Raw genomic sequence first — 54,195 nt, forward strand, 5'->3', positions numbered from 1 at the left:
CGGTGGAGGCGCTTTGGGCCAGCTGGTTGGCCTGGCGGGCGTTGTCGGCGTTCTGGCGCACGGTGGAGCTGAGTTCCTCCATCGACGCGGCGGTTTCCTCCAGCGCGCTGGCCTGGCTTTCGGTGCGGCTCGACAAATCCTGGTTGCCTTCGGCGATTTCGCTGCTGGCCACCGACACCGAGTCGGAGCCCTGGCGCACGCGGGTCACGATCTGGCTCAGGTTTTGCTGCATGGCGGCCAGGGATTGCAGCACCACGGCCACCTCGTCCTTGCCGCTGGTGTCCACGTGGCGGGTGAGGTCGCCTTCGGCCACGGCCTTGGAGAGTTCGGACGCCTGCGACAGCGAGCGCGAAATGCCACGGATCAGCATCAGGCCAAAGGCGATGGCAAAGGCGATGCCGAGCACGATGGCGGCGATGGCCACCAGGCGGCTTTGTTCGTAGCGCGCGATGGAAGCCTCGTATTCTTTTTTGCCTTCGTCGAATTGCAGATCGACCAGGGCAACGATGTTTTTGCGCACCCCTTCGTAGAGGGCATCGGCCTTTTCGGTGTTGAGGCGCTTGGCCTCGTCGATGTTGCCGCCGCGCAAGGCCTCCTGGATCGGGCGAAAGGCTTCGTTGGTGAACCGGTCGCGCGCCGCCTCGAACTGTTTGGCCAGCGTGGCCTCTTCGGGCGTGAGTTTTGTGGCCATGTAGGCGGCCCACAGGTCGTTGATTTCCTTGGTGTTGGCGGCCATGGCCGTCAGCTCCTTGTTGAGCACCTCGGGCCTGGGGTCCAGCATGGCCGAGGCGGCCTCCAACCGGTTGCGCAGCACCAGCCGCTGCACATCGGCCAATTGGCCCACCGGCACCATGCGGTCCTGGTAGACGGTGTTGAAGGAGGCGTTGCTGGCGTTCATGCCCCACAGGCCGATGCCGCCGATGGCGATCAGCAGCGCCGACAGCAGGCCAATCAGCACGATCAGGCGCGTGGAGATTTTGAGGTTGTTCATGGTGGGCCGTTCGTGGGTGAAAAAAGGGGGCGTGGTTCAGTGGGCGGCGGCGGTGGCCTCGATCAAGCCGAGCTCGTCGCTGGACATGAGCTGCTCGATGTCCACCAGGATCAGCATGCGCTGCTGCTCGCCCTGGGTCTGGGTGGCGATGCCAGTGACGTAGGCGGTGTCGATGCCGCTGGCCAGTTGTGGCGGCGGCTTGATTTCGTCGGCCGGCAGGGCGATCACGTCGGACACCGAATCCACCACGATGCCAATCACCCGTTGGCCGATGTTGAGCACGATGGTGGCGGTGATTTCGTTGTAGCTGGTGTCCTGGCCGAACTTGATGCGCAGGTCCACGATGGGCACGATGACACCGCGCAGGTTGACGACCCCCTTCATGAAGGCGGGTGAGTTGGCGATGCGTGTGGGTTCGCTGTAGCCCCGGATTTCCTGCACCGTGAGGATGGGGATGCCGTATTCCTCGCGTCCCAGGCGGAAGCTGAGGTATTCGCCGGCCGTTGCATGGGAGGCAGATGGGCTGAGGTTCATGCGGGCTCCGTGTCAGCGGGATGTGTGCAAATGCAAACTGCGTAACCGGCAGCTTAACAAAGCGAAAGAATCGGGTCAATCGATTTGATCGAATTTATTTGCCACCGGTCAGCCGATCGGTCGCCCTTCGGTGGCTTGCCCGGTTCAAGGTGGGGTGGGCCAGGCGTCGGCCAGTGCCCGGAGCAGGGCGCGGTTGTCCAGCGGTTTGCGAAACACCTGACGTATGCCCCGCGCGGCCAGATCGGCGGCGTCCAGCCCTTCACCGTGGCCGGTGCACAAAAAGATGGGCAGGGCCGGCAGCCGACGGTGCACCTGCCCGGCCAGTGCCAAGCCGTCCATGCCGGGCATGGTCAGATCGGTCAGCAGGGCCGCCACGCCATGGCCTTGGCCGGGCAAGGCCTCCAGCAGCCGTTGTGGCGTGTCGAACACCGCCACCCGGTAGCCTTCGCCGACCAGCAGTTCGTGCAGGTAACGCCCGACCGCAGGCTGGTCGTCCAACACCCAGACCAGTTGGCCGGCACCGCCGGCCCGAACGGGTGGCACCGGCGCCGCCGCACAGGGCGGCAGGGCCGCGGTCACCAGCGGGAAGTACAGCCGGAAACACGTGCCACCGCCTTCATGCGATTGCACCGACACGTAGGCGCCCGCGCGGCGCAGAATGCCTTGCACCATGGCCAGACCCAGGCCTGTGCCCTTGCCCACGCCCTTGGTGGTGAGAACAGGCGCGGCAGGTCGGCGGGCGGGATGCCACTGCCGGTGTCGCGCACATCCAGCGCCAGGAAGGGGCCGGCAAAGCTTTCGTGGCTGGCCGCGCACAACATCGGCTCGGTCACGGCCACCTGGTGCAGGTGGATGTCGATGTGACCGCTTGGCCCAATGGCGTCGCGGGCGTTGAGGATCAGGTTGACCAGCACCTGGTGGAGTTCGCCCGGGTGGATGCGCACAGCCGAGGTGTCGTCCACGCGGGTGCCGATCACCACGCCGGGCGGAATGGACGGCTTGAGCATGGCCAGCACCTCGTCCAACACCTGGGAGGGGGCGATCATGGCCGCGTCGGCCGTGGCCTGGGTGCGGGTGAACAGCAGCAGCTTGGCGATCAGGTCGCGGCCCCGTTCGCTGGCCGCCACCACCTCGCCCAGGTAGCGCGCGAGTTTGCTCTGCTTGTCGGGGACCAGGCGGTCCAGGGCCAGGGTGGCGTACCCCAGCACGGCGGTGAGGATGTTGTTGAAGTCGTGTGCGATGCCACCGGTGAGCTGCCCCAGCGCCTGCATCTTTTGCGCCTGCTGAAGCTGGCGCTCGAGTTCGCGCTGGTCCGCGTGGGCCTGGTCGCGCTCCGAGGTGTCGCGCACGAAGGCGTAGAAATGCCCGTTGTGGGGGTCGCGGGTGATGGACACCTCCACGGGGTAGTCGTGGCCTCGCTTGTGGCGGTGGCGCGTGGCGAAGATGTCGTGGCCGTGGGCCATCACGCGCTCGCTGCGGGCGCGAAAACCGCTGGGTTCGGTCGAGGCGTCCAGCTCGCGTATGGGTTTGCCCACCAACTCGGCCGTGCTGTAGCCCGACATGTTGGCCAGCGCCTGGTTGGCTTCCAGCAGCCGGCCGTTGGCGTCGAGGACACAAAAGCCGTCGAGTGCGGTTTCCAGCACACGCTGGTAGCGCGACTGCGCCTGCAGGCTGTCGGTCACGTCTTCCGACACGGAGACGTAGCCCTGGGCTTCGCCGTTTGGGCCACTCAGCGGTGTGACCACCCGTCGCACCTGGCGGTGCCGCCCTGCGCCGTCGATCACCGGCACCACACCGCTCCAGGCCTTGCCCTGGTCGAGCGACTGGCGCATGGCCTGGGCCACCGTCGCATCGGTGATGGCCGGCAGCTCGAACAGGTTGAGGGGGTCCTGGTTGGGGAGGCTGCCCGGGGGCAGCAGCTCGCGCGAGGCGCGGTTGCGCCAGACCACGTGGCCCTGGGCGTCGAACACGCCCACCGGCGTGACCGTGCTGTCCAGCGCCAGGGCCTGGGCACGCAGCGTGTCGTTGGCGTTCTGCAAGGCCTGGGTCTGATCGGCCAACGCCTGGTAGGGGCGGCGCACCGTGACCACCATCAAACCCCAGTAAATGACGAGGTAGGCCAGCACCTTGAACAGGTGGCCGAGCATGTTCTGCAGGTCGTTGCTCAGCGCGTAGCGGGTGAGAAAAATTTCGCCGTACAGCAGCAACATGGTGGCGGCAAACAGCAGCACCTGCGACAGGCTGCGCGTCTGGCCCGAGCGGCGCCAGAGGCGCCAGGCGGCCAGCGCCAGCACGGCGGTGATGGCCCGTTCAACGCCCACTTTGAACGGTGTCAGCCCGCTGCCGGGCACAAAGGTGTCGGGCAAGGCGTGTTCGTGGAAGATGACGCCCCAGCTGATCAACAGCACCAGCACACAGGCGCCGAACAGCAGCACGTGGCGGCTGCTTTTTCGCATCGGGGACAGGCCGGGCCACAGGCTGTAGGCCAGCAGGCTGAGAGCCACCCAGGCCCGCGCCACCAGCCAGAACGCAATGCTCTTTTCCGACGACGATGGTGTGATGAAAACCGGCATGTCGCGGAAGGACAGGGCATGAAAGATGTCCAGCCAGCCCGAAGCCGCCAGCGCCAGCGCCAGCAGCACCAGTGAGCCCGACACCTCGCGCGCGGGCGTGTGCCAGACGGTGGCAAACACCAGGAAAGCCACCAGCACCGAGGCCAGTTCCATCAGCGTGTGCAGCGGCAGGTAGTGCACGCGCTGGATGTGCCAGTCGCCCAAGGGCTGGGCCATGGCCCACAGGGTGAGCAGGCCCAGTGCCAGCACCAGCAGGCCCACCTGGCAACGCAGACCGCAGCGCAGGCCGCAGCGCTGGCGTCGGTGGGCGGGCGGTGTGGGCGCGGAGGTCACGCGGTGGGCCGGAGCGCGTGCCGGGGGCGGTTCAGGCGTCCAGCCCCAGTTGCTGCAGCAGCCGGGGCATGTCCACCGGTTTGGTGAGGCAACATTCGGCACCGGCGTCCAGCAGGGCGCGTTCGGTGTCGGGGCTGAGGTGGCCGGTCAGGCCGATGACGCGCAGGTCGGCGTTGCCGGGCATCTGCTTGATCTGCCGGCACACCTCCGTGCCTTTGAGGCCGGGCATCATGACGTCGAGCAAAACCACATCGGGCACAAAGCTGTGCACCTTGAGGCCGGCTTCAAAGCCGTCGAACGCGGTTTCCACGCGGGTGTTGAAGCGCTCGTCCTCCAGCCACTCCTTGAGAAAACCGACCACGGCCGGGTCGTCGTCCGCGATCAAAATGCGCATCGGCCCCTTGTTGCCAGCGGGGTTCCACTGGCGCGCAAAACGCTCCACTTCTTCTCGGCGAAAGCGGCGGTGCCCGCCCGGTGTGACCTCGGCCTGCAGCAGCCCTTTCTGGGCCCAACCCCGTACGGTGATGGGCGACACCATCATCCACGCCGCGACCTCGTTGGGGGTCAGGTAGGGCTTGGCGGGCAACTCGGTCGGTTTCACGCGGGATCCAAAGTGAGGGTGCGGAAATCGATTGTATCGATCAAACCGAGAAAGTGCGATGCCGGACTCAATCCCCCTGGCGCGCGCGGGCTTTGGCCAGTGCGGCCGCAATGAAGGCCTTTTTTTTGTCCAGCACCTCGGGGTCGGTGATCTTGGAATGGCCGGCCAGATCGGCCAACTTCGCCTGCGCCTCTTCGGTCTTGCGGGCCTGGTGTTCGGTCGTTTCGCGGGCCACCCGGGTCTGCCGTGCCGTGTACCGCTGGCGGCCCATGGCCGCCTGTTCGGGTGACCAGGCGGTCCAGCCGGTGGCGCGTTCGTCCACCACCCGCAGGCCAATGCAGTCGACCGGGCAGACGGGAATGCACAGCTCGCAGCCCGTGCACCAGGCTTCCACCACGGTGTGCATGCGTTTGTTGGCGCCCACGATGGCGTCGGTCGGGCAGGCCTTGATGCACAAGGTACACCCGATGCACCAGTCTTCGTCGATCAGGGCCAGGCGCAGCGGACCCTCGGTGCCATGGGTGGTGTTCAGGGGCTTGGGCGGGCGGCCGGTGAGTGCTGCCAGCCGCTCAACCCCTTGCGCCCCGCCCGGTGGGCACTGGTTGATGTCGGCTTCGCCCCGGGCCATGGCCTGGGCGTAGGCCGCGCAATCGGGGTAGCCGCAGCGCGTGCACTGGGTCTGCGGCAGCGCGTCGTTGAGCCGCGCCGCCAGTGCCTCGGTGCTCACTTGGCCGTGGCGGGCTTTTTGCGCGCCGCGGCCGGCGTTTTGCGGACGGGCGCCTTGGCCACAACAGCCTGTGACACCACAGCGGGCATGGCGGCGGCAGGCTGCGGCGCGGCCGCTTTGGGTTGGTGCGCCAGGATGAAAGCTTTCACCACCGGGTAGACCATCTCGCGCCAGCGGCGGCCGCTGAAAATGCCGTAGTGGCCCGCGCCCTTGGCTTCCAGGTGCATCTGGTGCTCTTTGGTGATGCCGGTGCACAGGTCGTGGGCGGCGGCGGTCTGGCCCGAGCCGGAGATGTCGTCCAACTCGCCTTCCACCGTCAGCAGGCCGGTTTGTGTGATGTCTTGCGGGCGCACGCGCTCTTGCTTGCCCTGTGGGTTCTTCACGTCCCAGGTGCCGTTGACGAGCTTGAACTCCTGGAACACGGTTTCGATGGTTTCCAGGTAGTAGTCGGCGTCCATGTCGAGCACGGCGTTGTACTCGTCGTAGAACTTGCGGTGGGCCTCGGCGCTTTCGTTGTCGCCCTTGATCAGGTCCTTGAAGTAGTCGTAGTGGCTGGACGCATGGCGGTCCGGGTTCATGGCCACAAAACCGGTGTGCTGCAGGAAGCCCGGGTAGACGCGGCGGCCGGCGCCGGGGAAGTTGCTCGGCACGCGGTAGATCACGTTGTGCTCGAACCAGGCGTGGCTGCGTTGGGTGGCCAGGTTGTTCACCGCCGTGGGCGACTTGCTGGCGTCGATGGGCCCGCCCATCATGGTCATGGACAGGGGGGTGGTCTCGCCGCGCGAGGCCATCAGCGACACAGCCGCCAGCACCGGCACCGTGGGTTGGCACACGCTCATCACATGGCAGTTGCCATAGGTCTTTTGGAGGTGCCGGATGAACTCCTGCACGTAGTTGACGTAGTCGTCGAGGTGGAACTCACCTTCGGACAGCGGCACGAGGCGGGCGTTCTTCCAGTCGGTGATGTAGACCTTGTGGTCCTTGAGCATGGTCTTGACCGTGTCGCGCAGCAGCGTGGCATAGTGGCCCGACAGGGGCGCCACGATCAGCACGACGGGTTGACCCTTGAGCTTGTCCAGCGTGGGCAGGTCGTCGGAGAAGCGCTTGAAGCGGCGCAGTTCGCAGAAGGGCTTGTCGATTTCCACCCGTTCGTGGATGGCCACGTCCACACCGTCCACGTCCACCGTGCGCAGGCCGAACTCGGGTTTTTCGTAGTCCTTGCCCAAGCGGTGCATGAGGTCGAACCCGGCCGAGATGCGTTGTGCCATGGGCATTTGGCCCAGCGGCGACAACGGGTTGCTGTAAAGCTTGGAGGCCGTTTGGGCCAGGTCCGAAAACGGCTCCATCAGGGAGCGGTGGGTTTCGTACATCTGGTAGAGCATGAGGGGTCTCCGTGTGAAATGCTGCAGCGCAACAATATAGCAGGCTCAACTGATGTCTGCTTTGCAAAAAACGTCAGGTGTCGATTTTTGACATTCTGGCGCCCACCAACAACAACGCCACCCGGAGGTGGCGTTGTCATGTGTCGCTTGCGTGACTCAGTCGCTCAGACCACCTGGGCAATCGCCTTGCACACGTAGTCGATGTTTTTGCTGTTCAAGGCGGCCACACACATGCGGCCGGTGTCGGTGCCGTAGACACCGAACTCGTTGCGCAGGCGCACCATCTGGTCTTTGCTCAGGCCCGAATAGCTGAACATGCCAATCTGGCTGGTGATGAAGGACATGTCCTGCTTCACGCCAGCGGCCTTCAGGCCGTCCACCAGTGTCTGGCGCATGGCCTTGATGCGGACGCGCATTTCGCCCAGTTCTTTTTCCCACAAGGCGCGCAGCTCGGGGTTGTTCAGCACCGCCGCCACCACGGCACCACCGTGGGTGGGTGGGTTGCTGTAGTTGGTGCGGATCACGATCTTGAGCTGGCTCAGCACGCGGTCGGCCTCGGCCTTGTCGGCACACAACACCGACAGACCACCCACACGTTCGCCGTAGAGACTGAAGCTCTTGGAGAAGGAGGTGGAAACGAAGAAGTTCAGGCCGGCGGCCACGAACTTGCCGATCACGGCGCCATCTTCGGCGATGCCGTGGCCGAAGCCCTGGTAGGCCATGTCGAGGAAAGGCGTCAGGCCCTTCGCCTTGACGGCGGCGATCACCTGGTCCCATTGGGCGGCGGTGATGTCGTAGCCGGTGGGGTTGTGGCAGCAGGCGTGCAGCACCACGATGGTGCCGGGTGCGGCTGCGTTCAGGCTGGCCAGCATGCCGTCGAAATTGACACCGCGCTTTTCAGCGTCGTAATAAGCGTAGGTGCCCACTTCGAATCCCGCGTTGGTGAACAGGGCGCGGTGGTTTTCCCAGCTCGGGTCGGAAATCAGCACCTGGGCGGTGGGGCTGACTTTTTTCAGGAAGTCGGCGCCGATCTTCAGGCCGCCGGTGCCGCCAATGGCTTGCACGGTGGCCACACGGCCACTTTTCACGGGTTCGTTGTCGGCGCCAAACACCAGGCCTTTGACGGCAGCGTCGTAGGCGGCGATACCGTCGATGGGCAAGTAGCCGCGCGCGGTGGGTTTGTCCATCATGGTTTTTTCAGCAGCCTGCACACATTGCAGCAGCGGCAGCTTGCCGTTGTCGTCGAAATACACGCCCACGCCCAGGTTGACCTTGTTGGGGTTGGTGTCGGCAGCAAATTGCTCGTTCAGACCCAGGATGGGGTCGCGGGGGGCCATTTCGACGGCAGAAAACAAAGACATGACGTGTCCTGATAAGGGGGTGGCGGTGGGGCGGCGGGGGCAACCCGAAAGCCGAAACTGCGTTAGTCTGTCGGGTTAACCCGGAATTTTAGCGCCCATGACCCAGCCCTCCGTGCCCACCGCCGCCGACGCCGGACCCGCGCCGGCGGGTGAATTCATCCGTTTCCCCGGCTCGCCCTTCGAGCTGTTCATGCCCTATCCGCCGGCCGGCGACCAGCCCGAGGCCATCCGCCAGCTGGTGGAAGGGGTGAACGACGGTGAGGTGTTCCAGACCCTGTTGGGGGTGACCGGTTCGGGCAAAACCTTCACCATGGCCAACGTGATCGCGCGCCTGGGCCGCCCGGCCATCGTGTTCGCGCCCAACAAGACGCTGGCCGCGCAGCTCTACAGCGAGTTCCGCGAGTTCTTTCCCAAGAACGCGGTCGAGTACTTCGTCAGCTACTACGACTACTACCAGCCCGAGGCCTACGTGCCCCAACGCGACCTGTTCATCGAGAAGGACAGTGCCATCAACGAGCACATCGAGCAGATGCGCTTGAGTTGCACCAAAAGCCTGCTGGAGCGGCGCGACGTGGTGATTGTGGCCACCGTGTCGGCCATCTACGGCATTGGCAAGCCCGAGAGTTACCACCAGATGGTGATGACGCTGCGGGTGGGCGACAAAGTGGGCCAGCGCGACCTGATCGCGCAGTTGGTGCGCATGCAGTACGCGCGCAACGAGCAGGACTTTTCGCGCGGCAAATTCCGCGTGCGTGGCGACACCATCGACGTGTTCCCTGCAGAGCATTCCGAGCTGGCCATCCGCATCGAGCTGTTCGACGACGAGGTGGAAACGCTGCAGCTGTTCGACCCGCTGACCGGGCGCGTGAAGCAGAAGATCCCGCGCTTCACCGTCTACCCCAGCAGCCACTATGTGACGCCGCGCGAGCAGGTGCTGATGGCGGTGGAGTCCATCAAAGCCGAGCTGGCTCAGCGCCTCAAGGAGTTGGTCGGCATGGGCAAGCTGGTGGAGGCGCAGCGCCTGGAGCAGCGAACCCGCTTCGACCTGGAGATGCTCAGCGAGGTGGGTCATTGCAAGGGCATTGAAAACTACAGCCGCCACCTCAGCGGCGCCGCCCCAGGCGAGCCACCCAGCACGCTGACCGATTACCTGCCCACGGACGCGCTGATGTTCCTGGACGAAAGCCACGTGCTGATTGGCCAGTTTGGCGGCATGTACAACGGCGACCGCGCGCGCAAAACCACGCTGGTGGAATACGGTTTCCGATTGCCCAGCGCGCTGGACAACCGCCCGCTCAAGTTCGATGAGTTCGAGACCAAGATGCGCCAGGTGGTGTTCGTGTCGGCCACGCCAGCCGACTACGAAAAGACCCACGCGGGGCAGGTGGTGGAGCAACTGGTGCGGCCCACCGGGCTGGTGGACCCGCTGGTGGAAGTGCGCCCGGCTGTGCACCAGGTGGACGACGTGTTGCAGGAAATCCGCAGCCGGGTGGAAAAAAGCGAGCGCGTTCTGATCACCACACTGACCAAACGCATGGCCGAGCAACTGACCGACTACCTGACCGAAAACGGCGTCAAAGTGCGCTACCTGCACTCCGACGTGGACACGGTGGAGCGAGTGGAAATCCTCCGCGACCTGCGCCTGGGCACCTTCGATGTGCTGGTGGGCATCAACCTGCTGCGCGAAGGGCTGGACATTCCCGAGGTATCGCTGGTCGCCATTCTGGACGCCGACAAAGAGGGCTTTTTGCGTTCCGAACGCAGCCTGATCCAGACCATTGGTCGGGCGGCGCGCAACCTCAACGGCCACGCCATCCTCTACGCCGACCGCATCACCGAATCCATGCGAAAGGCCATTGGCGAAACCGAACGCCGACGCGCCAAACAAGTGGCCTTCAACGCCGCCAACGGCATCACGCCGCGCGGGGTGGTCAAGCGGATCAAGGACTTGATCGATGGTGTTTACAGCGAAAAGGCGGGGCAGGAGGCCGAACGTCTGGAGCAGGCCGCTGCGCAACAGGCCCGCGTGGAGGACATGTCGGAGAAGGACATCGCACGCGAAATCAAGCGCCTGGAGAAGCTCATGATGGAACACGCGCGCAGCCTCGAATTCGAAAAGGCGGCGCGGGTGCGGGACGAGTTGGCGGAACTCAAGCGCCTGGCGTTCGGCGCCGCGACGCATGACAATGTGACGTCGTAGTGCGATACGTGACCATTTAGTCGCAATGCCGAGTAAAACAGTTGGTCTTGTGCTATAATCGACCAAAACAGTCAGGCAAAAAGCCTGGCGTGTTGGCGGTCAACGCTCGCCGCACAGCAGCAAACAGGTGAACAACCGGGGCGGATGGAGAACAGGGCCTTGACGTGCGGCGGCGCACGCAGGGATTCAACGAACTCAAGCCAAACACAGGAGCTTGATATGCGCCTCACGACCAAAGGCCGCTTTGCGGTCACCGCCATGATCGATCTGGCCTTGCGCCAGAGCAACGGGCCAGTCACGCTCGCGGCCATCAGCCAGCGCCAGCATATTTCGCTGTCCTATCTGGAGCAGCTGTTCGGCAAGCTGCGTCGCCACGAGTTGGTGGAGTCCACCCGTGGCCCTGGCGGTGGTTACACCCTCGGACGCAAAGCGGCCGACATCACCGTGGCCGACATCATCGTGTCGGTGGATGAGCCCATCGACGCCACCCAGTGTGGTGGCAAGGAAAACTGCCACGGCGAAGGCAACCGCTGCATGACCCACGAGTTGTGGGCCGCGCTCAACGCCAAGATGGTCGATTTTCTCGACTCCATCAGCCTGCAAAAGCTGGTGGACGAGCAGCTCGCCAAAGGTGTGGTGGTGGAAAATGCGCCTTCCGTCAAGCGCGCCATTTCCAGCGCGCCCGTGGTCAAACCCATCCGCGTGAACGCGCCCAACTCGGTGTTCGCGCTTGGCGCGGCCATGTCCAAGTGATTTGTTGTTGTGTGGTGGTGCCCCCCGTGGGGCGCTGCCGCATGCTTCTTTTGCCTCTACCTCCCCAACCATGAGCACGCCGCACTTTCCCATCTACATGGACTACAGCGCCACCAACCCCTGCGACCCGCGGGTGGTGGACGCCATGATCCCCTGGCTGCGCGAGCACTTCGGCAACCCGGCCTCGCGCAGCCATGCGTGGGGCTGGGAGGCCGAAAAGGCCGTCGAAACCGCGCGTGAGCAGGTGGCAGCACTCATCAACGCGGACCCGCGCGAAATCGTCTGGACCAGTGGCGCCACCGAATCCAACAACCTGGCCCTCAAGGGGGCGGCGCATTTCTACAAGACGCGTGGCAAGCACCTGATCACCGTCAAGACCGAACACAAGGCCGTGCTCGACACCATGCGCGAGCTGGAGCGCCAAGGGTTTGAAGTCAGTTACCTCGATGTGCAAGCCGATGGCCTGCTGGACCTGGACGTGTTCAAGGCCGCCATCCGGCCCGACACCATCCTGGCGTCCGTCATGTTCGTGAACAACGAGATCGGCGTCATCCAGGACATCGCCGCCATTGGCAAGATCTGCCGCGAGAAAAACGTGATCTTCCATGTGGACGCCGCCCAGGCGACCGGCCGCGTGGACATTGACTTGCAAAACTTGCCGGTCGATCTGATGAGCCTGACCTCGCACAAAACCTACGGTCCCAAAGGCATTGGCGCGCTGTACGTGCGCCGCAAGCCGCGCATTCGCATCGAGGCGCAGATGCACGGTGGTGGTCACGAGCGTGGCATGCGTTCCGGCACCTTGCCCACGCACCAGATCGTGGGCATGGGCGAGGCCTACCGCATTGCCAAGGAAGAGATGCATGCCGAGAACGCGCGCATCCGCGCCTTGCACGACCGCATGGTCGCGGGCCTCAAGGACGTGGAAGAGGTGTTCATCAACGGCCACGAAACACAGCGTGTGCCACACAACCTGAACATGAGCTTCAACTACGTCGAGGGCGAGTCGCTCATCATGGGCATCAAAGGTTTGGCGGTGTCGTCGGGTTCGGCCTGCACGTCGGCCAGCCTGGAGCCCAGCTATGTGCTGCGTGCGCTGGGCCGCAGCGACGAACTGGCGCACAGCAGCCTGCGCATGACCATCGGCCGCTGGACGACCGAGGAAGAAATCGATTATGCGATCCAAACCATCAAGGAGAACGTGGCCAAGCTGCGCGAGTTGTCGCCGCTGTGGGAAATGTTCAAGGATGGTATCGACCTGTCCACGATCCAATGGGCAGCTCACTGAAGGAGAAACACCATGGCTTACTCTGAAAAAGTGGTTGACCACTACGAAAACCCCCGCAACGTCGGCTCCTTTGAAAAGGGTGATGACACCGTGGGCACCGGCATGGTGGGCGCACCCGCCTGCGGCGACGTGATGAAGCTGCAGATCAAGGTGAACCCGCAAACCGGTGTCATCGAGGACGCGCGCTTCAAGACCTACGGCTGCGGCTCGGCCATCGCGTCGAGCTCGCTGGTGACCGAGTGGGTCAAGGGCAAGACGCTGGACGAAGCTGCTGCGCTCAAGAACAGCGAAATCGCCGAAGAACTGGCGCTGCCGCCGGTCAAGATCCACTGCTCCATCCTGGCCGAAGACGCCATCAAGGCGGCCGTGGACGATTACCGCAAAAAACACGCTCACTGAAGGCGCCATGTCGGTCACCATCACTGAGGCCGCTGCGCGGCACGTCACCAAATACATCAACCGCCGGGGCAAAGGTGTGGGTGTGCGTCTGGGCGTCAAGACCACCGGTTGCTCAGGTCTGGCCTACAAGCTCGAATACGCCGACGAGATTGCCCCCGAGGACGTGGTGTTCGAGGGCAACGGTGTCAAGGTGCTGGTGGACCCCAAAAGCCTGGCCTACATCGACGGCACCGAACTCGACTTTGTGCGCGAAGGGCTGAACGAAGGCTTCAAGTTCCACAACCCCAACGAGCGTGACAAGTGCGGTTGTGGTGAGTCCTTCCGTGTCTGAGCCACAGGCGGCGTTGGCGCTGAACCTGCAGTCCAACGATTTCGTTCTGTTCGGCCTGCCGGAGCGCTTCGAGCAGGACCGCGCCACGCTGGACCAACGCTGGAAAGACCTGCAACGCCAGGTGCATCCCGACCGTTTTGCCGCCGATGCAGCCACCGCTCAACGCGTGGCCATGCAGTGGTCGGTGCGCATCAACGAGGCCTACCAGAGGCTCAAAAATCCGCTCAAGCGCGCCGCCTATTTGTGCGAGCTGCGTGGTGCGCCCATACAGGCCGAAAACAACACCGCCATGCCTTCGGCCTTCTTGATGCAACAAATGGAATGGCGGGAGGCGCTGGACGAGGCGACTTCCGCTGCCGACTTGCAGGCGCTGAAGGCGCAGACCCAGTCGTCGGCCCGCGAGCTGACGGCGCAGCTGGCCCAGGCCCTGGACACCGACGGTGACGCCACTCGGGCTGCACAAAGCGTGAGAGCCCTCATGTTTGTCGAGCGATTTGCCTCAGAGGTCGAGGACCGCCTCGATCAACTGGGACAATAGCCTTTTTGCGTTCACCAACGGAGCCGTTCTTCCCCGGCTTCAGCTCACATGGCATTGCTGCAGATTTCCGAACCCGGCCAATCGCCCGACCCGCACCAGCGGCGCGTGGCGGTGGGCATTGACCTGGGCACCACCCATTCGTTGGTGGCGGCCGTGCGCCACGGCGTGGCCGAATGCCTGCCTGATGAACAGGGCCGCGTCATCCTGCCCAGCGTGGTGCGCTACCTGCCCACCGGCCAGGGCAGCGGCCGCCAGATCGGTTTTGACGCCCTGGCGGCCCAGGTGGACGACCCGGCCAACACCATCAGCTCCGTCAAGCGACTCATGGGCAGGCGCCTGTCCGACGTGGCCGATGCGGCGCGTCTGCCCTACACCGTGCTGGACCGCCCCGGCATGGCCGCTGTGGCCACGGTGGCTGGCGAAAAAAGCCCGGTAGAGGTCAGTGCCGAAATCCTGGCCACGCTGCGTTTCCGTGCTGAGGACAGCTTTGACGATGAGCTGTTTGGTGCCGTCATCACCGTGCCAGCCTATTTCGATGATGCCCAGCGCCAGGCGACCAAGGACGCGGCACAAATGGCCGGCCTCAAGGTGCTGCGCCTCATCAACGAACCCACGGCCGCGGCCATCGCTTACGGACTGGACAACGCCAGCGAAGGCGTTTACGCCATCTACGACCTGGGCGGTGGCACCTTCGACGTGTCCATCTTGCGGCTCACGCAGGGTGTGTTCGAGGTCATGGCCACAGGCGGCGACTCCGCCTTGGGCGGCGACGACTACGACCGTGCCCTTGCCGACTGGGTGTTGGCCGCCACTGGCCACACCACCCGCGCCACCGACTTCAGCGCCGGTGAACGTGCCCTGCTGATGCGCGAAGCGCGCCGCTGCAAAGAGGCCTTGTCGGCTGTGGGCGAGACCGGCAGCGTGACCTTCGAAGTGGCCTTGCCCAGCCTGCAGCTCTCGCAGCCCGTCACGCTGGCGGACTTCGCCCAGGCCACCCGCGCGCTGACCGACCGCACCATCACCGCCGCCCGCAAGGTGCTGCGCGATGCGCAAGTGGACAAGGGTGAGGTGAAAGGCGTGGTCATGGTAGGTGGCTCCACGCGCATGCCGGTGGTGCGGCAGGCCGTGGCCCAATTTTTTGGCACCGAGCCGCTGGTCAACCTCAACCCCGACGAGGTGGTCGCGCTGGGCGCGGCCATCCAGGCCAACCAACTGGCGGGCAACAACCCGCAAGGCGACTTGTTGTTGCTCGATGTGATCCCGCTGTCGTTGGGCATCGAGACCATGGGCGGGTTGGTGGAGCGCATCGTGCCGCGCAACAGCCCCATTCCCACCGCTTTGGCGCAAGACTTCACCACCTTCAAGGACGGCCAGACCGCCCTGGCCATCCACGTGGTGCAAGGTGAACGCGACCTGGTGGCCGACTGCCGCAGCCTGGCGCGCTTCGAGTTGCGCGGCATTCCGCCCATGTCGGCCGGTGCGGCGCGCATTCGTGTGACCTTCACCATCGACGCCGATGGTTTGCTCAGTGTGAGCGCCAAAGAGCAGGGCACCGGGGTGGAAGCGCGTGTGGACGTGAAGCCCTCTTATGGCCTGAGCGACGAGCAGATCGCTGCCATGCTGCAGGATGGCTTTGCCACCGCTCAGCAAGACATGCAGGCCCGTGCGCTGGTGGAAGCCCGTGTGGACGCCGAGCGCATGCGCATGGCCACGCAGAGCGCACTGGACGCCGATGGCGACCTGCTGAGCGAGGATGAGCGCGGTGTCATCCACGCCTTGGTGGCCGATTTGCTGGCGACCGAGGCCAAACAGGACGCTCCCACCATCGAAGCCGCCACCCAGGCGCTGGCCAAGGGCACAGAAGCCTTTGCCGCCATGCGCATGAACCGGGGTATTGCCCAGGCCCTCGCGGGCAAAAATGTCGAAAGCCTCTGATATGCCCGTCATCAAAATCCTGCCCCACCCCGAGTTCTGTCCGCAGGGCGCCAGCCTGTCGGCGCCGGCCGGCACCAGCATCTGCGAGGCGCTGCTCGACAACGACATCGCCATCGAACACGCCTGCGACATGAGCTGTGCGTGCACCACCTGTCATGTCATCGTGCGCGAGGGTTTCAACAGCCTCAACGAGATGGAAGAGGGCGAAGAAGACCTGCTGGACCGCGCGTGGGGCCTGGAGCCCAACTCGCGCCTGAGCTGCCAGGCCATCCTCGCGCAGCAAGATCTGGTGGTGGAAATTCCCAAGTACTCCATCAACCACGCCCGCGAAAACCATTGAGCGAAGGCTCTCGCATGTCACGTCAGATTGTTCTGGACACGGAAACCACCGGTCTGTCGGCACAGAACGGCGACCGCATCATTGAAATCGGTTGTGTGGAGCTGTTGCACCGCAAGTTGACTGGGCGCAACCTGCACTTCTACATCAACCCCGAGCGCGACAGCCATGAAGACGCGCTGCGGGTGCACGGCATCAGCAATGAATTTTTGCGCGACAAGCCCAAGTTTGCGGCCATTGCCGACGAGCTGGTGGCCTATTTGCACGACGCCGAGCTCATCATCCACAACGCGCCGTTCGACATCGGTTTCCTGAACAAGGAAATGGAGCTGTTGGGTCGACCTCCCATCACCACCCTGGTGGGCGGCGTGACCGACACGCTGGTGATGGCCAAGGAGATGTTCCCAGGCAAACGCAACAGCCTGGACGCCTTGTGTGATCGGCTGGAGGTGGACAACTCGGGCCGCACCCTGCACGGCGCCTTGCTGGACGCGGAACTGCTCGCCGATGTCTACATCAACATGACCCGTGGGCAGAACACCCTGGTCATGGACCTGGACAGCAACGACCAAGCCGGCGGTGGCGACGAGGTGCAACAAATCGATCTGCGTGGCTTTGACCTGCCCGTGCCACGCGCCAACGAAGTGGAGTTGGCGGCGCACGAGGCGTTGTTGGCCGATCTGGACAAGTCCACCAAAGGCAAGACGCTGTGGCGCCGGCACGAACCGCAGCTGGCTGCATGATTTTTTGCCGGCTTTTCAATTTGGCTGAAAATCACGCTATAATTTGAGGCTCGCAAGATGACAAGACAACACGTTTTGTTGATGCAAGCGAATTTGGGTCGTTAGCTCAGGGGTAGAGCACCACATTCACACTGTGGGGGTCGGAGGTTCGAAGCCTCCACGACCCACCAAATTCCAGCAAAAAAAGCCACGCAATCGCGTGGCTTTTTTTGCTTCTGGCCCGTTCCAAGTGCTTCAGCGCACCGCTGTCGCCAAGCCCATGCCGGTGACCTCGGCCGGGCGCCAGAACAGGTTGGCCTTGCAGTCGGCTTGTGCCATGACGTGAAACACCGCCTCGGCGGTGGGCGGCGGCAACATGGCGCGCAGATAGCGGGTGAGTGTGAGGGCTTGAGCGCGGCCGATTTCCGGCTCGCAGCGCGGGGTGCTGATTTCGGCGTCACCCGGCACCCGAGAGATGCCGATGCGGGCCAGTGAGGGGTGGACGCCCAGCACCCGTTCCCGTCCCGCCGCAAACACCAGCACACAGCTGGTGAGGCAATCGCTTCCTGGTGCCACGCGGGTGTTGAAGTTGCGGTTGCGCAGCATGGCGCCCATGGTCACCGCCGCGCCGATCTGCCCGTGGGGCGCGTTGAGCACCAGCCACCGTTCGGTGCAGCTTTGTTGTTCCAGGCGGCTCAAGGATTGCGACAGGCGCTGCACCGCGTTCTGATCGATGTCACCGGTGAGCGTCAGTTCGCATTGGCCGGCGCGACGCTCCAGTTCAATGCGGGCCACACCCGCGTCGGTAGTGGCGCTGGGTTTCGGGGGCGTCGAGCAGCCCGCCAGCCACACGGCGGCGCACAGTGCCAATAGGCGAAGGGAGGGTGTATTCATGCGGGAGACATCCAAACCGTGAAGGTGCTTGACACACTTGCTAAGATGCCATTGTCACCCGCTGCAGCGATGCTCACATCGCAGGCGGGTATTTTTCTTCCCGGCTTGTCCGGCGTACGCATCATGCTTTTGTTGGCAATTTTGACGGCTACCCTGGTGGCGGGCATTGGTAGTGTGTGGGTGGCCGCCGTGCTCAGCATGGCCATGCTGGCACGCTACACGCAGCATATGCTGAGCCTGGCGGCCGGCGCCTTGTTGGCCACCGCTTTCATGCACCTGCTGCCCGAGGCGTTCAACAGCGACGCGGGTGCGAAGGAGCTGTTCGCACTTTTGTTGGGCGGTGTGGTGTTCTTTTTTCTGCTCGACAAGGCCGAGCTGTGGCACCACGGGCACGAACACCACCATGACCACTCACACGCGGGCGCGCACGACCACGTGCATGCGCATCACCACGGCCATGACCATGGTCGCTCTGGCGGTGGTTGGGCGGTGCTGGCGGGTGACAGCGTGCATGCGTTTGGCGACGGCGTCATGATCGCGTCGGCGTTTGTCGCCGACATCCGCCTGGGGGTGGTGGCTGCGTTGGCGGTGTTGGCACACGAGGTGCCCCACCACATGGGCGATCTGGTGGTGTTGCAACAGAGTTCCGGCACGCGGCGTGCGGCGTTGCTCAAGGTGTCGATGGCCGGCACGGTGACGGCCTTGGGTGGCCTCACCGGCTACCTGCTGGTCAACCAATTGAACGACTACCTGCCCTATTTCCTGGTGGCGGCATCCAGCAGTTTTGTGTACGTGGCCTTGGCCGACCTGATTCCGCAACTGCAGAAAAAACTCGGCATGCGCGAGACCATCTCACAAATCTTCTGGCTGCTGGCCGGTATTGCCCTGGTGACGGTGGTCAGTGGCCTCGCCCACGGCGGGCACTGATACGGCTTCGCATTCAAACGCATCACTGCGTTGGTTCGCCTCGCCGTGCTACAGCACTGTCTTCGGCTTCCCGCCTTGTTCTGCGCTCGAATGCGAAACCGTATGAGTCGGATGGATCACCCCTGGGCCATGGGCAGACCGGGGGTGTTGCACCACTCGCTCCAGCTGCCCGCGAACAAGGCCGCGCGGCCCAGTCCAGCGATTTCCATGCCCAGCACATTGGGGATGGCGCTCACGCCGCTGCCACAGTGGTGCACCACACTCGCGGGATCGCGACCAGCCAGCAAGGTGTCGAATTCCTGTCGCAGTTCTGCGGCGGATTTGAAATGGCCATCTTGCGTGAGGTTCAAACCAAACGGTCGGTTCAAGGCGCCTGGAATGTGCCCCGCGACCGGGTCCAGTGGCTCCACCTCGCCCCGGAAACGTGGCGTGGCGCGCGCATCCAGCACCACCTGATCGGGGTGTCCAAGTTGCTCGAAAAGTTGCTGGGCCGACACCAGCCGGGCGCGTGCCGGGGACAGGGTGAAGTCCCCGGTGGGGCGGGAGGTTTTGTCGGGTCCGCTGGCAACCGAACCACCTGCGGCCTGCCACGCTTGCAGGCCACCGTCGAGCACCGCCACCGCTTCGTGGCCACACCACTTCAGCATCCACCACAAGCGGCCACAGTAGTTGGCGCCCTGGCGGTCCACCACCACCACCTGCATGTCGGCCGACAGGCCCACGCTGCGCAGCCAGGCGGCAAACGTTTCGCGCGAGGGCAACGGGTGGCGGCCACCGGACGCGGCATCGGCGGCGGCCGTTTTGTCGCTCAGGTCGCGGTCAAGGTGCGCGTACACCGCCCCGGGGATGTGGGCCTGCTCAAACTGCTGCTCGCCCGCCGCCGGGCTGGTGAGGTCAAAGCTGCAGTCGAACACCAACAGTGGCTGGCCGCTGGCGATCAGGGCTTGCAGCTGGGCGACGTCGATCAGGGTGGTGAAGGGGGCGTTCATGCGTGTTCCTCTGCAGGGCTGTCGGGCACTTCGCGTTCGCGCAGCACGGTGGCGGCGATGCCGCTGACGATGATCAGGGCCATGCCGGCCCAGCCCACCCAGGGCAGGCGGTCGCCAAACACCACCAGACCGTACAACGCTGCGAAGACGATGCCTGAGTATTGCAGGTTGGCCACCACCAGGGTGGCGCCGCTGGCGTAGGCACGGGTCATGCACAGCTGGCCCAGCACCGCCAGCAAACCAATGGGCAGCAGCCACAGCACGTGGGCGCCGTTCCAGGGCGAAGCCCCAGCGAACACCATGCCGCCTGCGCCCACCAGCACCGCACCGACGGAGAAATAGAACACGGTCCGGCTTTCAGGCTCGCCCGCACGCGACAGCGCCGACACCTGCAGGTAAGCCAGCGCCGACGTGACGCCCGACGCCAGCCCCACCAGCGCACCCACCACCTGGTCGGGCGCCAGTGAGGGCCGCAGCACCAGGGCCACACCAGCAAAACCGGCCAGCACGGTGGCAAACAGCGGCCCCTGCCGACGCACCGGCAGGTTGCGCCCCTGCATCAGCAGCGCGCCGCCGAGCAGAAACGTGGCGATCCAGATGCTGCTCATGTAGTTGAGCGTCATGGCGGTGCCCAGTGGCAGGATGGCAATCGCGTAGAACCAGGCCGCCAACGAAATGGTGCCGACCACGCTGCGCCACACGTGCATCATGGGCACCTGGGTGCGCAGCGACACGCCGCGCACACGCGTCATGGCGTAGAGAAATACCACGCCGAAGATGCCGCGGTAGCAGACGATTTCGAAGCTGTTGAAGTGCGCCGAGGCGAACTTGATGCACACCCCCATGCTGGCGAACAGAAAAGAGGCCAGCAGCATCCACAGCGCTTGCTGGCCTTTGGCCGGAATGGCTTGGGTGGCGGTCGGAATGTTCAGCCTCGCAGCGAATCGCCCAGGTGGCGGCGGTACCACTCGTGGAAGTGCTGCATGCCATCTTCCATGGGGCTCTGGTAGGGGCCGACCTCGTTGTCGCCGCGCGCCAGCAAGGCCTTGCGACCGGCGTCCATGCGTTCGGCGATCTCGTCGTCCTCGATGCAGGTTTCCATGTAGGCGGCGCGCTGGGCCTCGACGAACTCGCGCTCAAAGGCGGCGATGTCCTCGGGGTAGTAGAACTCCACCATGTTCAGCGTTTTGTCCACACTGATGGGATGCAAGGTGGAAACGGTGAGCACGTGCGGGTACCACTCCACCATGATGTGGGGATAGTAGGTCAGCCAGATGGCACCGTGTTCGGGCATGGCGCCGTTGCGGTACTGCATGAGCTGCTGGTGCCAGCGCTGGTACACCGGGCTGCCGGCCTTGCCCAGGAGGTTGGCCGCGCCCACGGTTTGCACCGAGTACTCGGGCTTGAACTCCCAGCGCAGGTCTTCGCAGGTCACGAAGTTGCCTAGACCGGGGTGGAAGGGCGCGACGTGGTAGTCCTCCAGGTAGACCTCGATGAAGGTTTTCCAGTTGTAGTTGCAGGTGTGCAGCTCCACGTGGTCCAGCACCATGCCATCAAAGTTCAGCGCGGCACGCGGGCCCATGTTGGCGAGGTCGGCGGCGATGTCGCGGCCGTTGTCTTCGAACAGCAGGCCGTTCCATTCGCGCAGCGGGTAGCGCTTGAGGTCCAGGCAGGGGTCTTGTGTGAAGTGTGGGGCGCCCAGGAGATTGCCCAGTTTGGTGCCTGGAGCGCTGCCACCGTTGTAGGTCCAGCGGTGCAGCGGGCACACGATGTGGCCCCCGGCGCTGCCGTTGCGCTGTTCGTTGAGGTTGCCCCGGTCCTTGAGCATCACCGCCTGCCGGTGGCGGCAGACGTTGGAGACCAGCTCCACACCTTGTGCGGTGTGTACCAGTGCGCGGCCCTGACCTTCCTGCGGCAGAGCGTAGTAGTCACCCAGGTTGGCGACGGCGTTTTGGTGCCCCACATAGCGGGGCCCGCGCTGAAAGATGGTCTCCAGTTCGCGCTGGAACAGCGCCTCGTCGAAGTAACTGGAAACTGGAAGTTGGCTTGCGGCCTGCTGCAGTTGAAGACTTAAATCAGACATCGTGGTCGTGACCTAGAGACTCCCCCTATGAAGGGGCAGGGTAAGCGCTTGTCGACGGTGAAGTCAGCGCGGAAGGGGTGGATAGAGCCCGGGCTCCTGAAAACGAAAGGGGGCGATTGTACCCCGGGGGTGTGAAGGCACCGTTTGGGCGGGCCACTAAAATGCGAGGTTTGGCACACGCCTTCCGGCGCTGGGCCGTCTATTTATTTGCCCATGTCCAAAACCGCCGCCGCCAAGGCGCCCGCCCCACCCGCCACCTACGAAGCTGCGTTGCAAGAGCTGGAACAGCTGGTCGCTGCGCTGGACGCTGGTCAGTTGCCGCTGGACCAGTTGCTGGCCCAGTACCAACGTGGTGCCGAACTGCTGCGTTTTTGCCGCTCACAGCTGGACACGGTGGAGCAGCAGATACGTGTGTTTGAAAACGGCACGTCGCAGCCCTGGAGTGCCCAGTGAACGCTGCCACCCTGGATTTTGCGGCTTGGAGCCAGGCGCGGCTGGCCGAAGTGGAGTGCGCGCTCGAAGCCTGGGTGCCAGTGGACGCGCCCGCCCGGTTGGGCGAGGCCATGCGCTACGCCGTGCTCGACGGTGGCAAACGCTTGCGCCCTTTGCTGGTCTTGGCGGCAGCAGAGGCCGTGGGTGGTCAGCCGCAGGCGGCCTTGCGTGCCGCGTGTGCCGTTGAGCTGATCCATGCCTATTCGCTGGTGCACGACGACATGCCTTGCATGGACAACGACGTGTTGCGCCGGGGCAAACCCACGGTGCATGTGCAGTTTGGCGAGGCCCAGGCGCTGCTGGCGGGCGATGCCTTGCAGGCGCTTGCCTTTGAGTTGCTGCTGCCCGGCGAAGACGTGCTGCCCGCCGCGGTGAGCGCGCGCCTGTGCCGCCTGTTGGCCCAGGCCGCCGGTGCACAGGGCATGGCCGGTGGGCAGGCCATCGATCTGGCCAGCGTGGGCCAGATGCTGGACCAGGTGGCACTGGAAGACATGCACCGCAAGAAGACAGGTGCGCTGTTGCAGGCCAGCGTGCTCATGGGTGCCGCTTGTGCGGGGGTGACACAGCCGCAGCGCGACGCCCTGGCCGACTATGGTGCCGCCCTGGGCCTGGCTTTCCAGGTGGTGGACGACATCTTGGACGTGGTGGCCGATTCGGCCACGCTGGGCAAAACCGCCGGCAAGGATGCCGCCAACGACAAGCCCACCTTTGTGTCACTGATGGGGCTGGACGCTGCGCGTGCCTATGCCCAAGCGTTGATCGAACGTGCCCAGGCGGCCCTGGCACGCAGTGGTCTGACCGACACCCGCGCGCTGGCGGCGCTGGCCCAACAGGTGGTGCAGCGTTCCCACTGAGCCCCCCGACAACGGATATCGAAAGTACCCCTCGCGATGAGCGCCTTGTTGCCCACCATCCAATCGCCCGCGGACCTGCGCCGCCTGCAGCGCACACAACTGCGTCCGCTGGCCGACGAGCTGCGGCAGTTTGTGCTCGACAGCGTGTCCAAGACCGGTGGGCATCTCAGCTCCAACCTGGGCACGGTGGAGCTGACCGTGGCCTTGCACTACGTGTTCAACACGCCCGAGGACCGCATCGTCTGGGACGTTGGGCACCAGACCTACCCGCACAAAATCCTGACCGGCCGGCGTGAGCGCATGCACACGCTGCGTCAGTTGGGTGGCATCAGCGGCTTTCCCCAGCGGGCCGAAAGCGAGTACGACACCTTCGGCACGGCGCACTCATCCACCAGCATCTCAGCCGCGCTGGGCATGGCTGTGGCCGCACGCCAGAAGGGCGAAGACCGCCATGCCATCGCGGTGATCGGCGACGGCGCCATGACCGCCGGCATGGCCTTCGAGGCGCTCAACAACGCGGGTGTGGAGCACTGCCGGCTGCTGGTCATCCTCAACGACAACGACATGTCCATCAGCCCGCCGGTGGGCGCACTCAACCGCTACCTGGCGCAGCTCATGAGCGGGCAGTTTTATGCGGCGGCCAAAAACGTGGGCAAAAGTGTGCTCAAGCCGGTGCCCCCGCTGTTTGAACTGGCCAAGCGGCTGGAGCAGCAGGCCAAGGGCATGGTGGTGCCGGCCACCCTGTTCGAAAAATTCGGCTTCAATTACATCGGCCCCATCGATGGCCACGACCTGGACTCGCTGATCCCCACGCTCGAAAACATCAAGCAGTTGGAGGGCCCGCAGTTTTTGCACGTGGTCACCAAAAAGGGCCAGGGCTACAAGCTGGCCGAGGCCGATCCGGTGGCCTACCACGGGCCCGGCAAGTTCGATCCTGCCGTGGGCCTCACGCCGCCGGCCACACCACCCAAGACCACCTTCACCCAGGTGTTTGGTCAGTGGCTGTGCGACATGGCCGAGGCCGACAAGCGCCTGGTGGGCATCACACCCGCCATGCGCGAAGGCTCGGGCATGGTCGAGTTCCACAAACGTTTTCCCGAGCGCTACCACGATGTGGGCATTGCCGAACAACATGCCGTGACCTTTGCCGCCGGCCTGGCCTGTGAGGGCCTCAAGCCGGTGGTGGCCATCTACTCCACCTTTCTGCAGCGCGCCTACGACCAGTTGATCCACGACGTGGCGCTGCAAAACCTGCCGGTGGTGTTTGCGCTGGACCGCGCTGGCCTGGTGGGGGCCGACGGCGCCACCCACGCGGGGAACTACGACATCGCTTACTTGCGCTGCATCCCCAACATGGCCGTGGCCTGCCCGGCCGACGAGGCCGAGTGCCGGCAATTGCTGAGCACGGCATACGAACAGAACCACCCGGTCGCGGTGCGTTACCCGCGCGGGGCAGGCGTTGGCCGGCCGCAGCCCGCTGACTTGGGCGGTCTGCCTTATGGCAAGGGCGAGTGGCGCCGCCGCGGGCAGGGGGTGGCCATCCTCGCGTTCGGCACCTTGTTGTACCCGGCGCTCCAGGCTGCCGAGGGCCTGAACGCCAGTGTGGCGAACATGCGCTGGGCCAAGCCTCTCGATGTGGAACTGTTGCTGGAGCTGGCCCGCAACCACAGTGCCTTGGTGACAGTGGAAGACGGCGCCACCATGGGTGGGGCCGGCAGCGCCGTGTTGGAAGCGCTGCAAGCTGCCGGGCTGAGTCTGCCGGTGCTGCAACTGGGCTTGCCGGATCAGTTCATCGAACACGGTGACCCGGTAAAGCTGCTGAGCCTGCAGGGCCTGGATGCCGAAGGCATCGAGCGGCGCGTCCGAGCGCGTTTTTCGCACCTGGTCGGTGCGGCTTCCGCCGCTTCAGCGACCACCTGATTTTTCAAGAATGCGACCGTGAAAATTTTTCACGGCGTTTGGTGTTCAAACCGGCGTTTGCGAGGGAAAACCCCCAAGTTTCGGGGAGTTCTGCTTCCTACAATGCGCAAGCCTTGTATCAGAGCTTGGCGCGGAACATTCAACGTGTTCATGGCCATTCCACAAACAACTTGGAGTCATTTTTATGGATCGTCGTTCTCTCATAGCCACGTCTGGCTTGGTCGGCGTGGCAGGTTTGCTCGCGGCCTGCGGCAAAAAGGAAGAGGCTGCAGCACCTGCCGCTGCGCCCGCCGCCGCCCCTGCGGCGCCGGCTGTGCAAACCGGTGAAACCATCCGCTGGCGCATGACCTCCAGCTTCCCCAAGGCGCTGGACACCATTCACGGCGCCGCCGACGTGTTCGCCAAAAAGGTCAACGAGATGTCGGGCGGCAAGTTCTCCGTCACGGTGCACGCACCGGGCGAACTGGTGCCGGCGCTCGGTGTGGTGGACGCTGTGCAGCAAGGCACGGTGGAAGCCGGCCACACCTGCCCTTACTACTATTTCGGCAAGGACGACACCTTCGCCATGGGCACGGCCATTCCTTTTGGCCTGAACAGCCGCCAACTGACCGCCTGGTACTACGACGGCAACGGCCTCAAGCTGTTCCGCGAGTTCTACGACCAGTACAACATCGTCAACTTCCCTGGCGGTAACACCGGTGCCCAGATGGGCGGCTGGTTCCGCAAGGAAATCAACACACTGGCCGACATGAAGGGCCTGAAGATGCGTGTGGGTGGCTTCGCCGGCAAGGTGATGAGCCGCATGGGCGCCGTGCCCCAGAACATTCCCGGTGGCGAGATCTACCAGGCGCTGGAAAAGGGCACCATCGACGCGACCGAGTGGATCGGACCGTACGACGATGAAAAGCTGGGCTTCCAGAAAGTGGCCAAGAACTACTACTACCCCGGCTGGTGGGAGGGCGGTGCCCAGGTCGATTTCTACATCAACAAGGCCGCGTTCAACGCCTTGTCGACCGAAAACAAGGCCATCGTGGAAACTGCGGCTTCGCACGCCCACACCATGATGCAGGCCATGTACGACGCCCGCAACCCGGCCGCCCTGAAGCGCCTGGTGGCCGGTGGCGCCAAGCTGCTGCCCTTCCCCAAGGCGGTGATGGACGAAGCGTACAAGCAGTCGATGGCTTTGTACGATGAACTCAGCGCCAGCAACCCGAACTGGAAGAAGATCTACACGGACTACGCGGCCTTCCGCAAGGACCAGAACCTGTGGTTCCGCTTCACCGAAGCGCGTTTCGACTCCTACATGCAGTCGGCCAAGCTGTAAGCAGCTTGCTGAGTCGGCACCAAACCCCGCACCCGCGGGGTTTTTTGCTGCAATGCTTCGTCGTATGACGGGTGTGGCCAGCCGGGACGCTGGCCGATCCGATAGACTTTGCGCCCGTTTGCCTTCACCCTCCATCCAGGGGTTCCCATGTCACTACTGCTCAAACTTTCACGCCTGATCGACGCGCTGACCAACCTCATTGGCAAGCTGGCGATGTGGATGATCCTGGCCACCACGCTCATCAGCGCCGGCAACGCCATCATCCGCAAGCTGTTTGGCACCAGTTCCAATGCCTGGCTGGAAATCCAGTGGTACCTCTTTGCCGCCGTTTTCATGCTGGGCAGTGGCTACGCCTTTCTGCGCAACGCACACGTGCGCATCGATTTCATTTCCAGCCGCTTCAGTGCCCGGACGCGCAACTGGATCGACGTGGGGGGCATCCTCGTTTTTGTGTTCCCGCTGTGTTATTTGCTCATCAGCCTGGGCATGCCCTTGTTCCTGAACGCCTGGAACAGCGGTGAGACGTCTTCCAACGCGGGCGGCCTGTTGCGTTGGCCCGTGTACGCCCTCATCCCGATGGGTTTTTTCCTGCTCTTTGTGCAGAGCATCAGCGAACTGATCAAGCGCTTTGCGTTTCTTACCGGCAACGGCCCCGATCCCCTGGCCCATGACGGCCCCAGCGATGAAGAACTGCTGGCACAACAACTCCTGGAAGAAGAAGCGCTGCGCCTGAAGGGAGCCAACTGATCATGATCGAATTCATCTCTGCCAACTTTGTGCCGCTGATGTTTGGCGGCTTGCTGGTGTTCCTGTTGATTGGTTTTCCGGTCGCGTTTTCGCTGTCGGCCACCGGTCTGTTTTTTGGCCTGATTGGCATGGAAGTGGGGCTGTTCCCCGACAACCTGTTCCAGGCTTTGCCGCTGCGTGTGTTCGGCATCATGCAGAACGACACCCTGCTGGCCATCCCCTTCTTCACCCTGATGGGCATCATCCTTGAGCGCAGCCGCATGGCCGAGGACTTGCTCGAAACCGTGGCCCAGGTGTTTGGCCCGGTGCGCGGTGGCCTGGCGGTGGCTGTGGTGTTGGTGGGGGCGCTGCTGGCGGCCACCACGGGTGTGGTCGCTGCGGCGGTCATTTCCATGGGTCTGATTTCGCTGCCCATCATGCTGCGCTACGGCTACAACCGCACCATCGCTACCGGCACCATCACCGCGTCCGGCACGCTGGCGCAGGCACTGCCGCCCTCGCTGGTGCTGATCGTGCTGGCCGACCAGTTGGGCCGTTCGGTGGGTGACATGTATGCCGGTGCCTTGATCCCTGGCCTGCTGCTGGTGGGCTTGTACCTGACCTTCATCGCCGCCGTGGCGTTGCTCAAACCCGACTGGGTGCCCGCACTGCCGCTGGAGGCACGCATCTACTCCGAACCCAATGGCAGCAGCGGACACCGCTCCTTGCTGCTGCTGCTGCTGGCCTGTGGCGCGGCTGCTTATGGCTGGTCACAGATTCACGACAGCATGATGGCGCAGTGGATTGGTCGTGAGAATCCGGCCGCCACCGATGAGGTGTTCATCCTCTCCGCCACGGTTGGCTCGGTGTTGGCCTTGGCGCTGGCGCTGCTCAACCGCTTGTTCCGCCTGGGGCTGTTGTCGCGCCTGGCTGAGCAGGTCACCTTTGTGCTGATCCCACCTCTGGTGCTGATTTTCCTGGTGCTGGGCACCATCTTCCTGGGCATTGCCACGCCCACCGAAGGCGGCGCCATGGGCGCGCTGGGCGCACTCATCATGGCCGGTTCGCGCAAGCGCCTGTCCTTTGAGCTGCTGCAGCAGGCGCTGGAGAACACCACCAAACTCGCGATCTTCGTGTTGTTCATCCTGATCGGCTCGACGGTCTTCAGCTTCACCTTCAACGCGGCCGACGGCCACATCTGGGTGGAACACCTGTTCGACAAACTGCCAGGTGGCCAGATCGGGTTCCTGATTTTTGTGAACGCCCTGGTGTTTGTGCTGGGCATGTTCATCGACTTTTTCGAGATCGCCTTCATCATCATCCCGCTGCTCGCCCCGGTGGCCGAGAAGATGGGCATCGACCTGATCTGGTTCGGCATCATCATCGCGATGAACCTGCAGACCTCGTTCCTTACGCCGCCGTTCGGTTTTGCGCTGTTCTACCTGCGCAGCGTGGCGGCCCGCAACGATTACACCGACCAGATCACCAAGCAGCGCATCCCAGCGGTGACCACGGCACAGATCTACAAGGGCTCGATTGCGTTCATCATTCTGCAATTGCTCATGGTGGCGGCCATCATTGCCTTCCCGGGCATGGTCACGGGCAGCCTGGGTGAGAAGGTCAAGGTCGATGAATCGGCTGTGACCGACATGCTCAACAACATGCCGGACATGGAGAACACCGAAGAAGGCGAAGCCAGCCAGGAAGGCATGGGCACCGAGCCCGCTGCCGAAGGCGAAGCCGCTCCGGCTGAAGAAGCTGCGGCCGAGGACGACCCGGCCAAGGCGCTCCTGGACGCCGTCAAGGAAGACAAGAAGTGAAGGTGCCATGCACATGCTGATAGATGTGCGGGTCATGGATGCGCGCATGGCCGGCCAGCTGCCGGCCTATGCCACGCCTGGCAGCGCCGGCCTGGACCTGCGTGCCTGCCTGGATGAGCCTGTTCTGTTGGCGCCCAACGCCTGGCAGCTCGTGCCCACCGGGCTGGCCATCCACCTCAAGGACCCGGGGTACGCGGCGCTCATCTTGCCGCGCTCCGGCCTGGGCCACAAACACGGCATTGTGCTGGGCAACCTGGTCGGGCTGATCGACAGCGACTACCAAGGCCAGCTCATGGTGAGCGCCTGGAACCGCAGCGACGTGGCCTACACCCTGCAACCCATGGAGCGCCTGGCACAACTGGTCATCGTGCCGGTGGTGCAGGCGCAGTTCCGTGTGGTGGATGACTTCGATCACGCCACCGAACGTGGCGCCGGCGGCTACGGTTCCACCGGCAAAGCCTGACGCTGGCGGGTCAGCGTCAGCGCCTCAGTGCAGGGTCGCGTCCGGCGGCGAGCCGGTCTGCACATTGAAAAAACCGGTGCCCAGCGTGCCCCGGCCAATTTCTTCTTCCGTCGCTTCGCGCACCTGGTGCACACGCAACTGCAGGCGCAACGCGATGCCGGCCAGCGGGTGGTTGGCGTCCAGCACCACGTGCTCGGGGTAGATTTCGCTCACGAAGTACACCAGATCGCGTGGTGCGTCCGGGTTGCAGCCTTCGGGCAGGCCTTCAAAGGCCATGCCGATGTCCAGTTCGGCCGGAAAATGCGAGAGCGGCTCCAGAAACAGCAACTGGTCGTCGAAGTCGCCAAAGGCGTGTTCGGGTTCGAGGTGCAGGTCGATTTTGTCGCCCGCCTCATGGCCCATCAGGCCCTCTTCAATTTTGGCCAGCAGATCGCCGCCGCCTAGCAGAAACTCCACCGGGTCATCCGATTCGTCCAGCACTTCACCCAGGGTGTCCTTGAGCGTCCAGCTCAGCGACACCACACATTGTTCCGAAATTTTCATCGCACAATTGTCCCATGATCTCCTCAGCGCCCTCCAGCTTTCCGCCCGCTCCCGACCAAGCCCTGGCCTTGTTGGGTGGGCTCACCCCCCAGCAATTCATGCGTCGGCACTGGCACAAGAAGCCTTTGCTGGTGCGCCAGGCCCTGCCGGCGTTTGTGCCGCCGCTGGACCGCAAGGCGCTGTTCGATCTGGCGGCCCGCGAAGGTGTGGAGTCCCGGCTGATCGCGCACGGTGGCAAGGGGTGGCAGCTCAAACACGGCCCGTTTGCGCGCCGCAGCCTGCCGCCGCTGGAGCAGGCGCGCTGGACCCTGCTGGTGCAGGGTGTGGACTTGCACAGCAATGCCGCGCATGAGCTGATGGGCCGTTTTCGTTTTGTGCCCGATGCGCGGCTGGACGATTTGATGATCTCTTGGGCCAGCCCCGGGGGCGGTGTGGGGCCACACTTCGACAGCTACGACGTGTTCCTGCTGCAGGCCACCGGCCAGCGCCGCTGGCGCATTGGCCGCCAGAAAGACCTGAGCCTGCAGCCCGATGTGCCGCTCAAAATCCTGCAGCACTTTGAGCCCGAGGAAGAGTGGGTGCTCAACCCCGGCGACATGTTGTACCTGCCGCCGCGTTGGGCACACGACGGCGACGCCGTGGGAGGCGACTGCATGACCTGTTCCATCGGTTTCCGTTCGCCTCAGCGTGGTGGCTTGGCCGGTGAGCTGGCTCTGCGCTTGGCTGACGAACACGAGGACACCACGCTCTACCGCGACCCGAGCCAGCCCGCCACCGCCACGCCGGCGCGTGTGCCCGAAGCCTTGCAGCAGTTTGCGGCCGACGGCTTGCGCCGCCTGTTGGCCGAGGGCGATTTGTTGGCTTGCACCCTGGGCGAGGTCTTGACCGAGCCCAAACCCACGGTCTGGTTCGACGAACCGGCGGCCGCGTGGTCGGGCGGCGCGCTGCAACTGGACCGCCGCACCCGCATGATGTACGACGACAAGCACGTGTTCATCAACGGCGAGAGCTTCCGGGCCGGTGGTGCCGATGCGCGCCTGATGCGGCAACTCGCCGATGAACACCGGCTGGACGCGCGCGCCTTGGCCCGTGCCAGTGAGGGCGCGCGCGCACTGCTGGCCGAATGGGTGGACAGCGGCTGGCTGATCGAGGTGGCCGGTGATGACTGACGGCCCAAGCCCGCCGCCTTCGGCTGGGCTGTGGCCGGAGGGCCGTTTTGTGGGGCGGACCGACTTTCAGGACCTGGTGGTGCAAGGTCTCCAGGAGGCCGCAAGCCAGGGCTGTGCGCTGGTGTGGCTGTGTGATGCCGACTTTGCCGCCTGGCCGCTGGGCGAGCAGCGGCTGGTGCAGGCGCTGGACGACTGGGCCGCCGCGACACGCGCGCATCCGCTGGCACAACTCAGGGTGTTGGGCCAGCATTTCGACGATTTCCCGCTGCGCCACGCGCGTTTTGTCGCCTGGCGCGCGCGCTGGTCCCACCGTGTTGATGTGCGCCAGTGGTCGGCCGGCCAGGACAGTCTGCCCAGTGTGTTGTGGACGCCGGCCTGGACGCTGCAGCGCGTTGACGACACGCGCGATGTGGTGGTGGCCACCACCGAAGCCGCACAGCGGACACGGTTGGCGGAGGTTTTGCAGCGGCACTGGCAGGCGGCCCGGCCCGGTTTTTCCGCCACAACGCTGGGTTTGTGAACTGCATCTGCACACTGATTTCACAAAAAATCAGAATCTCAGGGTAACTGCTATTGACTTTTGCGGATATGATTCCGCGGCTTTGTTGCGCAGCGGTCTCGGCTGCGCGCAACCCAGCCGGCTGCAAGACCATCACATCGGGGGTGTTCGGCGGCCGTTCACCAGACATCCCGAACACACCCATCAGAACCCTGACACCATGAACAAGTCTTTCGTGATCGCCGCCGTGCTGGCCGCTGCAACCTTGGCCGCCTGTGGCAAGAAAGAAGAAGCCGCTGCACCCGCACCGGCACCGGTTGAAGCTGCGCCTGCCGCAGCGCCTGCCACCGACGCCGCTCCGGCTGCTGCGGTGGAAGCCGCCAAAGACGCCGCTGGCGCCGCCGTGGACGCCACCAAAGAAGCGGCTGACAAGGCAGCCGAGGCCGCCAAGGTGTCGGTTGAGGCCGCCGTTGATGCCACCAAGGCCGCTGCAGACAAAGCAGCTGACGCCGCAAAGGCCGGTGCTGACGCCGCTGCCGAATCCGTCAAGAAGTGATGTGACGCCCGGTCAGCCCGCTGCTGTTGGCGGTGGGCTGGCCTCTGTACCTGTGGCCATCCGGCCTCTCGCAACCCCGCCCACGTGGCGGGGTTTGTGTTGGTGCGTCCGGTAGCTGGGTTTTATGTGTAACGCAGCCAGGCTTGATGCAGCGCCTGCGCCACCTTGTCGCGCAGTTCGGCGGGCGCCAGAACCTCGCAGTCCGGGCCGTGGCGCAGGATGTCGCCCAGCAGTTCGCGGTCGTCCGCGTAGGGCAGCTCCAACACGTAACTGCCATCCGGCTCCACCTGGGCCGATTGGTCGGGGTGCCATTGCTCACCACGCACCCAACGCGCCCGTTGGGGGGTGAATCGCAGGCGCGCCCGGGCGATGGGCGGCCCGCTGAAAATGCCGTAGCCGGCTTGCGTGGCTCGCTTGAGCTGCTCGGCCGGGACATCCACGGCCGGTGTGTCGGTCAGCATCTCGCAGCGCTCCAACGCGTCCACCGAAAAGCTGCGCAGGTCTTCTCGCAAATGGCACCAGGCGTCCAGGTACCAGTTGTCGCGGTAGTGCACCAACTGCTGAGGCGACACCTCGCGTTCCACCCGTTGCCCGGTGGTGCGGTTGAAGTGGCGCAGCCACAAGCGCTTGCGTTGCAGCGTCGCGCTGGCCACGGTGTCGAAGGCCTGAGGCGGCAGCCGCCGCTGCCCGGCGTGCACCACCCGCATGCGTTGCGCCAGACCGAGGCTGTCGATGTCGATGTCGTGCAGCAGGTGGGCCAGGCGCTCGCGCAGGGGCGCCAGTTTGTGCCCCAGCAGCCCTGGCGCCAGTTCGCTCAGCAAGTGTTGCAAGGTGACCAGGGCGACCAGTTCCTGCGGTGTCAGCCACATGCCGGGCAGCTCGCGGCGTGTGTTGCCTGGGGCCAGCCGGTAGCCCCCGGCCAGGCGGTCGTACACCACAGGCAACGACAAGGTTTCGCGCAGCCGCGCCATGTCGCGTTTGAGCGTCGCAATCGAGATGCCCAAGGTGGCCATGAGTTCTTCGCTGGCCACCGCGTGGCGGCTGGTCAGCAGGCTTTTGTAGCGGTAGAGGCGATCTATCTCGTTCATGTTGCGAGCATGCCCGATTTCCGTATCGCGTTTTGATACGGAGGCGCCGTACCTTTGGTGGGTCGTCCTCTGCCAGCGGGGTGAGACGGCACCCACCCACCTGATTCACGAAGGGAAGCATTCACATGGCACGGTTTCAACAATGGTTTTCGCAACTTGTGCGCCGCGCGCCCGGGCTGGCCGCTGATGCCGCCGGCGCTGGACACGCAGCGTGGCGTGTCATGCCACCCAGCGATCCGACACAGCCCTTGTGGCTGGTGCCCGCCTACCAGCGCCAGCGCCGCTCAGGCGATCGCCTGATGCCGCGCTGAACGGCGCGCGCAAACAACGCCTGCGCCCGTGCCCGGGCGTGGATCGGTTCGTCCAGCGGCACAAGCTGCGATACTTTGGGCAATGGTCTTCACCGCCCTGCTGATCGATGCCGACCCCCAGCGCGTGCACGCGCTGAGCGGTGCGCTGGTCTCGTTGGGTGCGGTGCAACCGGTCGAGGTGGTGAGCTCACGCGCGGCAGCGGTGCAGCGGCTGACGCACGACGGCCCCGTGCCCGAAGTGGTGGTGATGGCCTTGATGTTGCCCGACGGTTGCATGACCGAGCCGGATCTGCCCTGGGAGCGGTGGCCTGCCCTGGTGCATGTGGCGCCGGGGGAGGAGGCGCTCGCGGCCCAGGCCATGCGGCGTGGTGTGAGCGACTACTTCATTGTCGATCCGGCTGCGGGCTATTTGCACGCATTCCCCGAGCAGGTGCGTGCCGTGATGGCCAAGGCCGACAACCTGCGGCAGTTGCAGAGCACCGTGCAACGCCTGGATTTGGTGCTCGGCGCAGTGGATCTGGGCCTGTGGGACCGCGACCTGCGCAGTGGCCGTGAGCTGATGGACGAGCGTTGGTTTGCGCTGCTGGGCCATGTCCGTGGCGACATGGAAACCGACCACGGGCGTTGGTTGTCCCTGGTCCACCCCGCCGACGCCTTGCAGCTGGAGCGCCAGCGCCAGTTGGTGGTCAGCGGCGACCTCTCGATGCTTGAGACCGAGTTCCGCATGCGCCATCGCACGGGGCATTGGGTGTGGATCCACAGCCGGGGCCGCACGGTGGCGCATGCGCCCGACGGCACGCCCTTGCGCATGGTGGGCTCACATGCCGATGTGAGCACCCGCAAACAGGCCGAACACACCCTGGCTCGGCAACACCGTCTGCTGCAGGCGGTGAGCCGGGCACAAAACAGCTACATCGAGCAAAGCCACCTGCAGGGCGCGTTTCAGCTGCTGCTGGAGGAGCTGCTTCAGGTCACCGACAGCGAATACGGGCTGGTGGGCGAAGTGGTGCCGCGTCCGGGCAGCGTGCCCTACCTGCGCATCCATGCCATGACCAACATCGCCTGGGACGCGCCCTCGCAGGCGCTCTACGCCAAGGTGGCCGAGGGTGGCATGGTGTTTGACAGCCCCGACAGCTTGCTGGGCGTGACCCTGCGCACCGGAGAGGCTGTGATCGCGAACGACCCCAACAACGACCCGCGTGCCACAGGGCGCCCGCACGGGCACCCGCCTTTGCGTGCCTACCTGGGTTTGCCGGTCAAGCTGGATGGGGAGCTGGTGGCCCTGGTGGGGCTGGCGAACCAGCCCGAGGGCTACACCCAGGCCGATGCCGACTTTCTGGCCCCCTTCATCAGCACCGTGGGGCAGCTGTTCCGCGCCTGGCGCGTGGAGCAACAACGCACCCAGGCGCAGCAGGAGTTGCAGATCGCCCTCGACAGCATGGACCAGGGCCTGTTGCGGGTCGATGCGCATGGCGTGGTCACCCGTTTCAACCAGCGCGCGCTCGATCTGCTGGATTTGCCGGCCGCGTTGCTGGCCTCCAAGCCCGACTTCCATGCCTTGGTGAACCACCAGAAGGAGCAGGGCGCCTTTGGGCCACAGTTCGAGTTGGTGGACCCCGGTGGCCGTGCTTACGTGAGCGACGCGGCCAGGCTCGACAGCGAAGGCCTGCCCGCGCCCGGCAGCTACTGGCGGCGCACGCTCAAGGGCCTGGCGCTTGAGGTGCGTACGCGGGCGCTGCCCGACGGTGGCATGGTGCGCACCTATGCCGACGTGACCGGCTACTTCGACGCCCAAGAGGCGCTGGCGCAGAGCGAGGCCCGGTTTCGCAGCCTGGTGGAGCTGTCGTCCGACTGGTATTGGGAGCAGGACGCACAGTTCCGTTTTGTGCAGGCGGCCGGCGACCTGGAGCGGGGCACCGGCATGTCGATTGAGGACCACCTGGGCAAGACGCGACAGGAAATCGGCGCCCTCAACATGACCGATGCGGACTGGGCCGAACACCAGCGCCGGCTGGAGGCGCACCAGGTGTTTCGCGACCTGGAGTTGCTGCGCGAAGGCGAGCACGGTCAAACCTTTTGGGTCAGTATGAGCGGTGCCCCCATCTTTGACGCCATGGGGCGCTTCACCGGCTACCGTGGCGTGGGCCGCAACATCGATGCGCGCATGAAGGCCCAGCAGGAGGTGCAGGCCGCCCGCCACCGGTTGCAGGCCATTCTGGAAGCGATACCCGACCCGTTGTTTGAAATCACGGCCGACGGGCACTACGTGTACGTGAGCTGCAACGACGAGCGTTTGTTGGCCATGTCGCCAGAGCATTTGTTGGGGCGCCACATCAACGAGGTGCTGGCGCCCGAGGCGGCTGAGGTGGTGCAGGCTGCCATTGACGAGGCGCGCGCGCAGGGCGCTTCAGTGGGGCGGCAGTACCCCTTGTTGTTGCCCGAGGGCGAACGCTGGTTTGAACTCTCGGTGACGCGCAAACCCGTGCAGGTCGGCGAGACCGAGCGCTTCATCATGCTGGCCCACGACGTGACCGACCGCAAGCATGCCGAAGAGGAAATCGAGCGGCTGGCTTTCCACGATGTGCTGACCGGGCTGCCCAACCGCCGCCTGTTGCTCGACCGCCTGGCCATGGCCATCACCGGCAGCGTGCGCGCGGGCCAACACGGCGCGTTGCTGTTCATCGACCTGGACAACTTCAAAGACCTCAACGACACCTTGGGCCACGACCGGGGCGACGAGCTCTTGCAACTGGTGGCGCAGCGGCTGCAAAGCGGCGTGCGCAGCGCCGACACCGTGGCACGTCTGGGCGGCGACGAGTTTGTGCTCATGCTGGTGGGCTTGCACGCTGACGTGGCACAGGCGGCTTCGGAGGCCGAGGCCATTGCGCGCAAGGTGCTGGTCATGCTCAACCAACCCTATGTGCTCGCTGGGCGCGAGCACAACAGCTCGCCCAGCATAGGTGTGGCCTTGTTTGGCCATGGCGATGACACCGTGGACGAGTTGCTCAAACGCGCCGATCTGGCCATGTACCGAGCCAAGATCGAAGGCCGCAACACACTGCGCTTTTTCGACCCCCAGATGCAGGCGGCGGTGCTGGCACGCGCCTCGCTGGAGGCCGACCTCCGTGTGGGCCTGCAACGCGACGAACTGGCGCTGTTTTTCCAGCCGGTGGTCGATGCCGCCGGGCGCATGGTCGGCGCAGAAGCCCTGGTGCGATGGCGCCATCCCCAGCGGGGCATGGTGTCGCCGGCCGATTTCATCCCGGTGGCCGAGCAAAGTGGCCTGATCCTGCCGCTGGGGCAGTGGGTGCTGGAGCGGGCCTGCGACCGCCTGCGGGGCTGGGCCGACACACCGGGGCTGGCGCACATGAGTCTGGCCGTCAACATCAGCGCGCGCGAATTCCGCAGTGCCGGTTTTGTGGCGCAGGTCAGCGAGGCCGTGGCCCGCGCCGGCATCAACCCATCGCGGCTCAAACTGGAACTGACCGAAAGTGTGTTGCTGCACGACACCGAGGAAATTGCCGACAAGATGAACCGGCTCAGAGCCTGTGGCCTGAGCTTCTCGCTCGACGACTTCGGCACCGGCTACTCCAGCCTGAGCTACCTCAAGCGCTTGCCGCTGGACCAGCTCAAGATCGACCAGAGTTTTGTGCGCGACGTGCTCGACGATCCGGACGATGCGGCCATTGTTCGCACCATTTTGGCCCTGGCGCAGAGCTTGGGGCTGGCGGTGGTGGCCGAGGGGGTAGAAACCCGTGGGCAACGCGATTTCCTCGCGCTCAACGGGTGCCTCCAGTTCCAAGGCTACCTGTTCGGGCGGCCGTCGCCCAACATGGACGATTTCACCCCGCTGCTGTAGCTGGGCAGCAGGCGAGCTGGTCAGAAGGGCGCGTCTTCGCCGTGTGAGCGGGTGTCCGCAGCGGCGTCATCGGTGGCGCTGTCGTCGGCCGTGGCTGTGGAGGCGCCGGTCGCGATCTCACCGGTGGACTGACGCACCGCAGCCTTATCGCCCGCGCTGGCAAATTTGCTGTATTTGCCCACCACCGTCACCAGTTGGCCGTAGATGCGTGGGTTGGCGGCCAGACATTCCTTCTGCTCCAGGAAGTCGGCTTCACCCGTGAAATTGCCCACCAGGCCGCCGGCCTCGGTCACCAGCAGCGAGCCCGCAGCCACGTCCCAGGGGCTCAGACCCATCTCGAAAAAGCCGTCGGAGAAACCGGCCGCCACGTAGGCGAGGTCGAGCGCGGCCGAGCCGGGACGGCGCACACCGGCGCACAGCGGCATCACGTCGGCCAGCATGGCCATGTAGGTCTTGAAATGGTCGCCCGGGCGGAAGGGGAAGCCGGTGGAGATGAGCGTGTCGCGCAGGGTGGTGCGCTTGGCCACACGGATGCGGCGCTCGTTGAGGTAGGCGCCGCGGCCACGCGTGGCGCAGAACAGGTCGTTGCGGGTGGGGTCGTAGACCACGGCCTGCTCGATGCGGCCCTTGACCATGAGCGCAATGCTCACGCAATAGACCGGGAAGCCGTGGATGAAGTTGGTCGTGCCGTCCAGTGGATCGATGATCCACACGTGGTCTTTGTCGCGGCCCCGGCCTTCGCGCTGGCCCGATTCCTCGGCCCAGATGCCGTGGTCGGGGTAGGCGGTGAGCAGCGTTTCGATGATGGCTTTTTCGGCGGCCTGGTCGATTTCGGTGACGAAATCGTTGGTTTGTTTGGCGGCCACGCGCACGGACTCGACGTCGAGTGCGGCGCGGTTGATGATGGTGCCAGCGGTACGGGCGGCCTTGATGGCCACGTTGAGCATGGGGTGCAGGTTGGACGACATGACTTGTTTAAGAGCAAAAAAAAGGCCGCTCGATGGCGGTGACAATAGCGCGATTTTACCCGCCCGGCCAGCCCGGTGGCAAACCCCGCCATGAAGACCCGTTTTGTCCTGATCGAAACCAGCCATGCCGGCAATGTGGGCGGCGTGGCGCGCGCCATGAAGGTGATGGGCTTTGACGACCTGGTGCTGGTGCGGCCCCGTTGGGCCAACGTGTTGCGCCGCGAAGAGACCATACAGCGCGCCAGCGGCGCCAACGACGTGCTGGCCAACGCCCGCATCGTGGACACGTTGGACGAGGCGCTGGACGGCATCAGCCACCTGTGCGCCACCGCCATGACCCCGCGCGACTTTGGCCCGCCCACACGCAGCCCGCGCCAGCACCTGCCCACGCTGGTGGCCCCTGACGCGCCGCCCCAGGCAGGTGTCGCATTTCTGTTTGGCAGCGAGCGTTTTGGCATGGCCAACGAGGATGTGTACCGTTGCCACATGTGCCTGAGCATTCCCACCGAGCCGAACTTTGGGTCGCTCAACCTCGCGGCGGCGGTGCAATTGATTGCCTACGAGTGGCGCGAAGCCCTGGGCGGTTTTGCCTTGCCGCCCAGCGGCACGCCCGAACAGGTGCCCGCCGATGCGCGGGCGGTGGCCGGCGTGCTGGACCACTGGCAGCAGGCGCTGGTGGACGTGGGTTTCCTCGACCCGGCGGCGCCCAAGAAGCTGATGCCACGCCTGAACCAGTTGCTCAACCGCGCGCAACTGGCCGAGGAAGAAGTCCACATCCTGCGTGGTGTTGCCCGCGCCGTGCAACAGGTGGCCGCGAAGGCGAAGCGATAGACTGTGCGCCCTATGTTTGAACGCACCCGGGCGGACATCCGCATCATCCTCGACCACGACCCCGCTGCCCGCAGCACCTGGGAGGTGCTGACCTGCTACCCCGGCCTGCATGCGCTGTTTCTGCACCGCCGCGCCCACGCCTGCTGGAACGCCGGTTTCAAGTGGCTGGGGCGTTTCATCTCGCATCTCTCGCGCTGGATGACCGGCATCGAAATCCACCCAGGTGCCAAGATCGCGCCCGGCGTGTTCATCGATCACGGCATGGGCGTGGTGATCGGTGAAACCGCTGAGGTGGGCGAGGGCACCACCATTTACCAGGGCGTCACCCTGGGCGGCACCTCGCTGGCCAAAGGCGCCAAACGCCACCCCACCCTGGGTCGCAACGTGGTGGTGGGCGCGGGTGCGCAGGTGCTGGGCGGTTTCACCGTCGGCGACAACGCCAAGGTGGGCAGCAACGCGGTGGTCACCAAGCCCGTGCCGTCCGGCGCCACGGCGGTGGGCAACCCCGCCCGCATCATTGCCGCCGAGGTGGACGCCAAGCGCGAGGAGGCCGCATCCAAGATGGGCTTCTCGGCCTACGGCGTCACGCAGAACGACGACCCGCTGAGCCAGGCCATGCGTGGCCTGATCGACAACGCAGCCGGGCAGGAGCACCAGATCGCCCTGCTGTGGCAGGCCATCGCACACCTGCAGGAATGCGTGAAAACAGGTGACTGCGTGCCCAAGGACGCGGCGCGCGAAGAGTGCTTTGAAGCCGAGAAACTGAATCAGTTGGTCGGCAAGTGAATCGACTCAGTGGTGGTGGCCATGGGCGCCGTGTGCGTGGCCATGGGCCACTTCTTCGGCCGAGGCTTCGCGCACCGACATCACCTTGAGTGAGAACTTGAGCGTCTGCCCGGCATAGGCGTGGTTGCCGTCCAGGTGCACGGTGTCGCCCTTGATTTTCTTGACGATGAACCACTGCTCGTGGCCGCTGGCGTCATAGCCTTTGATCTCGCCACCCACCTTCACACCGGGCGGAAAGTCCTTCTTGGGCATGGTGGTCACCAGACTCTCATCACGCGGGCCGAAGGCGTCTTCGGGGGGCAGCGTCAGCGTGGTCTGAAAGCCGGCTTCCTTGCCCTCCAGCTCGGCTTCCACGCGGGGCAGCGTGTTGCCGTAACCGCCGTGCAGGTAGGCACGGGGTTCTTTGCCGTCTTCGAGCAACTTGCCTTGGGCGTCGGTGACCTTGAAGGTCATGGTGACCACGGTGTTTTTGGTGATGTGCATAGGTGTTTGGGTGTTCACGCGTGAGCGGCATGGCCGCTGCGGGTCAGATCGGCTCGGCCGGCCAGCAGGCCCTGAATAGAAATGTCTTCGTCCAATGCGTCCCAGTGAAGCCCGTTGGGGCTCAAGGCCACCTCGGCACGTTGCTCGGGCGATGCCTGCAGCAGCCGCGGGAACCAGGCCAAAGGCGCGGCGATGGTGCGCCCGTCGTTGAGCAGCACCCAAAGGGTGTCTTCATCGATGCGCACCGATTTAGGCGAAGTGTTCATGCCATGCCCTTTCAATCAAGTCGGCATTGTCGATCACCACGCCGTGCAGTTCGCGCAGGGTCTTGGCGTCGAAACCCACACTGTCAGCCAGCAGCACGGTGGGCGACAGCCAGAATTTTGCCTCACCTTCGGCGCTGCGCACATGGATGTGCAGGGCTTCGCGGGGGTGCCCTTCGTTGGAGTAGAAGAAAAAACGAAAACCCTTGTGACGCAGAACGACGGGCATGGCAGGCTTGTCTCAGCGTGCCACACGAACCGCCGATTTGGGCCGGAAGGCCTTGCAGATGTCGTCGTGGGTTTCGAGGTAAGGGCCGCCGATGAGGTCGATGCAATAAGGCACGGCGGCAAAAACGCCGTTGACCTTCTGCGTGCCGTCGGCGTTCTTCAAACCCTCCAGCGTCTCGGCAATCGCTTTGGGCTGGCCGGGCAGGTTGATGATCAGACTTTTGTCGCGGATCACGGCGACCTGGCGCGAGAGGATGGCGGTGGGCACAAAGGCCAGGCTGATCTGGCGCATCTGTTCGCCAAAACCCGGCATCTCTTTGTGCGCCACGGCCAGCGTGGCCTCGGGCGTCACGTCGCGCAGCGCGGGGCCGGTGCCGCCGGTGGTCAACACCAGGGCACAACCGGCGTTCACCAGGTCGATCAGCGTCTGGCTGATGGTGGCCTGCTCGTCGGGGATGAGGCGTGGCTCGAAGGTGAGCGGGTTCTTGAGCGCACGCGCCAGCCAGTCCTGCAGCGCGGGCAAACCTTTGTCTTCGTAGACGCCGCTGCTGGCGCGGTCGCTGATGGAGACGATGCCGATGCGCACGGCATCGAAGGTGGCAGTTGGTGGGGTGTCACTCATGGTCGGTATCGGTTTCGTCGGCGCTGTCGTCTTCGCTGTCGTTGCCCCGCAAGGTCGCACGCACCAGCCGGAAGATTTCGCGGTAGGACTTGCCGTGGCGCACCGCCTCACCTGGGCGTTCTTTCACGCCCTGGGCGTCCTTGCGGGCCTGGCGGATGAGGGTGCGCAGGCGCTGCACATCGGTGTCGGGGAAGGCGGCGAGCCAGTCGGTCAGCGCGTCTTCTTCGGCGATCAGGCGGTCGCGCCACTGTTCTGCCTGGTGCAGCGCCAGAGACTCCTCGGCCGAGCCTTTGTGCTGTTCGTCCAGCGCAGCCTGGGCAGCGGCCACGGTGTCCTCGTCGAGCTGGCGCATGAGCTTGCCGATGAACTGCATGTGGCGGCGCCGGCCTTCAAAGTTGGTGATGCGTTTGGCTTCGGCCAGGGCATCGAGCAGCTTGTCGGACAGGCCCAGCTTGGCGAGCAGGTCGGCGCGCAGCGTCACCAGGGCTTCGCCCAGCGCCTGGCGGCGGTCGCTTTCTTTTTTGAGATCGGTGCGACTCAGTTCAACCGAGCCCTTGAGTTCGCGCTTGAGCTCCAGGTCGAGCTCGCTGCCTTCGGCCACGAAGTGGCCTCGGACGTAATAACCTTTGGTGGGTTTTCGGGACATGGTCTTTGGGGAATCCTCGCGGCCCGGCGGACAGCGGCAAGTATCATAGCCGCGCCATGAAGAAAACCCCCACCCGTGCCGTTTCGCCCACCGCTGCCCCGTCCCGGTCCATCGATCCCCAACAACCCGGCCCGGGTTTCCAGTACGCCCGGGCGCAGTTCGAAGCGCTGGCCGATGTGGCCTTGAGCCATGCCAAACACCTGGGTGCGGCCGACGCCGGGGTGGAGGTGTCCGAGGGGGCGGGTCTGAGCGTGTCGGTGCGCAAGGGCGAGCTGGAGAACGTGGAGCGCAACCGCGACAAATCGCTGGGCGTGACCGTCTACCTGGGCCAGCGGCGCGGCAACGCGTCCACCTCCGACTTCTCGCCCGACGCCGTGCGCCAGACGGTGCAGGCGGCCTATGACATCGCCCGTTTCACCGCCGAAGACCCGGTGGCCGGCCTGCCCGACCCCGAGGACGTGGCCGACGAATACCCCGACCTCGACCTGTTCCACCCCTGGGCCATCGACTCGGCCGAGGCCGCGCGCATCGCGCTGGCCTGCGAGGCGGCGGCCTTTGCCACCAGCAAGAAAATCACCAACAGCGAGGGCGCGGGCGTGTCGGCCCAGCAGTCGCATTTTTTTGCTGAACACATGCGCGGCGGTGAACGCCGCATGACCGGCATCTTCAGCGGTGGCTACGCGAGTTCGCGCCACAGCCTCTCCGTGGCCCCCATCGCCGGCAAAGGCAAACACATGCAGCGCGACGCCTGGTACAGCTCCATGCGTGCGCCCGAGCAGTTGGCGAGCCCCGAGGCGGTGGGACGCTACGCCGCCGAGCGCGCGCTGGCGCGCCTGCACGGTCGCAAGATCGCCACCACCGAATGCCCGGTGCTATTCGAAGCCCCGCTGGCCGCCGGCCTGCTGGGCGCCTACGTGCAGGCCACCAGCGGCGGTGCGCTGTACCGCAAGACCACCTTCCTGAACGAAAGCCTGGGCAAGCAGGTGCTGAGCAAACACATCGACATCGTGGAAGACCCCTTCCAGATGCGCGGCAAAGGCAGCGCGCCGTTTGACGACGAAGGTGTGCGCACCGCCAAGCGCAAGGTGCTCAGCGCCGGCAAGGTGTTGGGCTACTTCCTCAGCACCTACTCGGCCCGCAAGCTGGGCATGCGCACCACCGGCAACGCCGGTGGCTCGCACAACCTGGTGATGACCAGCCGCCTGACCCAGCCGGGCGACACCCTCGACGAGATGCTGCGCAAACTGGGCACCGGCCTGTTCGTCACCGAGCTCATGGGCCAGGGCGTGAACTACGTCACCGGCGATTACTCGCGCGGCGCGGCCGGCTACTGGGTTGAAAACGGTGTCATTGCTTACCCGGTGGAAGAGATCACCATCGCCGGCAACATGCGCGACATGTTCAAGCAAATCGAGGCCATCGGCGCCGACGCCTACGCCTATGGTGCCAAAACCGTGGGCTCGATCCTCATCGGCAAGGTGAAGGTGGCTGGGAACTGACCAGGTTCTAGCCTGTCAGGCGCAAAAACAAGGGAGCAGATTCAAATGATCACGTGTTACTTGAAGTACATCATCGACCCCTTCAAGCTCAAAGAGTTTGAGCATTACGGGCGTTTGTGGATTCCGCTGGTGGAAAAACTGGGTGGTCAACACCACGGGTACTTCCTTCCTTCGGAGGGCGCAAACGACGTGGCGTTGGCCTTGTTCAGTTTTCCGTCGCTTGCCGAATATGAGTTGTACAGGCAGCGGTCATTTCAGGACGCTGATTGCCTGGCCGCGTTTAAGTACGCAGAAGAAACGCGGTGCGTGATCAGCTACGAACGCAGCTTTTTCCGACCGGTATTTGATTGAGTGGGTGCGGCCGACGCTCGGGCGCTCGCCTGCGGTCGGTTTCCCCGAATATCGCTTCCTTTGTTCGTGAGCAAGAAGGCTGCTGGCCCCTTCATCCAGAGCGGTCGCGTCGTTGCCACAGCGTATTTTTAGACCCAACCCAGGGCGCCCAGCGTGGCGCCCACGGCCAGCATCCACAGCAGGTGCAGGCGGGTGCGCCAGATGAGCAAGGCGCTGCCCAGGGTCAGCAGCCACAGGCCCGCGTCCAGCCGGGGGGTGCCGCTGGCGCGGCCCAGCAACCAACTGGTGGCCAGCAACACGCCCACCACAATGGGCGCCATGCCTTGGCGAAAGGATTGCACGCCCAGGTGCTCGCGGTGCCGCTGGCACCAGCGCGTGGCCCAAACCGTCAACAGCGAACTGGGGGCCAGCACGCCCAGGGTGCAAATCAGTGCGCCCGCAGTGGAGAGCAGGGCGGTGAGCACCGCACCGGCCTGCGGGCCGGCCGCGTTGTGGCCCACGTTCCAGCCCACGAGGGCGATGAACAACACATTGGGGCCCGGCGCGGCCTGCGCCAGCGTGACCGACTGGGTGAACTGCAAATCGGTCAGCCAGCGCTGGTCGGTGGCCAGAAAACGGTGCAGATCGGGCACCAGGGTGATGGCGCCTCCCACCGCCAGCAACGAGATCGACAGGTGGTAGAGCAGCAGATGCGCCCAGTCGGCCAGGTTCATGGTGCCCGCTTCCGGTGCAATGCATTGGCGGTGAGCAGGCAAGCCAGACCGCCGACACCCAACACGATGAGGTGCAGCCCCAGGTGCAGCACCACCACCCCGAGGAAAGAGAGCGCGGCCAGCAGCAGCACCAGCACAAAACCCAGCACGTGCCCGCGCAAGCTGGTCAGCAGCTTGAGGCCGGCACCGGCCATCAAGCCCGCCGCCACCGCGCCCATGCCACGCAGCGCGCCGGCCACCTGCGGCTGATCGGCCCCTTGCGTGAGCAAGGTGCCCAGGGCCAGCAACAGCAGCATGGGCACGGCCAACAACCCGACCAGGGCGGTGGCTGCGCCACGCCAGCCCGCGTGGCGGTCACCGAACATCAGGGCCAGGTTGCACACGTTGGGGCCGGGCATCACCTGCGCCACGGCCCAGTCCTCCAGAAATTCGGCTTCGGTGAGCCAGCGGCGTTTGTCGACCAGCTCGCGGTGCACCACCGCCAAGACCCCGCCAAAACCTTGCAGCGACAGCCAGGAGAAGGCCCAGAACAGCTCGCCCAGACTGCGCGGGGCCGGGCGGGCGGTGGGGCTCACTTTGCGGCGCCCGCCGTGCCTTGGGCCACCGGGTCCAGTCCCGTGGCGCGCACGGTTTCGGCCACGGCGGGCGAGGTCAGGAAGCGCAGCAGTTGGCGCGCCAGTTCGGGTTGTTGTGCGCCTTGCACCAAGCCGGCCGAGAAGAAGATGGTTTGTTGCACCTCGTCGGGCAGCGTGCCAATGAAATCCAGCTCCTTGAAATAGATGAGCTCACTCACCTGCTGGAAGCCCAGCTCCGCGTCGCCCCGCGCCACCACCGCGCCCACCCGTTCGCTGAGGATTTTTTTGCCGGTCTGGGCCAGGCGTTCCTGCACGCCCAGCTTGGCGAACAGTTCGGTGGACAGGTAGGTGCCACTCGCACTGGCCGAATAGGCCACCGACGAGGCGTTCAGCAGCGTTTGCTTCAGGGCGGCCACGGTGCTGATGTCGGGCTTGGGCGTGCCTTTGCGCACGGCCGCGCCGATCTGCGAGCGCACGATGTCCACGCGCGAGCCGGGCACCAACTTGCCGTCCTTCATCAGCGCCTCCAGCCCACCTTCGGACAGGATGACCATGTCGAACGACTCACCGCGCGCGAAGCGACTGGGAATCGAGTCGGGGGCGTTGCCGATGGACGCACCGTACGAGCTGATGACCCGGTGACCGGTGGCGGCCTCGAACAGCGGCACCAGCTTTTTGTAGGCCTCGGTGAAGGCGCCTGAGGTGACGACGCGGATGTCGGCAGCCAGTGCGGCCTGGGCAGTCAGCAAGGCCAGCAGCAGCCCGCCAATCACGCGGCGGGTGAGGGTGGATGTGAAACGCATGGTGTGTCTCCTCTTTGGGGTGTGGCGTTACTGCACCGAAATCTTGCGGTCGCGGATCACGCGGCCCCAGGTGACGGATTCGCGCTCGATTTCCTTGGCCAGCTCGTCGCGGGTGCCGGGCTGGGGCGGCATGCCGTGGGCGTTGAGCTCGTTGATCACCTCGGGGTTCTTCAACACCTTGACCAGCTCGGTGTTCCATCGGTCGAGCATGGCCGTGGGCACCTTGGACGAGGCCACGAAGGCGTACCAGTTGGTGGCGCTGTAGCCCGGGAAACCGGACTCGGCGATGGTGGGCACCTGCGGCAGCTGAGGCAGGCGCTTGGACCCCGTGCTGGCCAGCGGAACCAGCTTGCCGCTCTGGATGTGCGGTTGTGCGGTGTTCAGCGTCGAGAAGTACGCGGCCACACGACCACCCAGCAGGTCTTGCAGGGCCGGGGCACCGCCTTTGTAGGGCACGTGCAGGGTGTCGATCTTGGCCATGTCATCCAGCAACTCGCCGGCCAGGTGCGAGGCCGAGCCGTTGCCGGTGGAGGCATAGTCCAACTTGCCAGGGTTGGCCTTGGCAAACGCGACGTACTCGGCAATGGTCTTGATCTTGGTGCCCGAATGCACCACCAGCACGTTGGGGAAGTTCACGCCCATGGTGATGGGCGCCAGGTCCTTCACCGGGTCGTAGGGCAGCTTCATCAGGTGCTGTGCGATGGACAGCGGGCCCACCGAGCCGAACAGCAACACGCTGCCGTCGGCATTGCCCTGGGCCACGTACTGGTGCGCGATGTTGCCGCCCGCGCCCGGCTTGTTGTCGATGACCACCGGCACGCCGATGTTGTCGCCCAGCTTCTTGGCGATGATGCGCGCCGCCGCGTCGGCCGCGCCGCCGGCCGCGAAGCCGACCACGATGGTCACCGGCTTCTTGGGCGGAAAGTCCTGGGCCTGGGCCCAGGGTGAGGCGAGTGCCAGCAGTGCCGCGCAGGCGGCCGTGGTGAGGATGTGGCGTTTGTTCATGTCATGTCTCCGTGGTGGGGTGGGGAAGGGTTCCGGCGTGTTGCTCGCATCGGCTGACGCACCCGATTCCGGGGGACACCGCCGGGCCGGCTTTGCCGGACGGCTGGTGTCGCCCCCTTGAGGGGGGATGCGGCCACGCGAAGCGGGCAAGCGACGGGGGTGGGGTAGATCAGTCGGCGCCCAGGCCGATGGGGTTGGGCTGGCGTTTTTCCACCGCATGTCGCAGCAACGCTGCGGTGCGGAACACGCCGTGGGCAAACTTGCCGTAGGGCAGGGTGGCGAACAGGGCCATCACCGCGCCCAGGTGCAGGCACAGCAGCAGCGGCAGGGCGGCGCTGCCACGGCCCAGCCACAGCGCCAGGCCGCTGGCGCTGGTGAGGAACAACAGGGCGATGAAACCGAGGTCCATGGGCTTTTGTTTCGCGTCGCCGTGTTGCGGGTGGCGGCTGCGGTTCAGGTGCCACAGGCCAGCCGTGCCCACCATCAGGCTGAGGCCGCCGACAGCGCCGAGCAGCTTGGGCAAAGAGGGCAGCTCGTATGGCGCGACCCAGCCGAACACGTAGTGGTAAACAGTGGCCACGCTGGTGGCGGCAAAACACAGCAGGAAGCCGTAGAAGGTGAGGTGGTGAAAGCGCCGGCGCGACAGGGTGTAGGCGTCGTCGTCGTTGTGGCAGCCGTCGCCGTGGCCACCGTCGAGGTATTTCAGGCGCAGCACGTCGTGGGTGGCTTCGGCCGAGGCCGGCAGGCTCAGGGGCGCACCGCTGGTGGCGGGCGACACGTCGCGCCAGAAGCGGCGCACGCCCATGCCCAGCGCGAACACCACGAACAGGAACACCGGTGCGAACAGGCCCACCAGCAGGTTGTGCGGAAAGATGGCGTAGAAGCCGCCCGCACCCACCGCGCCCCACAGGCGCCCCTGGGTGGCCACCGCCAGCACCAGGAACAGGGCCAGCGCGGCGGCCAGGGCCACCGACAGCGTGAGACCGTTGCGTTGGTACAGCTTGCCCAGCGCCGGTGGCCAGGCGTAGTCGGCGTAGGTTTGGCCTCGCACCTGGGCCATGGCCTGCGGCACGTTGATGGCAAATTCGTGTGGCGGCGCGTACTGGCAGGCGTGCAGGCAGGCACCGCAGTTGTGGCACAGGTTGGCCAGGAAGTGCACGTCGGCCTTGCCGAATTCGAGCCGGCGCGTCATGGCCGGGAACACGGCGCAAAAGCCTTCGCAATAGCGGCAGGCGTTGCAGATCGTCATCTGGCGCGCGACCTCGGCTTCGGGCGCGGTCACGACCTCGCCGTTGGCCAGGGCGCGCGCGTCGCGGGTGAGGGCTTCAAGCGCTTGCATGTGGGCGTGCTCCAGTGTTGAGGGCGGCATGTGCTGCATTGCTGCCGGCGATGCGGCCAAAGGCGGTGCCGATCGACATGCCCACGCCCGCGGTGTAGCCCTGGCCCAGCACGTTGCCGGCCATCATTTCGCCGGCCACGAACAGGTTGTTGCTGGGTTGGCCGGCAAAGCGCACGGCGGCGGTGTCGTCGGTGTGCAGGCCCAGGTAGGTGAAGGTCACGCCCGGGCGCACGGCGTAGGCGTAGAACGGCGCGGTGTCGATGGGGCGGGCCCAGTGGGTTTTGGGTGGGGTCAGGCCGTCGGTGTGGCAGTTGTCGAGCTGGGTGTGGTCGAACTGACCCTCGACACAGGCGGCGTTATAGCTGTTCAGCGTGGCCACGAAGGCCTCCACGTCCAGGCCCAGTTGCTGCGCCAATTCAGGCAAGGTGTTGGCCTTCACGCCCGGGAACACCGGGGGCATGAAGCGGCCGATGGCCTTGGCATCGATGATGGAGTAGGCGATCTGCCCGGGCTGCTGCGCCACCAGGCGGCCCCAGATGGCGTAACGCTTGGGCCAGAAGTCCTCGCCCTCGTCGTAGAAGCGCCGGGCCTCGCGGTTGACCACCACGCCCAGCGACACGCAGTCGATGCGGGTGCAGATGCCACCGTCGTACAGCGGCGCGCGCGCATCGATGGCCACCATGTGGGCCTGCGTCGGGTCACCAATGCCGTCGGCCTGGTGGTCGTCCAAAAGGTGCTTGAGCAACACGCCCTGGTTGTAGGCCGTGCCACGGATCAGGAAGTTGTCGGCTGGCCATTCGCCGCGCGCGTTTTGGCCCCAGGCCTCGCGCAGCCACTCGCGGTTGGATTCGAAGCCGCCAGCCGCCAGCACGCAGGTCTTGGCGGTGATGCGTTCGCCTTTCACATGGGCGGCCACGAAGCGCCCATTCTCGATTTCCAGCCGGTCCACCGGCGATTCGTAGCGGATTTGCACACCCAGCCGTTCGGCGCTGCGGTAGTAGGCATTGACCAGCGCCTTGCCGCCACCCATGAAAAAGGCGTTGGTGCGGGCTACGTGCAGCGCACCCGACAGCGGCGGCTGGAAGTGCACGCCGTGGCGGCGCATCCAGTCGCGGCAGGTGGACGAGGCGCGGATGGTCAGGCGCGCCAGGTGTTCGTTGGTGCGCCCGCCGGTGACCTTGAGCAGGTCTTGCCAGTACTCTTCTTCCGGGTAGGCATCGACCAGCACGTCTTGCGGCGCGTCGTGCATGCAGCGCAGGTTGCGGGTGTGGGCCGAGTTACCGCCGCGCCAGGCGCGCGGTGCGGCTTCGAGCAGCAGCACCCGGGCGCCCGCTTCGGCGGCCATGAGGGCCGCGCAGAGGGCGGCGTTGCCGCCGCCAATGACCAGCACATCTGTGCCCATGAGAACTTGCCTCCAGTTGGAATGGAGCGAATTCTCTTAGTTGGTCATTGTTTTGATAAATGAAACCTGGGTTAAGACTATTGCGTTTGACGCATGAACGTCAAATCTTGAATGACATGCCACGCAGCAGCATATGGAAGGCCTCTGCCGCAGGCGACAACCCGCCACGCTGGCGTTGCAGCAACACCACCTTGCGTTTGACCGAGGGTTGCACGAGCGGAATTTTGAGGACGTTCGGGCGGTCGCCGGTCTTGAAAGTGGACGATGGCAGGATGGCGCTGCCCACCCCGGCCGCCACCAGGTTGACGGCGGTGGCGTGGTGCTGCACCTCATAGTTGCCGTGCAGGCGTATGCCGCGCTTGGCCAGTTGGTAGTCCATGAACACCCGCGTGGCCATGAAGCTGCTCACACCAATCAGCTCGGCATCGCGCATGTCGCGCCAGCTCACGGTCTTGTGGTGCTGCAAAGGGTGGGGTGTGTGGCAGAGGAAGACCAGTGGGTCGGCGAACAACACGGTTTCCAACAGGTCGGGGTGCTTGTCACCGGCCACCGCAATGCCCAGTTCGGCCTGGCCGTTGAGCACCGCTTCCCGCACCTCGTTGGAGGCGCCGTCGAGCAGCCGGATGCGGTTGTCGGGGTACTGGCTGGCGTAGCGGCGAATGACCTCGGGCAGCACGTGCGAGGTCATGGAAGGAATACAGGCCAGCGTGAAGTTGCCGCGCGCGTTCTGCGACATGTCCTTCAAACGTTCCACCGCCGCCGTCATCTCGAACACGATGTGCCGCGCCTTGGGCAGGAACTCTTTGCCCACGGCGGTGAGGTCCACCCGCCGTGTGGTGCGGTCCAGCAGCTTGAGGCCGAGGTAGGCCTCCAGTTTCTGGATGCGACGGGTGAGCGCGGTTTGGGTGATGTGCAGTTGTTCGGCGGCCTTGTTGAAACCGCCCAGCTCGGCCACCAGCACAAAGGCCTGCACGCCATCGAAATCGATTTTCATGGCCCATGGTATGACACGGCGACAATGTTGGGGTCGCCCTGCCGCTGATTGAACCCATGCCCGTCGAATCCCTGGCCTTGCTGGCCGCTGCCTGCTGGGCCACGGCCAGCCTGTTTTCCGCCACCGCGTCCGCCCACATGGGCGCCTTTGCCTTCACGCGCTGGCGCATGGTGTTTGCATCGCTCATTCTTTGGGCCATCGTTGCCTTCACCGGTGGCTGGCGCAGCCTGGCTTGGGACGGCGTGGGGCTGCTGGTGCTCTCCGGTCTCATCGGCATTTTTGTGGGCGACACCGCCTTGTTCGCCTGCATGAACCGCCTGGGCCCGCGCCGGTCGGGCATTCTGTTTGCCACGCATGCGCTGTTTTCGGCGGTGTTGGCCTGGGCCTTTCTGGGCGAGCGCATCCAGGGCTTCGCTCTGCTGGGCAGTGCTTTGCTGGTGGGCGGTGTCATGACGGCCATTGCCTTTGGCAAACGCGAGGACGAAGCCCACCGCTGGGAGGCCACGCGCGGGCGCCTTGCGGTGGGCGTGGCGCTGGGCCTCACGTCGGCACTCGGGCAGTCGGTGGGCACCCTCATCCTCAAGCCCTTGATGAGCACCGGCGTGGACCCCATGGCCGCCTCGGCCGTGCGCATGACAGCGGGTTTTGGCGCGCACGCGCTGCTGTGGCTCAGCGGCTGGCAGCTGGCGCGCAACCGCGCACCGCTCAACCGGCGCGATCTGGGCTTCGCCTTCGTCAGTGCGGCCGTGGCGCTGGCCTTGGGCATGACGCTCATCCTGCAGGCCCTGGCCCACGGCAGCGCGGGCGTGGTGGGCCTGTTGTCGTCGGTGTCCCCGGTGCTGTTGTTGCCCTTGTTGTGGTGGGTCTATGGGCGGCGGCCTGCCGCAGGTGCCTGGGGTGGGGCGGTGTTGGCCGTGGTGGGGTGTGGGCTGATTCTGGGGCGGTGGTGAAGGTGGATCGTGATGATGTTGTTACTCAAACTGCAAAATTGTGATCATTGAATATTTGCATTCACGGCAACTGCGACACTTTTTCTCGTAAAAAAATGCGAACAATGCTCGTTTCGTTGACCTCGACTGACTTTGCTTGATACTCTGTGCGCCCCGGCTGCACATGGCCGGGCGCTGTTTCAGGGAGAGCAACATGGCCGCAGAGCCGCACCGTCCGGGCCAGACCTTGCCCCTTGGACAAACCGTTTTTGAACCCGCCCCAGGGGGTGTGCACCAGCCATCTGGCTCGGTTTCGCCATCACTTGCCCATGCCTTGGCGAGCGGACCCGTGCGGCGGCTGGTCTGTCATTCGGTGGTGCCAGGCTGTGTCACATGTGTGGCTGAGGGCGTGGAGGTGATGGGGTCGGCGGCCCAAGCTTTGCGTCCCGATGCAACGGCCACCGCCCCCAGCGCCGACGAAGCCTGTCAGCAGGCGCTGCATCGGGCGATGGCGCGACATGCCGCCGGGTTCTGGGATGCCGAGGCGTTGACCAAGCACCCGCCTCAGCCACCGCACGGCACCGGCCCAGGGCCTTGGGTGCGCATGTGGGCGGGTGATGAACAGCGGCGTGACGTCTGGATGCCGGCGGCGCGGGTTTACGCGCCCTTCCGACTCGCCAACGGTCGCGTGGTGGGCGACCTGGATGGCTTGGCCTGTGCCGACGCGCTGGCGGCAGCCAGGTCGGCCGCGCAGCATCAGCAGATCAAACGGCGTGCGATGTTGCCGCTTTGGCAGGCATTGGCGCGCCAGCAGCGTGCCGCCTCAGCCCCGCAGCCGGCCGACGGTGTGCGCGATCTGATCGTGTGCCATTCACACGGTTTGTCCGTGGCCATCAGTTTTCAATGGTCGCGCAGCGGGCCGCTGTTTGGCGTCGCGGGCGTGGGCTGCGCGGCCAATGACGACAAGGCGCTGACTCTGGCGCGCAGCGACCGGATGCACACCGAGGCCTTGCTGCGTTTGCAGCAAGCGGGTGTGTGGGGCGGGCTGCCTGAGGCGTGTCCACCTGGTTTGGACGACCACGTCCACCGGCTGGCCTGGCGCCAGGACGAGGCTTTGGCCATGGCCACTTTGGTCGGACGCTGGCGGGCCCGCGCGCGGCCCACGGGCGGGGCGGTTCAGCGCTCGGCCTTGGCCTGGGCCGACCTTACTCCAGCCGCCTTGCGCGAGGCTGGCTTGTGGGTGGTGCGCGCCTTGTGGTTGGACGGCGAAGGCGGCGCGCTCAACCGGCCAACGCCGCTTTCACCGCTGCGCTGACCTGGCCCATGTCGGCTTTGCCGGCCAGCTTCTGTTTGACAGCGCCCATGACCTTGCCCATGTCGCCCGGGCCCACAACACGTCCCAGTTCTGCGCCCAGCTCCGTGACGATGGTCTTGACCTCGGCTGCCACCTCGTCAGCACTCAGGCGCGCTGGCAGGTAGGCTTGCAGCACCAGCAACTCCGCCTGCTCCTGGTCCACCAGGTCCTGGCGGGCGGCTTTCTGGAAGGCTTCGATGGAGTCTTTTCGCTGCTTGACCAGTTTGTCCACGATGGCGATGACGGCGGCGTCGTCCAGTGTGATGCGCTCGTCCACTTCCTTCTGCTTCATGGCCGCCTGCAACAGGCGGATGGTGCCCAGGCGCGCCGAATCCTTGGCGCGCATGGCGGTTTTCATGTCTTCGGTGATCTGGTCCTTGAGTGCCATGGTGTGTCTCGCGGTGTGGGGATAGGAAATCAGAAACAAAAAAGCCCGCCTGAGCGTCCTCCAGCGGGCTTGTTCGCAGGGCCACCTCAGCGGTGGCACCGGCGGTGCTCAGTACAACTTCTTGGGCAGCTGCATGGAGCGCACACGCTTGTAGTGGCGCTTGACGGCAGCAGCCTTCTTGCGCTTGCGCTCGGCGGTGGGCTTTTCGTAGAACTCGCGGGCACGCAGATCGGTCAGCAGGCCCAGTTTTTCGATGGTGCGCTTGAAGCGACGCAGTGCGACGTCAAACGGCTCGTTGTCTTTAACGCGGATGGTGGTCATTAGCTAATGGTTTCAAAATGGAGCACCGGGTAGATCAAGCCCTGTGCCGGGAGCATTTTCCCGAGGTGTTTCCCCGTCTGTGAAAAGTATTGGCCGACGGGGTTTGCCAGAAAAGCCCAGCATTATAGCGCGAGTGGCGCGCTTGTCACGCCCTGCTACAGTGCCCGTTCACC

At 65.0% G+C, this 54,195-nt stretch carries 57 protein-coding genes, 1 tRNA gene and 1 pseudogene; 30 read left to right on the plus strand and 29 right to left on the minus strand.

Going from position 1 to position 54,195, the window contains the following annotated elements:
- The 8 genes from ACFQPB_RS04545 to ACFQPB_RS04580 form a co-directional block, all read right to left on the minus strand.
- A partial coding sequence (locus ACFQPB_RS04545; RefSeq protein WP_382220136.1) for a Tar ligand binding domain-containing protein occupies positions 1–991 on the minus strand: 991 nt, incomplete at its 3' end.
- A gap of 36 nt (positions 992–1,027) precedes the next feature.
- Positions 1,028–1,525, minus strand: coding sequence for a chemotaxis protein CheW (locus ACFQPB_RS04550; RefSeq protein WP_382220138.1), 498 nt, complete (start codon positions 1,523–1,525; stop codon positions 1,028–1,030).
- Positions 1,526–1,669: 144 nt separating this feature from the next.
- On the minus strand, positions 1,670–2,197 hold the full coding sequence (locus ACFQPB_RS04555) for a response regulator (RefSeq protein WP_382220140.1): 528 nt from the start codon (positions 2,195–2,197) through the stop codon (positions 1,670–1,672).
- Positions 2,101–4,431, minus strand: a complete 2,331-nt coding sequence (locus tag ACFQPB_RS04560; RefSeq protein ID WP_382220142.1) for an MASE3 domain-containing protein — start codon at positions 4,429–4,431, stop codon at positions 2,101–2,103. The genes ACFQPB_RS04555 and ACFQPB_RS04560 overlap by 97 nt, the downstream gene beginning before the upstream one ends.
- A 31-nt stretch (positions 4,432–4,462) precedes the next feature.
- On the minus strand, positions 4,463–5,032 hold the full coding sequence (locus ACFQPB_RS04565; protein WP_382220144.1) for a response regulator: 570 nt from the start codon (positions 5,030–5,032) through the stop codon (positions 4,463–4,465).
- A gap of 67 nt (positions 5,033–5,099) precedes the next feature.
- Positions 5,100–5,759, minus strand: coding sequence for an electron transport complex subunit RsxB (gene rsxB / locus ACFQPB_RS04570; RefSeq protein ID WP_382220146.1), 660 nt, complete (start codon positions 5,757–5,759; stop codon positions 5,100–5,102).
- Positions 5,756–7,141 (minus strand): polyhydroxyalkanoate depolymerase, encoded by a 1,386-nt coding sequence (locus ACFQPB_RS04575; protein ID WP_382220148.1) that lies wholly within the window; start codon positions 7,139–7,141, stop codon positions 5,756–5,758. Before ACFQPB_RS04575 ends, rsxB begins: the two co-directional genes overlap by 4 nt.
- A 164-nt stretch (positions 7,142–7,305) precedes the next feature.
- A complete protein-coding gene (locus ACFQPB_RS04580) occupies positions 7,306–8,502 on the minus strand; it encodes an amino acid aminotransferase (RefSeq protein ID WP_382220150.1) in 1,197 nt (398 codons plus the stop codon).
- A 97-nt stretch (positions 8,503–8,599) separates the two neighbouring features.
- Between ACFQPB_RS04580 and uvrB the strand changes: the two genes are divergently transcribed.
- The 10 genes from uvrB to ACFQPB_RS04630 all read left to right on the plus strand — a co-directional run bounded on the left by uvrB (position 8,600) and on the right by ACFQPB_RS04630 (position 17,196).
- Positions 8,600–10,702, plus strand: coding sequence for an excinuclease ABC subunit UvrB (gene uvrB / locus ACFQPB_RS04585; RefSeq protein ID WP_382220152.1), 2,103 nt, complete (start codon positions 8,600–8,602; stop codon positions 10,700–10,702).
- A 219-nt stretch (positions 10,703–10,921) separates the two neighbouring features.
- Positions 10,922–11,455, plus strand: coding sequence for a Fe-S cluster assembly transcriptional regulator IscR (gene iscR / locus ACFQPB_RS04590; RefSeq protein WP_382204140.1), 534 nt, complete (start codon positions 10,922–10,924; stop codon positions 11,453–11,455).
- Between the two features lie 70 nt (positions 11,456–11,525).
- Positions 11,526–12,743 carry an IscS subfamily cysteine desulfurase gene (locus tag ACFQPB_RS04595; RefSeq protein ID WP_382220154.1) on the plus strand — a complete coding sequence of 406 codons (1,218 nt, stop codon included), beginning with the start codon at positions 11,526–11,528 and terminating at the stop codon, positions 12,741–12,743.
- A gap of 12 nt (positions 12,744–12,755) precedes the next feature.
- Entirely contained in the window at positions 12,756–13,142 is a 387-nt protein-coding gene (gene iscU / locus ACFQPB_RS04600) for a Fe-S cluster assembly scaffold IscU (protein ID WP_382204144.1), read from the plus strand.
- Positions 13,143–13,149: 7 nt separating this feature from the next.
- The gene (gene iscA, locus ACFQPB_RS04605; RefSeq protein ID WP_382204146.1) at positions 13,150–13,473 is read left to right on the plus strand and encodes an iron-sulfur cluster assembly protein IscA; all 324 of its coding nucleotides are present in this window, start codon (positions 13,150–13,152) and stop codon (positions 13,471–13,473) included.
- 19 nt (positions 13,474–13,492) lie between these two features.
- Positions 13,493–14,011 (plus strand): Fe-S protein assembly co-chaperone HscB, encoded by a 519-nt coding sequence (hscB, locus tag ACFQPB_RS04610; protein WP_382220922.1) that lies wholly within the window; start codon positions 13,493–13,495, stop codon positions 14,009–14,011.
- Positions 14,012–14,059: 48 nt separating this feature from the next.
- Positions 14,060–15,946, plus strand: a complete 1,887-nt coding sequence (gene hscA / locus ACFQPB_RS04615) for a Fe-S protein assembly chaperone HscA (RefSeq protein ID WP_382220156.1) — start codon at positions 14,060–14,062, stop codon at positions 15,944–15,946.
- 1 nt (position 15,947) lies between these two features.
- Positions 15,948–16,286 (plus strand): ISC system 2Fe-2S type ferredoxin, encoded by a 339-nt coding sequence (fdx, locus tag ACFQPB_RS04620; RefSeq protein WP_382220158.1) that lies wholly within the window; start codon positions 15,948–15,950, stop codon positions 16,284–16,286.
- A 14-nt stretch (positions 16,287–16,300) separates the two neighbouring features.
- Positions 16,301–17,026 (plus strand): DNA polymerase III subunit epsilon, encoded by a 726-nt coding sequence (gene dnaQ, locus ACFQPB_RS04625; RefSeq protein ID WP_382220160.1) that lies wholly within the window; start codon positions 16,301–16,303, stop codon positions 17,024–17,026.
- A gap of 95 nt (positions 17,027–17,121) precedes the next feature.
- Positions 17,122–17,196 (plus strand) — tRNA-Val (locus tag ACFQPB_RS04630).
- Positions 17,197–17,260: 64 nt separating this feature from the next.
- On the opposite strand, the gene ACFQPB_RS04635 is transcribed toward ACFQPB_RS04630, so the two are convergent.
- The gene (locus tag ACFQPB_RS04635) at positions 17,261–17,899 is read right to left on the minus strand and encodes a hypothetical protein (RefSeq protein ID WP_382220162.1); all 639 of its coding nucleotides are present in this window, start codon (positions 17,897–17,899) and stop codon (positions 17,261–17,263) included.
- 123 nt (positions 17,900–18,022) lie between these two features.
- Between ACFQPB_RS04635 and ACFQPB_RS04640 the strand changes: the two genes are divergently transcribed.
- A complete protein-coding gene (locus tag ACFQPB_RS04640; RefSeq protein ID WP_382220163.1) occupies positions 18,023–18,826 on the plus strand; it encodes a ZIP family metal transporter in 804 nt (267 codons plus the stop codon).
- 116 nt (positions 18,827–18,942) lie between these two features.
- On the opposite strand, the gene ACFQPB_RS04645 is transcribed toward ACFQPB_RS04640, so the two are convergent.
- Genes ACFQPB_RS04645 through ACFQPB_RS04655 form a run of 3 tightly spaced genes read right to left on the minus strand, consistent with a single transcriptional unit; the run spans position 18,943 to position 21,898 of the window.
- Positions 18,943–19,815 carry a sulfurtransferase gene (locus ACFQPB_RS04645; RefSeq protein WP_382220165.1) on the minus strand — a complete coding sequence of 291 codons (873 nt, stop codon included), beginning with the start codon at positions 19,813–19,815 and terminating at the stop codon, positions 18,943–18,945.
- A complete protein-coding gene (locus ACFQPB_RS04650) occupies positions 19,812–20,690 on the minus strand; it encodes a DMT family transporter (protein ID WP_382220167.1) in 879 nt (292 codons plus the stop codon). The genes ACFQPB_RS04645 and ACFQPB_RS04650 overlap by 4 nt, the downstream gene beginning before the upstream one ends.
- 53 nt (positions 20,691–20,743) lie before the next feature.
- A complete protein-coding gene (locus ACFQPB_RS04655) occupies positions 20,744–21,898 on the minus strand; it encodes an aromatic ring-hydroxylating oxygenase subunit alpha (RefSeq protein ID WP_382204160.1) in 1,155 nt (384 codons plus the stop codon).
- Positions 21,899–22,111: 213 nt separating this feature from the next.
- On the opposite strand from ACFQPB_RS04655, the gene xseB reads away from it, so the two are divergent.
- The 7 genes from xseB (at position 22,112) to dut (ending at position 29,497) form a co-directional block, all read left to right on the plus strand.
- Entirely contained in the window at positions 22,112–22,351 is a 240-nt protein-coding gene (xseB, locus tag ACFQPB_RS04660) for an exodeoxyribonuclease VII small subunit (protein WP_382220168.1), read from the plus strand.
- Positions 22,348–23,244: a polyprenyl synthetase family protein gene (locus ACFQPB_RS04665; protein WP_382220170.1), complete on the plus strand. Its 897-nt coding sequence runs from the start codon at positions 22,348–22,350 to the stop codon at positions 23,242–23,244. The genes xseB and ACFQPB_RS04665 overlap by 4 nt, the downstream gene beginning before the upstream one ends.
- A 36-nt stretch (positions 23,245–23,280) precedes the next feature.
- Entirely contained in the window at positions 23,281–25,164 is a 1,884-nt protein-coding gene (gene dxs / locus ACFQPB_RS04670; protein ID WP_382220172.1) for a 1-deoxy-D-xylulose-5-phosphate synthase, read from the plus strand.
- Positions 25,165–25,348: 184 nt separating this feature from the next.
- On the plus strand, positions 25,349–26,488 hold the full coding sequence (locus ACFQPB_RS04675) for a TRAP transporter substrate-binding protein (RefSeq protein WP_382220174.1): 1,140 nt from the start codon (positions 25,349–25,351) through the stop codon (positions 26,486–26,488).
- Positions 26,489–26,635: 147 nt separating this feature from the next.
- Positions 26,636–27,235: a TRAP transporter small permease subunit gene (locus tag ACFQPB_RS04680; RefSeq protein WP_382220176.1), complete on the plus strand. Its 600-nt coding sequence runs from the start codon at positions 26,636–26,638 to the stop codon at positions 27,233–27,235.
- Positions 27,236–27,237: 2 nt separating this feature from the next.
- Positions 27,238–29,034, plus strand: a complete 1,797-nt coding sequence (locus ACFQPB_RS04685) for a TRAP transporter large permease (RefSeq protein WP_382220178.1) — start codon at positions 27,238–27,240, stop codon at positions 29,032–29,034.
- A 13-nt stretch (positions 29,035–29,047) separates the two neighbouring features.
- Complete coding sequence (gene dut / locus ACFQPB_RS04690; RefSeq protein ID WP_382220925.1) at positions 29,048–29,497, plus strand: dUTP diphosphatase; 450 nt, start codon at positions 29,048–29,050, stop codon at positions 29,495–29,497.
- A gap of 24 nt (positions 29,498–29,521) precedes the next feature.
- On the opposite strand, the gene ACFQPB_RS04695 is transcribed toward dut, so the two are convergent.
- Positions 29,522–30,040, minus strand: a complete 519-nt coding sequence (locus tag ACFQPB_RS04695) for an FKBP-type peptidyl-prolyl cis-trans isomerase (RefSeq protein ID WP_382204172.1) — start codon at positions 30,038–30,040, stop codon at positions 29,522–29,524.
- A gap of 14 nt (positions 30,041–30,054) precedes the next feature.
- On the opposite strand from ACFQPB_RS04695, the gene ACFQPB_RS04700 reads away from it, so the two are divergent.
- The 3 genes from ACFQPB_RS04700 to ACFQPB_RS04710 all read left to right on the plus strand — a co-directional run bounded on the left by ACFQPB_RS04700 (position 30,055) and on the right by ACFQPB_RS04710 (position 32,264).
- Entirely contained in the window at positions 30,055–31,209 is a 1,155-nt protein-coding gene (locus ACFQPB_RS04700) for a JmjC domain-containing protein (RefSeq protein ID WP_382220180.1), read from the plus strand.
- Positions 31,202–31,729: a hypothetical protein gene (locus ACFQPB_RS04705; RefSeq protein ID WP_382220182.1), complete on the plus strand. Its 528-nt coding sequence runs from the start codon at positions 31,202–31,204 to the stop codon at positions 31,727–31,729. The genes ACFQPB_RS04700 and ACFQPB_RS04705 overlap by 8 nt, the downstream gene beginning before the upstream one ends.
- A 199-nt stretch (positions 31,730–31,928) precedes the next feature.
- A complete protein-coding gene (locus ACFQPB_RS04710) occupies positions 31,929–32,264 on the plus strand; it encodes a hypothetical protein (protein WP_382220183.1) in 336 nt (111 codons plus the stop codon).
- 122 nt (positions 32,265–32,386) lie between these two features.
- On the opposite strand, the gene ACFQPB_RS04715 is transcribed toward ACFQPB_RS04710, so the two are convergent.
- Positions 32,387–33,352, minus strand: coding sequence for a helix-turn-helix transcriptional regulator (locus tag ACFQPB_RS04715; RefSeq protein ID WP_382220185.1), 966 nt, complete (start codon positions 33,350–33,352; stop codon positions 32,387–32,389).
- 125 nt (positions 33,353–33,477) lie between these two features.
- Between ACFQPB_RS04715 and ACFQPB_RS04720 the strand changes: the two genes are divergently transcribed.
- The 3 genes and pseudogenes from ACFQPB_RS04720 to ACFQPB_RS23910 all read left to right on the plus strand — a co-directional run bounded on the left by ACFQPB_RS04720 (position 33,478) and on the right by ACFQPB_RS23910 (position 37,522).
- Positions 33,478–33,663, plus strand: coding sequence for a hypothetical protein (locus ACFQPB_RS04720; protein WP_382204181.1), 186 nt, complete (start codon positions 33,478–33,480; stop codon positions 33,661–33,663).
- A 559-nt stretch (positions 33,664–34,222) separates the two neighbouring features.
- Positions 34,223–35,833: pseudogene (locus tag ACFQPB_RS23905) on the plus strand (PAS domain-containing protein); the annotation flags it as partial.
- Positions 35,828–37,522 carry a putative bifunctional diguanylate cyclase/phosphodiesterase gene (locus tag ACFQPB_RS23910; protein ID WP_417453175.1) on the plus strand — a complete coding sequence of 565 codons (1,695 nt, stop codon included), beginning with the start codon at positions 35,828–35,830 and terminating at the stop codon, positions 37,520–37,522. The pseudogene ACFQPB_RS23905 and the gene ACFQPB_RS23910, both read left to right, overlap by 6 nt.
- A gap of 20 nt (positions 37,523–37,542) precedes the next feature.
- Here ACFQPB_RS23910 and ACFQPB_RS04730 read toward each other — a convergent pair whose 3' ends face one another.
- Positions 37,543–38,490, minus strand: a complete 948-nt coding sequence (locus tag ACFQPB_RS04730; protein WP_382220189.1) for an inositol monophosphatase family protein — start codon at positions 38,488–38,490, stop codon at positions 37,543–37,545.
- A 90-nt stretch (positions 38,491–38,580) separates the two neighbouring features.
- Between ACFQPB_RS04730 and ACFQPB_RS04735 the strand changes: the two genes are divergently transcribed.
- Together ACFQPB_RS04735 and cysE are read left to right on the plus strand one after the other, a co-directional pair.
- On the plus strand, positions 38,581–39,321 hold the full coding sequence (locus tag ACFQPB_RS04735) for an RNA methyltransferase (RefSeq protein ID WP_382220191.1): 741 nt from the start codon (positions 38,581–38,583) through the stop codon (positions 39,319–39,321).
- Positions 39,322–39,333: 12 nt separating this feature from the next.
- Entirely contained in the window at positions 39,334–40,107 is a 774-nt protein-coding gene (gene cysE / locus ACFQPB_RS04740; protein WP_382220193.1) for a serine O-acetyltransferase, read from the plus strand.
- 6 nt (positions 40,108–40,113) lie between these two features.
- Here the strand turns inward: cysE and ACFQPB_RS04745 are convergent, their stop codons facing one another.
- The 5 genes from ACFQPB_RS04745 to yjgA are packed head-to-tail and all read right to left on the minus strand — an operon-like array spanning position 40,114 to position 42,349.
- A complete protein-coding gene (locus tag ACFQPB_RS04745; protein ID WP_382220195.1) occupies positions 40,114–40,590 on the minus strand; it encodes an FKBP-type peptidyl-prolyl cis-trans isomerase in 477 nt (158 codons plus the stop codon).
- A 14-nt stretch (positions 40,591–40,604) separates the two neighbouring features.
- Positions 40,605–40,856, minus strand: a complete 252-nt coding sequence (locus ACFQPB_RS04750; protein ID WP_382220197.1) for a DUF2442 domain-containing protein — start codon at positions 40,854–40,856, stop codon at positions 40,605–40,607.
- A complete protein-coding gene (locus ACFQPB_RS04755) occupies positions 40,840–41,082 on the minus strand; it encodes a DUF4160 domain-containing protein (protein WP_382220199.1) in 243 nt (80 codons plus the stop codon). The genes ACFQPB_RS04750 and ACFQPB_RS04755 overlap by 17 nt, the downstream gene beginning before the upstream one ends.
- A 12-nt stretch (positions 41,083–41,094) precedes the next feature.
- Positions 41,095–41,703, minus strand: a complete 609-nt coding sequence (mog, locus tag ACFQPB_RS04760) for a molybdopterin adenylyltransferase (RefSeq protein WP_382220201.1) — start codon at positions 41,701–41,703, stop codon at positions 41,095–41,097.
- Positions 41,696–42,349 (minus strand): ribosome biogenesis factor YjgA, encoded by a 654-nt coding sequence (gene yjgA, locus ACFQPB_RS04765; protein ID WP_382220202.1) that lies wholly within the window; start codon positions 42,347–42,349, stop codon positions 41,696–41,698. Before yjgA ends, mog begins: the two co-directional genes overlap by 8 nt.
- 56 nt (positions 42,350–42,405) lie before the next feature.
- On the opposite strand from yjgA, the gene pmbA reads away from it, so the two are divergent.
- A complete protein-coding gene (pmbA, locus tag ACFQPB_RS04770) occupies positions 42,406–43,848 on the plus strand; it encodes a metalloprotease PmbA (protein WP_382220204.1) in 1,443 nt (480 codons plus the stop codon).
- Positions 43,849–43,893: 45 nt separating this feature from the next.
- Positions 43,894–44,199 (plus strand): NIPSNAP family protein, encoded by a 306-nt coding sequence (locus tag ACFQPB_RS04775; protein ID WP_382220206.1) that lies wholly within the window; start codon positions 43,894–43,896, stop codon positions 44,197–44,199.
- 128 nt (positions 44,200–44,327) lie between these two features.
- Here the strand turns inward: ACFQPB_RS04775 and ACFQPB_RS04780 are convergent, their stop codons facing one another.
- From ACFQPB_RS04780 to ACFQPB_RS04810, 7 genes are all read right to left on the minus strand, one after another.
- Complete coding sequence (locus ACFQPB_RS04780) at positions 44,328–44,912, minus strand: chromate transporter (RefSeq protein WP_382220207.1); 585 nt, start codon at positions 44,910–44,912, stop codon at positions 44,328–44,330.
- On the minus strand, positions 44,909–45,487 hold the full coding sequence (locus ACFQPB_RS04785) for a chromate transporter (protein WP_382220209.1): 579 nt from the start codon (positions 45,485–45,487) through the stop codon (positions 44,909–44,911). Before ACFQPB_RS04785 ends, ACFQPB_RS04780 begins: the two co-directional genes overlap by 4 nt.
- The gene (locus ACFQPB_RS04790; RefSeq protein ID WP_382220211.1) at positions 45,484–46,290 is read right to left on the minus strand and encodes a substrate-binding domain-containing protein; all 807 of its coding nucleotides are present in this window, start codon (positions 46,288–46,290) and stop codon (positions 45,484–45,486) included. Before ACFQPB_RS04790 ends, ACFQPB_RS04785 begins: the two co-directional genes overlap by 4 nt.
- 27 nt (positions 46,291–46,317) lie before the next feature.
- A complete protein-coding gene (locus ACFQPB_RS04795) occupies positions 46,318–47,295 on the minus strand; it encodes a Bug family tripartite tricarboxylate transporter substrate binding protein (protein ID WP_382220212.1) in 978 nt (325 codons plus the stop codon).
- A gap of 169 nt (positions 47,296–47,464) precedes the next feature.
- A complete protein-coding gene (gene tcuB, locus ACFQPB_RS04800) occupies positions 47,465–48,634 on the minus strand; it encodes a tricarballylate utilization 4Fe-4S protein TcuB (RefSeq protein ID WP_382220214.1) in 1,170 nt (389 codons plus the stop codon).
- Positions 48,621–50,036: an FAD-dependent tricarballylate dehydrogenase TcuA gene (gene tcuA / locus ACFQPB_RS04805; protein WP_382220216.1), complete on the minus strand. Its 1,416-nt coding sequence runs from the start codon at positions 50,034–50,036 to the stop codon at positions 48,621–48,623. Before tcuA ends, tcuB begins: the two co-directional genes overlap by 14 nt.
- 100 nt (positions 50,037–50,136) lie before the next feature.
- Positions 50,137–51,030 carry a LysR family transcriptional regulator gene (locus ACFQPB_RS04810; protein ID WP_382220218.1) on the minus strand — a complete coding sequence of 298 codons (894 nt, stop codon included), beginning with the start codon at positions 51,028–51,030 and terminating at the stop codon, positions 50,137–50,139.
- Positions 51,031–51,086: 56 nt separating this feature from the next.
- Here ACFQPB_RS04810 and ACFQPB_RS04815 point away from each other — a divergent pair, with 56 nt between their 5' ends.
- Positions 51,087–51,980 (plus strand): DMT family transporter, encoded by an 894-nt coding sequence (locus tag ACFQPB_RS04815; protein ID WP_382220220.1) that lies wholly within the window; start codon positions 51,087–51,089, stop codon positions 51,978–51,980.
- A 376-nt stretch (positions 51,981–52,356) separates the two neighbouring features.
- Positions 52,357–53,274 (plus strand): hypothetical protein, encoded by a 918-nt coding sequence (locus tag ACFQPB_RS04820; protein WP_382220222.1) that lies wholly within the window; start codon positions 52,357–52,359, stop codon positions 53,272–53,274.
- On the opposite strand, the gene ACFQPB_RS04825 is transcribed toward ACFQPB_RS04820, so the two are convergent.
- Together ACFQPB_RS04825 and rpsU are read right to left on the minus strand one after the other, a co-directional pair.
- Positions 53,240–53,701, minus strand: coding sequence for a GatB/YqeY domain-containing protein (locus ACFQPB_RS04825; protein WP_382220224.1), 462 nt, complete (start codon positions 53,699–53,701; stop codon positions 53,240–53,242). The two genes, ACFQPB_RS04820 and ACFQPB_RS04825, sit on opposite strands and share 35 nt — an antisense overlap.
- A gap of 108 nt (positions 53,702–53,809) precedes the next feature.
- Positions 53,810–54,022 (minus strand): 30S ribosomal protein S21, encoded by a 213-nt coding sequence (gene rpsU / locus ACFQPB_RS04830; protein WP_056273869.1) that lies wholly within the window; start codon positions 54,020–54,022, stop codon positions 53,810–53,812.
- Positions 54,023–54,195 lie beyond the last annotated feature (173 nt).

The sequence above is a fragment of the Hydrogenophaga atypica genome, assembly GCF_042665215.1.
GTDB classification, from domain to species: Bacteria; Pseudomonadota; Gammaproteobacteria; order Burkholderiales; family Burkholderiaceae_C; genus Hydrogenophaga; species Hydrogenophaga defluvii_A.

What these genes read in the sequence shown, in the direction of transcription:
- dut (WP_382220925.1), top strand. Translation starts at nt 29,048, where the DNA reads ATGCTGATAGATGTGCGGGTCATGGATGCGCGCATGGCCGGCCAGCTG.
- ACFQPB_RS04720 (WP_382204181.1), top strand. Translation starts at nt 33,478, where the DNA reads ATGGCACGGTTTCAACAATGGTTTTCGCAACTTGTGCGCCGCGCGCCC.
- ACFQPB_RS04730 (WP_382220189.1), bottom strand. Translation starts at nt 38,490, where the DNA reads ATGTCGTCCAACCTGCACCCCATGCTCAACGTGGCCATCAAGGCCGCC.
- tcuA (WP_382220216.1), bottom strand. Translation starts at nt 50,036, where the DNA reads ATGGGCACAGATGTGCTGGTCATTGGCGGCGGCAACGCCGCCCTCTGC.
- ACFQPB_RS04675 (WP_382220174.1), top strand. Translation starts at nt 25,349, where the DNA reads ATGGATCGTCGTTCTCTCATAGCCACGTCTGGCTTGGTCGGCGTGGCA.
- cysE (WP_382220193.1), top strand. Translation starts at nt 39,334, where the DNA reads ATGTTTGAACGCACCCGGGCGGACATCCGCATCATCCTCGACCACGAC.
- ACFQPB_RS04775 (WP_382220206.1), top strand. Translation starts at nt 43,894, where the DNA reads ATGATCACGTGTTACTTGAAGTACATCATCGACCCCTTCAAGCTCAAA.
- dnaQ (WP_382220160.1), top strand. Translation starts at nt 16,301, where the DNA reads ATGTCACGTCAGATTGTTCTGGACACGGAAACCACCGGTCTGTCGGCA.
- ACFQPB_RS04595 (WP_382220154.1), top strand. Translation starts at nt 11,526, where the DNA reads ATGAGCACGCCGCACTTTCCCATCTACATGGACTACAGCGCCACCAAC.
- fdx (WP_382220158.1), top strand. Translation starts at nt 15,948, where the DNA reads ATGCCCGTCATCAAAATCCTGCCCCACCCCGAGTTCTGTCCGCAGGGC.
- ACFQPB_RS04780 (WP_382220207.1), bottom strand. Translation starts at nt 44,912, where the DNA reads ATGAACCTGGCCGACTGGGCGCATCTGCTGCTCTACCACCTGTCGATC.
- hscA (WP_382220156.1), top strand. Translation starts at nt 14,060, where the DNA reads ATGGCATTGCTGCAGATTTCCGAACCCGGCCAATCGCCCGACCCGCAC.
- ACFQPB_RS04825 (WP_382220224.1), bottom strand. Translation starts at nt 53,701, where the DNA reads ATGGCACTCAAGGACCAGATCACCGAAGACATGAAAACCGCCATGCGC.
- rpsU (WP_056273869.1), bottom strand. Translation starts at nt 54,022, where the DNA reads ATGACCACCATCCGCGTTAAAGACAACGAGCCGTTTGACGTCGCACTG.
- dxs (WP_382220172.1), top strand. Translation starts at nt 23,281, where the DNA reads ATGAGCGCCTTGTTGCCCACCATCCAATCGCCCGCGGACCTGCGCCGC.
- pmbA (WP_382220204.1), top strand. Translation starts at nt 42,406, where the DNA reads ATGAAGAAAACCCCCACCCGTGCCGTTTCGCCCACCGCTGCCCCGTCC.
- yjgA (WP_382220202.1), bottom strand. Translation starts at nt 42,349, where the DNA reads ATGTCCCGAAAACCCACCAAAGGTTATTACGTCCGAGGCCACTTCGTG.
- ACFQPB_RS04705 (WP_382220182.1), top strand. Translation starts at nt 31,202, where the DNA reads ATGACTGACGGCCCAAGCCCGCCGCCTTCGGCTGGGCTGTGGCCGGAG.
- ACFQPB_RS04700 (WP_382220180.1), top strand. Translation starts at nt 30,055, where the DNA reads ATGATCTCCTCAGCGCCCTCCAGCTTTCCGCCCGCTCCCGACCAAGCC.
- xseB (WP_382220168.1), top strand. Translation starts at nt 22,112, where the DNA reads ATGTCCAAAACCGCCGCCGCCAAGGCGCCCGCCCCACCCGCCACCTAC.
- ACFQPB_RS04645 (WP_382220165.1), bottom strand. Translation starts at nt 19,815, where the DNA reads ATGAACGCCCCCTTCACCACCCTGATCGACGTCGCCCAGCTGCAAGCC.
- ACFQPB_RS04750 (WP_382220197.1), bottom strand. Translation starts at nt 40,856, where the DNA reads ATGAACACTTCGCCTAAATCGGTGCGCATCGATGAAGACACCCTTTGG.
- mog (WP_382220201.1), bottom strand. Translation starts at nt 41,703, where the DNA reads ATGAGTGACACCCCACCAACTGCCACCTTCGATGCCGTGCGCATCGGC.
- ACFQPB_RS04685 (WP_382220178.1), top strand. Translation starts at nt 27,238, where the DNA reads ATGATCGAATTCATCTCTGCCAACTTTGTGCCGCTGATGTTTGGCGGC.
- ACFQPB_RS04575 (WP_382220148.1), bottom strand. Translation starts at nt 7,141, where the DNA reads ATGCTCTACCAGATGTACGAAACCCACCGCTCCCTGATGGAGCCGTTT.
- ACFQPB_RS04810 (WP_382220218.1), bottom strand. Translation starts at nt 51,030, where the DNA reads ATGAAAATCGATTTCGATGGCGTGCAGGCCTTTGTGCTGGTGGCCGAG.
- ACFQPB_RS04680 (WP_382220176.1), top strand. Translation starts at nt 26,636, where the DNA reads ATGTCACTACTGCTCAAACTTTCACGCCTGATCGACGCGCTGACCAAC.
- ACFQPB_RS04640 (WP_382220163.1), top strand. Translation starts at nt 18,023, where the DNA reads ATGCTTTTGTTGGCAATTTTGACGGCTACCCTGGTGGCGGGCATTGGT.
- ACFQPB_RS04795 (WP_382220212.1), bottom strand. Translation starts at nt 47,295, where the DNA reads ATGAACAAACGCCACATCCTCACCACGGCCGCCTGCGCGGCACTGCTG.
- iscA (WP_382204146.1), top strand. Translation starts at nt 13,150, where the DNA reads ATGTCGGTCACCATCACTGAGGCCGCTGCGCGGCACGTCACCAAATAC.
- tcuB (WP_382220214.1), bottom strand. Translation starts at nt 48,634, where the DNA reads ATGCAAGCGCTTGAAGCCCTCACCCGCGACGCGCGCGCCCTGGCCAAC.
- ACFQPB_RS23910 (WP_417453175.1), top strand. Translation starts at nt 35,828, where the DNA reads ATGAAGGCCCAGCAGGAGGTGCAGGCCGCCCGCCACCGGTTGCAGGCC.
- ACFQPB_RS04555 (WP_382220140.1), bottom strand. Translation starts at nt 2,197, where the DNA reads ATGGTGCAAGGCATTCTGCGCCGCGCGGGCGCCTACGTGTCGGTGCAA.
- iscR (WP_382204140.1), top strand. Translation starts at nt 10,922, where the DNA reads ATGCGCCTCACGACCAAAGGCCGCTTTGCGGTCACCGCCATGATCGAT.
- ACFQPB_RS04815 (WP_382220220.1), top strand. Translation starts at nt 51,087, where the DNA reads ATGCCCGTCGAATCCCTGGCCTTGCTGGCCGCTGCCTGCTGGGCCACG.
- ACFQPB_RS04635 (WP_382220162.1), bottom strand. Translation starts at nt 17,899, where the DNA reads ATGAATACACCCTCCCTTCGCCTATTGGCACTGTGCGCCGCCGTGTGG.
- uvrB (WP_382220152.1), top strand. Translation starts at nt 8,600, where the DNA reads ATGACCCAGCCCTCCGTGCCCACCGCCGCCGACGCCGGACCCGCGCCG.
- ACFQPB_RS04550 (WP_382220138.1), bottom strand. Translation starts at nt 1,525, where the DNA reads ATGAACCTCAGCCCATCTGCCTCCCATGCAACGGCCGGCGAATACCTC.
- ACFQPB_RS04655 (WP_382204160.1), bottom strand. Translation starts at nt 21,898, where the DNA reads ATGTCTGATTTAAGTCTTCAACTGCAGCAGGCCGCAAGCCAACTTCCA.
- ACFQPB_RS04790 (WP_382220211.1), bottom strand. Translation starts at nt 46,290, where the DNA reads ATGCGTTTCACATCCACCCTCACCCGCCGCGTGATTGGCGGGCTGCTG.
- ACFQPB_RS04735 (WP_382220191.1), top strand. Translation starts at nt 38,581, where the DNA reads ATGAAGACCCGTTTTGTCCTGATCGAAACCAGCCATGCCGGCAATGTG.
- ACFQPB_RS04650 (WP_382220167.1), bottom strand. Translation starts at nt 20,690, where the DNA reads ATGCTGCTGGCCTCTTTTCTGTTCGCCAGCATGGGGGTGTGCATCAAG.
- ACFQPB_RS04710 (WP_382220183.1), top strand. Translation starts at nt 31,929, where the DNA reads ATGAACAAGTCTTTCGTGATCGCCGCCGTGCTGGCCGCTGCAACCTTG.
- ACFQPB_RS04580 (WP_382220150.1), bottom strand. Translation starts at nt 8,502, where the DNA reads ATGTCTTTGTTTTCTGCCGTCGAAATGGCCCCCCGCGACCCCATCCTG.
- ACFQPB_RS04715 (WP_382220185.1), bottom strand. Translation starts at nt 33,352, where the DNA reads ATGAACGAGATAGATCGCCTCTACCGCTACAAAAGCCTGCTGACCAGC.
- ACFQPB_RS04695 (WP_382204172.1), bottom strand. Translation starts at nt 30,040, where the DNA reads ATGAAAATTTCGGAACAATGTGTGGTGTCGCTGAGCTGGACGCTCAAG.
- ACFQPB_RS04745 (WP_382220195.1), bottom strand. Translation starts at nt 40,590, where the DNA reads ATGCACATCACCAAAAACACCGTGGTCACCATGACCTTCAAGGTCACC.
- iscU (WP_382204144.1), top strand. Translation starts at nt 12,756, where the DNA reads ATGGCTTACTCTGAAAAAGTGGTTGACCACTACGAAAACCCCCGCAAC.
- ACFQPB_RS04755 (WP_382220199.1), bottom strand. Translation starts at nt 41,082, where the DNA reads ATGCCCGTCGTTCTGCGTCACAAGGGTTTTCGTTTTTTCTTCTACTCC.